This window comes from Methylobacterium sp. P1-11, from assembly GCF_008329595.1.
GTDB lineage: Bacteria > Pseudomonadota > Alphaproteobacteria > Rhizobiales > Beijerinckiaceae > Methylobacterium.
The window spans coordinates 1-57,671 of record NZ_NPKS01000024.1 but is presented as its reverse complement, the minus strand read 5'-3'; the positions used below and the strand labels follow the sequence as shown (position 1 = coordinate 57,671).

Below are 57,671 nucleotides of genomic sequence, written 5' to 3'. Positions count from 1 at the left end.
ACAGCTCCCGGTGGCGACGGCGGGCGCGCTCCTCGGAGGACGCGGTGATGAACAGCTTCACCGAGGCCTCGGGACAGACCACCGTACCGATGTCGCGCCCGTCGAGCACCGCCCCCTGCGGGTCGGCGGCGAAGCGGCGCTGCCACGCGAGCAGCCCGGCGCGAACCTCGGGCACCGACGAGACTCGGGAGGCCGCCTCGCCCATTGCCCGGTCCCGCAGGCGCGGATCGTCGAGCCGGCCGGCGTCGAGGGCCTGGGCCGCCCGCGCGGCAGCCGCGGAATCGTCCAGCGACAGGCCGGCATCGAGCAGCGCCAGCGCCACCGCTCGGTAGAGGAGCCCGGTGTCGAGATGCGGCAGGCCGTAATGGTCGGCCAGACGTTTGGCGAGGGTGCCCTTGCCGGACGCGGCCGGTCCGTCGATCGCGATGACGAGCGGCATGGCGGTCACGCCCCGATCCGGCCGCCGAGGGCCTGCATGGTCGGAAGGAAGCTCGGGAAGCTCGTGGCGATCATCGCGCCGTCGTCCACCGTGACCGGGCTCCGCGCCGCGAGGCCCATCACCAGGAACGCCATGGCGATGCGGTGGTCGAGATGGGTCGCGACCGTCCCGCCGCCCGGCGCAGCCGCGCCGTCGCCCTCGACCACGAGGTCGTCGCCCTCGACCGTGTGGCGGACGCGATTGGCGGCGAGCCCGGCGGCGACGGCGGCGAGGCGGTCCGATTCCTTGACCCGCAGCTCGTGGAGGCCGTTCATCCGGGTCCGACCCTCGGCGAAGCTCGCCGCCACCGCCAGAACCGGGTACTCGTCGATCATCGCGGGCGCCCGCTCGGCCGGGACGTCGACACCGGTCAGGCGGCTCGCGCGCACGCGCAGGTCGGCCACGGTCTCGCCGCCCTCCTCCCGCTCGGCCACGCGCTCGATCTGCGCGCCCATTTCCAGGAGCGTCGTGATCAGCCCGATGCGCAGCGGGTTCATCATCACGCCCTCGATCACCACGTCGGAGCCAGGCACGATCAGCGCCGCCACCAGGGGGAACGCCGCCGAGGACGGGTCGGCCGGGACCACGACGTCGGTGCCGCGCAGGGTCGGCTGGCCGGTGAGCGCGATCTTGCGGCCGTGGCCGCCCGGCCCGTGCGGCTCGACGCTGACCGCGGCGCCGAAGAGGCGCAGCATCCGCTCGGTGTGGTCGCGGGTCGCGGCCGCCTCGATCACGGTCGTGACGCCGGGGGCGTTGAGGCCGGCGAGCAGCACCGCGGACTTGATCTGTGCCGATGCCGCCGGGGTCTCGTAGGTGATCGGGATCGCCTCTTTGGGACCCCGCAGGGTCAGCGGCACCCGCCCGCCCTCGGCCTCGGCGAGGACCTGCGTGCCCATGCGGGTCAGCGGGTCGAGGATGCGGCGCATCGGCCGCGACCGCAGGGAGGCGTCGCCGTCGAAGGTCGCGGTGACCGGCTGCCCGCCGACCACGCCCATCATGAGCCGAGAACCGGTGCCGGCATTGCCGAAATCGAGCACGTCGGCCGGATCGCCGAGGCCGCCGATGCCGACGCCCTGGACCCGCCAGCTTCCGGGCGCGAGGCGCTCGACGCCCGCGCCGAGCGCCTTCGCGGCGGCGGCGGTGCGCAGGACGTCGTCGCCCTCCAGCAGGCCCTCGACCCGCGTCTCGCCCTGGCTGAGCAGGCCGAGGATCATCGACCGATGCGAGATCGACTTGTCGCCGGGCGGGCGCAGGCGTCCGCGCAGCGGGGCGCCCGGCGCGGCGGTGAGGGGCTGGGGACTCGAATCGTGCGACACGGGACGTCCGTTCGGGCTCTGAGACGTGGGCCTGGATCCGGCGCGTCGCGCGGCCCTGCCGCGGCGCTGCAATCGGACGGTGAAGTCGCCGCGCGGTTAACACGGGCACCGCCCGCCGTCATCCACCCGTTGCCGACGCCGATGCCCGGCCGACCCCCGGGAGCGGGCCGCCGGCACGACGCCGGGAACGCCCTGCGCGGGCTCGATTGACAGGGGCCGCCACCGCGACTAACGGGGCCCCTCCCCCGAGACAGCATTGACGACGAGGTGTCCGCCCGTGGCCCGACCGGAACTTGGCTTGAAGCGCCAGTGCATGAGCTGTGGCGCGAAGTTCTACGACCTCGCCCGAGATCCCGCCGTCTGCCCGAAATGCGGCGCGACCTATCAGGCGGTGGCCACCTCCAGCCGTGCGGCGCCCCCGGCGCTGTCGCGCAGCCCGGCCACTAACGACGATGAGGACGAGACGGACGAGAAGGGGCCGGAGATGGTCTCTCTCGACGAAGTCGAAGCCGCCGAGGACGACGCGGATCCGACGCCCGAGGACGACACGGTCGAGGACGGAGATTCCTCCGACGACGACACCTTCCTGGAGGAAGAGGATTCCGGCGACGACGACGTCTCCGACCTGATCGACGGCGATATCGAGAACGACGAGGAGGGCTGAGGCGGCCTCCGCCTCCCCGACTGGAACCCCCTGCAAAAAACCCCCGGCGGCAGCGAAAAAAGGGGGTTGAGTCCGCGATGCGAGCCGCCTATAGAACCGGCCTCGCCGGCCGCGATCCGGTTCGGCGAGACCCAGCGGTACCCAAACCGCGGTGGATGGTAAAGTGGGGCCTTAGCTCAGCTGGGAGAGCGCTTCCATGGCATGGAAGAGGTCATCGGTTCGATCCCGTTAGGCTCCACCATCCCACCCTCGCGCGACACGACCCTTTCGGGACGTGAACCGCTGTCAAAATGAATGGGGCCTTAGCTCAGCTGGGAGAGCGCTTCCATGGCATGGAAGAGGTCATCGGTTCGATCCCGTTAGGCTCCACCATTCTTATCGCGCGCGACGCGGCTCATACCGGTCTCCGCAACCGAGACCAGGATCTTCCAGATTTCGACATCGTCCGCCGAAGCGCCTGCCCCCTGACGCGGCGTGCGACCGCGCTCCGTCAGCGGGTCAGGTGTCCGAGCGGCAGCGCGGTCGTGTACTTTACCTGCCCCAGGGCGAAGCTCGAGCGGATGTTGGCCACGCCGGGGATCCGCGTGAGGTGGTCGAGGACCAGCTTCTGGTATTGGCCCAGATCCTCGACCACGACCCGCAGCATGTAGTCGGCCTCGCCGCTCATCAGGTAGCACTCCATCACCTCCGGGCGGCTGCGCACCGCCTCGTCGAAGGCCTGGAGCGCGGCCTGGGTCTGCTTCTCCAGCGACACGTGGACGAACACGTTGACCGCGAGCCCAAGGCTCAGCGGGTCGACCACCGCCACGCAGCCGCGGATCACCCCCGCCTCCTTCAGGTCGTTGACGCGCCGCCAGCACGGCGACGTCGACAGGCCCACCCGCTCGGCGAGATCGGCGATGCTGATCTCGCTGTCCTGCTGCAGGCATTCCAGGATCCGCAGGCTCGCGGCGTCGAGGGGGGCCGGACGGGCGGGCATGAGTTCGGTCTCCGGTCTCCCGCCGCATTGCGCGGCCTCACGGCATAAGGCCGGGGCCAGCGCCCAGAACGGCATATTTTGCCGCCTATCGCCGTTGTCGCGGTATTTCAATCCGCTGGCCGCGGCGTCACAGCAAATATTCGGCATGTCCCCCCGCCGCGATCCCCGTATGATCGAGCCGACCAGGGAGCCCGCGCCGATGAACGCCATTCCGCCGAAAGCCACCATCGCGTGGTCCGCCGAGGTCGATCACGACCCGGCCGAGACGCAGGACTGGCTCGCCGCCCTGGAATCGCTGTTCCGCACCGAGGGCGCGGCCCGGGCGCGCTTCATCCTCGACCGCTTGGAGCGGCGCTCGAAGGAGATCGGCATCCTCGACGAGGCGCTGCCCTACTCGCCCTACCGGAACACGGTCCCCCTGGAGAAGCAGCCGCGCTATCCGGGCGACCTCGACATCGAGGAGCGGCTGACGTCGATCATGCGCTGGAACGCGCTAGCCATGGTGGTGCGCGCCAACATGGCCTACGGCGAGCTCGGCGGCCACGTGGCGAGCTACGCCTCGGCGGCGGAGCTGTTCGAGGTCGGGTTCAACCACTTCTTCAAGGGCGGGGCGGACGGCGACCTCGTCTACTTCCAGCCGCATTCGGCGCCCGGCGTCTACGCGCGCGCCTTCCTGGAGGGACGGCTCAGCGACGAGCAGCTGAAGCATTACCGCCAGGAGATCGCGGGCGACGGCCTCTGCTCCTACCCGCATCCCTGGCTGATGCCCGATTTCTGGCAGGTCCCGACCGGCTCGATGGGGATCGGGCCGATCCACGCCGTCTACCAGGCACGTTTCATGCGCTACCTCGCCGACCGGGGCCTCGCCGACACGTCAGGGCGGCATGTCTGGGGCGTGTTCGGCGACGGCGAGATGGACGAGCCCGAGTCAATCGGCGGCCTCGCCCTGGCGGCCCGCGAGAACCTCGACAACCTCACCTTCGTCATCAACTGCAACCTGCAGCGGCTCGACGGTCCGGTGCGCGGCAACGGCCAGATCATCCAGGAGCTGGAGAGCCTGTTCCGGGGTGCGGGCTGGAACGTCATCAAGGTGCTGTGGGGCTCGGAATGGGACGGGATTTTCGCCCGCGACACCAACCACGCCCTGCTGCGGCGCTTCGCAGACACCGTCGACGGCAAGTACCAGACGCTCGGCGCCAAGGACGGTGCCTATAACCTCGCCCACTTCTTCGGCGAGGATCCGGAGGTGCGCGAGCTGGTGGCCCACATGTCGGACGCCGACGTGGATCGCCTCAAGCGCGGCGGCCACGACTTCCGCAAGCTCTACGCCGCCTTCGCGGCCGCCAAGGCCACCAAGGGCCGCCCGACGGTGATCCTGGCCAAGACCAAGAAGGGCTACGGCATGGGCGGCGCGGGCGAGTCGCGCATGACCGCCCACCAGGCCAAGAAGCTCGACGTCGACGCGCTCCGCGCCTTCCGCGACCGCTTCGCCCTGCCGCTCACCGACGCGCAGGTCGAGGGTCTGGCCTTCTACAAGCCGGCCGAGGACGGCGCCGAGATGCGCTACCTGCGCGAGCGCCGCGAGATCCTCGGCGGCGTGCTGCCGGCCCGCCGCCGCACCGCGCCGACCGTCGCGGTGCCGGCGCTCTCGACCTATGCGGGCTTCGCGCTGGAGGCCGGCGGCAAGGAGATGTCGACCACCACCGCGGTGGTGCGCCTGTTCGGCAACCTCCTGAAGCACAAGGACCTCGGGCCCCGCGTCGTCCCGATCGTCGCCGACGAGGCGCGGACCTTCGGCATGGCCAACCTGTTCCGGCAGGTCGGCATCTACGCGCCGCAGGGCCAGCTCTACGAGCCGGAGGATGCCGGCTCGATGCTCTACTACCGCGAGGCCCGGGACGGGCAGCTCCTGGAGGAAGGCATCACCGAGGCGGGGGCGATCTCGTCCTGGACGGCGGCGGCCACGTCCTACAGCGTCCACGGCCTGTCGATGCTGCCGTTCTACATCTACTACTCGATGTTCGGCTTCCAACGGGTCGGCGACCTGATCTGGGCGGCGGCCGACCAGCGGGCCCGCGGCTTCCTGATCGGCGCCACGGCGGGCCGCACCACCCTCGGCGGCGAGGGCCTGCAGCACCAGGACGGGTCGAGCCACTTGGCGGCGGCCGCGATCCCGAACTGCCGCGCCTACGATCCGGCCTTCGCGTACGAGATGGCGGTGATCGTCGACCGCGGAACCCGCGCGATGATGGAAGAGGGCGAGGATGCCTTCTACTACCTCACCGCCATGAACGAGAACTACGCGCAGCCCTCCATGCCGGAAGGGGTGGAGGCCGGAATCCTGAAGGGCATGTACCGCCTGTCGGGGCCGGAAACCGGGCCGGGGACCGGAACCGCCGCCATCCGCCTCCTCGGCTCAGGCGCGATCCTGCCGGAGGTGATCGCGGCGGCCGACCTGCTCGCGCGGGACTGGGGCGTCTCGGCCGAGGTGTTCAGCGTGACGAGCTTCAGCGAACTGGCCCGCGACGCCCGCGAGGCCGAGCGGCAGGCGATGCTCAACCCGGAAGCCGAGGCACCGGTCAGCCACGTGGCGGCGCTGCTGCCGGGCACGGCGCCGGTCGTCGCGGCGACCGACTACGTCCGGGCTTACCCGCAGCTGATCGCGTCCTACGTCGGCGCGCGCTTCGTCGCGCTCGGCACGGATGGGTTCGGCCGCAGCGACACGCGCAGCGCGCTCCGCCGCTTCTTCGAGGTGGACCGCCAGCACGTGGTCATCGCCGCCCTGCACGCCCTCGCTGAGGCCGGTACGGTGCCGCGCGCCACGGTGTCGGACGCGATCGGCCGCTACGGCATCGCGACGGACGCGCCCGCCCCCTGGACGATCTGAAGGCGGGGACCCCACGCAGCGCGCCTCGCAGGAGCCCTCCCGCCGGCCGCGCGGTCCCCGGAGGGCTCCTGCGAGGCCTCCGCTCCGGCACCGCGGGATGAGGGGGCGGAACGAAGACCCGGCAGACCGTCGCACGGGGTCCATCCGCAACGGCCCGCCATTCCCGCGCCTGCCCGGGCGCAAACAGACCGCCACGACCTTCCAGAAACCGGAATTCCACCCCATGAGCGCCGCGCTGCAGATCGCCCTCCCGGACATCGGCGACTACCGGGACGTGCCGGTCATCGAGCTTCTGGTGAAGCCCGGCGACCGCCTCGCGGTGGACGACCTGATCCTCAGCATCGAATCCGACAAGGCCACCATGGAGGTCCCCTCCCCGGTAGCCGGCATCGTGCGCGAGTTGCTGGTCGCGGTGGGCACGAAGGTGTCGGAAGGGACGCCGATCCTGACGGTCGAGCCTGCGCAGAGCGATGCTTCGGCGGCGGCGGGCGCCCTTCCGCCCCCCTCCGAGCCGGGTGGCGCTCCCGTCGGCGAGAATCGGGAGAGGGGAGCCCGGCGCCCGGAAGAGGCGGGCCCGGCGGGCGGGTCCCCGCCCGGCTCGGCCCCGTCGTTCTCCGCCCCCGACCCGGTTCCCGCACGGCCCTCCCCCGTCGCGGGCGGAGAGAAGACCGGTGCCGCGCCCGGAGCCAAGCCCGATCAATCGATCCCCGCGACCCGGGGCGACGTGCATGCCAGCCCGTCGGTCCGCCTGCTCGCCCGCGAACTCGGCGTGGGCCTCGACGGCGTGCCGGCCACCGGGCCGAAGGGACGGATCCTGCGCGAGGATGTGCACGCCTTCGTCAAGGCGGCGCTCGCCGCACCTGCCCGTCAGCCCGTCGCCGCATCGGAGATCGGTGCCGGCCTGCCGCCCTGGCCGCAGGTGGATTTCGCCAAGTTCGGTCCGGTGCGGCGCGAGCCGCTGTCACGCATCCAGAGCCTCTCGGGGGCCAATCTCAGCCGCAACTGGCTGACGATCCCGCACGTCACCAATTTCGACCGGGCCGACGTCACCGAGATCGAATCGTTCCGCGTGGGCCTGAACAAGGAGCCGCGCACGCCCCCCGCCCGGGTCACCATGGTGGCGTTCCTGATCAAGGCGGCGGCCTCGGCGCTACGCGCCTATCCGCGGTTCAACACCTCCCTGGAAGGTGGCGACCTCGTGCTGAAGGACTACGTCCATGTCGGCTTCGCGGTGGACACGCCCAAGGGCCTGATGGTCCCGGTGGTGCGGGACTGCGACCGCAAGGGACTGATCGAGATCGCCACCGAGATGGCCAAGATGGCCGAGAAGGCCCGGGCCGGAACCCTCGCGGGCTCCGACATGCAGGGCGGCTGCTTCTCGATCTCGTCGCTGGGCGGGATCGGCGGCGACGGCTTCACGCCGATCATTAACGCCCCCGAGGTCGCGATCCTGGGAGCCGCGCGCTCGCGGACGGAGGCGGTGTGGGACGGCAAGGCCTTCCAGCCGCGCCTGATCCTGCCGCTCAGCCTGTCGTGGGACCATCGCGTGGTGGACGGCGTCGCCGCCGCCCGCTTCCTCGGCCATGTGGCCTCGGTCCTCTCGGACCTGCGCCGCGCCCTCCTGTGACCGCACCCCCCATGCCCGAGACCATCGACATCCGCGTGCCCGATCTCGGCGATTACGCCGACGTCCCCGTGATCGAGATTCCGGTCACCCCCGGCCAGTCGATCGCCAAGGACCAGACCCTGCTGATGGTCGAATCCGACAAGGCGACGCTGGACATCCCCTCCCCGGTCGCCGGCCGCCTCGTGGAGATGCTGGTCGGCCTCGGCGACACGGTCTCGGCCGGCACGCTCGTCGCCCGTCTCGCGGCCGAGGAGCCGGCGGCGCAATCCAGCGCCCAGCCCGGATCGGGGACCGGGCAACCGGTCTCCGCGCCCGCGACGGCGCCGGCGGCCCCGCCGCCCGGCGAGGGCGGCGGCCCGTCCTGCGACGTCCTGGTCGTCGGCGGCGGCCCCGGCGGCTACGCGGCCGCCTTCCGGGCGGCCGATCTCGGCCAGCGGGTGATCCTCGTCGAGCGCGACGCTACGCTCGGCGGCGTCTGCCTCAACGTCGGATGCATCCCCTCGAAGGCGCTGCTCCACGTGGCCGCCGTCACCGAGGAGGCCGCGCGCCTCGCCGCGCACGGGATCAGCTTCGGCGCCCCGACAATCGACCTCGAGAAGCTGCGGACCTTCAAGGCCGGGACGGTGCGCCGCCTCACCGACGGGCTCGCTCAGATGGCGCGCCAGCGCAAGGTCGAGGTAGTCCGCGGCACCGCGCGCTTCACCGGGGCGTCCACCGTCGCGGTCGCGCTCCACGCCGGCGGGGAGCGGATCCTCGCCTTCGCCCGCGCCATCGTGGCCGCAGGCTCGTCCCCGGTGGCCCTCCCGATGCTGCCGGAGGATCCGCGGATCGTGAATTCGACGGGGGCGCTGGAGCTGCCCTTCGTGCCGAAGCGCCTGCTGGTGATCGGCGGCGGCATCATCGGCCTGGAGATGGCGACCGTGTACAGCGCCCTGGGCGCCCGGGTCGACGTGGTCGAGCGCCTGTCGAACCTGCTGGAGGGCGTCGACCGCGACCTGGTGGCCGTCTGGATGAAGCGCAACGCGCACCGCTTCGACCGAATCCTCACGGGGACCGAGGTCGTGTCCGCGACAGCCGGTGCCGACGGCATCGCGGTCGCGCTGGGGGGCGAGGCCGAGCCGCAGACCTACGACCTCGTCCTCCAGGCGGCGGGCCGGCGCCCGAACGGCGCGGGCCTGGGGCTCGAGGCCGCCGGGGTGGCGGTGCAGAACGGCTTCGTACCCGTCGACGCGCAGATGCGCACCGGCGTGCCCCACATCTTCGCCATCGGCGACCTCGTCGGCCAGCCGATGCTCGCCCACAAGGCCGTCCATCAGGGCCACGTCGCCGCCGAGGTGGCCGCCGGCCACCGGGCCGGCTTCGACGCCGCCGTGATTCCCTCCGTGGCCTACACGGATCCGGAGATCGCCTGGGTCGGCCTCACCGAGACCGCCGCCAGGGCGGCCGGCCGGGCCGTGGAGGTGGCACGCTTTCCCTGGGCGGCCTCTGGGCGGGCCATCGCCAACGGCGCGGAGTACGGCCTGACCAAGCTGCTGTTCGACGCGGGGACCAAGCGGGTCGTCGGCGGCGCCCTTGTCGGCCCGAGCGCGGGCGACATGCTCGGCGAGATCGCCCTGGCCATCGAGCTGGGGGCGGACGCCGCCGATATCGGCCGCACGATCCACCCGCACCCGACGCTGGGCGAGACGATCGGCCTGACCGCCGAAGTCGCCCTCGGCCTCTGCACCGATCTCCCCGCCCCGGCGCGTCGGGCGTAAGCCAGGGCCATCAGCGCGGGTAGGCGGGCGCGGCTGCGGCTTGGCTCGACTCTCCCGTCTTTCCGGGACTGCGCAGCAGGGCCAGGAAACCAGAACCGCCACGCGGGCATGCCGCGGAATCGCCGGCGGTTCCGGAGGCCGGGCTCGCCTGCGCCATCCCGGAGGGACGGCGTGATTGCCGTACGCCACGTCCGCACCCGCAATCCGCCAACGCGACTTCGCCGACTGGCCCATAGGCGGCGCATCTCGACCGCTAGAGATTTCCTGGCTAGATCTCGGACACGGCCGCGTTGCCGGTCGAGAATCGTCTCGGCTGGCGCGTATCGCCGGGCATCGACGTGGCGGCCACCGAACTGAAGCCGGCGCCGCGTCGGGGGAGGATATGTGTCGAGATGCCGTGGCGCTGTGGACCGCTGTTCCGACGGTCGACTTCGACTGAGCCTCGACTTGATCGGAGTTCACGCATGGCTTCGGAAAGCTTGCCGATCCGCTTGGCGCTGGCCTCTATGCTGTCGGTGCTGGCGGTGAGTGCGCCGCGCGACGCCATGGCGCAAGCGTCCGCCGCCGGCGATTCCACAAGGGAAACGCGCGACGACGCGCTGATCGCTTCCCTGCGGAGCCGAATCCTCGCCGCACACAGCGCGACCTTTGCCCTCGAGAGCTGGTGCGCCGACCACAAGCTCGCCGCAGATCCACATCTCGTCGCCGAGCGCTTGGCCGTTCCAGACAAGCCGCTCACGGCCGCGCAGCGGGCCCGGCTGGCCATCGGCCCGGACGAGCCGGTGCGATATCGGCGGGTCCGCCTCGCCTGCGGGGGCCGCGTCCTGTCCGAGGCGGATAACTGGTACGTGCCGGCGCGGCTGACACCCGAGATGAATGCGACCCTGGACGGCACCCGCACACCGTTCGGCCGCGTCGTTCGCTCCCTGGCGCCGGTACGCAGCACGGTGGCAGTCCGTGGCCCGAGTCGCGACGTGGCCCCCGGGCCGACTGACCCGCTGTTCGAGGTCGACGCCGTGCTGTCGACCGGCGCGGGCCAGCCCTTCTGCGAGGTGGTGGAGACCTATCTGGGCAGTGCGCTGCCTCAGGCGTCACGCTGAGCAGACACGAAGAACAACAGTGGGAGGAACAGGATGCGTGTCACGGTAAGTCGGACGGTTCTGGCGGCGCTCGCGGCAGGCCTGCTCTGCGGCACGGCGCAGGCCTCCGACCCGTCCGGGATCTGGCTCACGGAGACCGGCACGTCGCGGGTCCGGATCGTGCCCTGCGGCAGCGGCTTCTGCGGGACGATCGTGAGCGCCCCCGGCAAGGGGCTCGACGCGAAGAACCCGGATCCGGCCCTGCGCACGCGCAGCGTGGTCGGCGTCCAGATCCTCAGCGCGCCCCAGGTCGACGGGGCCGGCTTCAGCGGCACGCTCTACAACCCGAACGACGGGAAGACCTATTCCGGCTCGCTCAAGCTCACCAGCGCCAACACTCTCGAAGTGGCGGGCTGTGTGATGAGCGTCTTTTGCAAGCGGCAGACCTGGACGCGGGTGAAGTGATCACCCGCGGACACGACCACCGCTAGAGCGGCTCGACCGAACCGGTCTCACGCGGCCTCGGTCAGGGCCTGCTCGACGGCGTCGAGGGCCGCTTCCGCACCCGCGCCATTGGGACCGCCGGCCTGCGCCATGTCGCGCCGGCCACCGCCGCCCTTGCCGCCGAGCGCGCCGGCGCCGGCCCGGACCAGCCCGACCGCGTCGTAACGCTCGGTCAGGTCGTCGGTGACGCCGACCACCAGACCTGCCTTGCCGTCGGGCCCAACGCCGACCACTGCGACGATGCCGGAACCGAGACGCTTCTTCTCCTCGTCGACGATCGGCTTGAGGTCGCGCATGTCGAGACCCTCGATGACCGAGCGGCGAAAGGCGACGCCGCCGACCTCGGATTGCCGCGCACCTGAGCCAGGGCCGCCCTCACCGCCCATGGCGAGCTTGCGGCGGGTCTCGGCCAGCTCGCGCTCCAGGCGCCGCCGATCTTCCATCAGGGCCGTCAGGCGGTCGGGCGCCTCCGAGACCGGAGCCTTCAGAATGCCGGCCAGCGCCGCAAGCGTCCGCGCCTCTTCGCTGCGGTGGCGACGCGCTGCGTCGGCCGTCAGCGCCTCGATCCGGCGGACGCCCGCGCCCACCGCGCTCTCCGCGACTACGGTGATCGCACCGATATCGCCCGTGCGCGCCGCATGGGTACCGCCGCAGAGCTCAACGGAGAAATTCTTCGGCCGTACCGAACCCGCCTCACCGTCGAGCGGCAGCCCCATGGAGACCACGCGCACCTCGTCACCGTACTTCTCGCCGAACAGAGCGCGGGCGCCCGATGCGATGGCATCGTCCACCGCCATCAGCTTGGTCGCGATGGGCGTGTTCTGGAGCAGCACCGCGTTGGCTATGTCCTCGACCCGAGCGAGTTCGTCCGCCTCGATCGGCTTCGGATGACTGATGTCGAACCGCAGGCGGTCCGGACTCACCAGCGATCCCTTCTGGGCGACGTGGTCGCCCAGCACCTGCCGCAGGGCCTCGTGCAGGAGGTGGGTGGCCGAGTGGTTGGCCCGGATCGCCTTGCGGCGGGCGTGGTCGACCTTCAGCTCCACCGGGTGGTCGAGGCTCAACCGCCCCTCCTCCACCGTCACGTGGTGGACGAACACGTCGCCGAGCTTCTTCTGGGTGTCGGTGACCCGCGCCCGAACGCCCGGCGCCAGGATCAGCCCGGTATCGCCGACCTGACCACCCGATTCGGCGTAGAACGGCGTCTGATTGACGAGGGCGAGGCCGGTCTGGCCGGCATCGAGGCTCTGCACCTCCGCGCCGTCGCGTAGCAGGGCCGTGACGATGCCTTCGGCGGTTTCGGTCTCGTAGCCGAGGAACTCGGTGGCGCCGATGCGCTCGCGCAGCCCGAACCACACCGTCTCGGTGGCCGCCTCGCCCGAGCCTTTCCAGGCCTCGCGGGCCGCCTGCTTCTGGCGCTGCATCGCGGCCGAGAAGGCATCGGTGTCGACGCCGATGCCCCGCGCCTTGAGGGCGTCCTGGGTCAGGTCGAGGGGGAAACCATAGGTGTCGTAGAGCGTGAAAGCGGTCTCGCCGGAGAGCTTGTCGCCCTCCTTGAGGTCACGACTCTCGGCGTCGAGGATCGACAGGCCCCGCTCCAGGGTGCGGCGGAAGCGAGTCTCCTCCAGCTTGAGAGTCTCGGCGATCAGGCTCTCGGCCCGCATCAGCTCGGGATAGGCCTGGCCCATCTCGCGCACCAGCGTCGGCACGAGGCGGAACATGGTGGGCTCACGAGCGCCCAGGATTTCAGCGTGACGCATCGCCCGGCGCATGATCCGGCGGAGCACGTAGCCGCGCCCCTCGTTGCCCGGCAGCACGCCGTCGGCCACCAGGAAGGAGGCAGCGCGCAGGTGGTCTGCGATCACCCGGTAGGACGCCATCGTCGCCGCCTCGGGCGCCCGTGAGATTGCGTGCGCAACGGCATCAATCAGGGCGCGGAACAGGTCGGTATCGTAGTTCGAATGAACGCCCTGGAGGATTGCGGCCATGCGCTCGAGGCCCATGCCGGTGTCGATCGACGGCCGCGGCAGCGGGTTGCGCGAACCCGGCTCCAGTTGCTCGTACTGCATGAACACGAGGTTCCAGAACTCGAGGAACCGATCACCGTCCTCGTCCGGCGAGCCGGGCGGCCCGCCCTGCAGCGCTGGGCCTTGGTCGATGAAGATCTCCGAGCACGGACCGCAAGGGCCGGTATCGCCCATCTGCCAGAAATTGTCGGAGGTCCCGATCCGGATGATCTTGTCGTCGGAGAAGCCGGCGATCTTCTTCCAGAGGCCGGCGGCCTCGTCGTCATCCGCGTAGACGGTGACCAGCAGCCGGTCGGGCTTGAGGCCGAACTCCTTGGTGATCAGCGTCCAGGCCAGCTCGATGGCGCGGTCCTTGAAGTAGTCGCCGAACGAGAAGTTGCCCAGCATCTCGAAGAACGTATGGTGGCGTGCCGTGTACCCGACATTGTCGAGGTCGTTGTGCTTGCCGCCCGCCCGCACGCATTTCTGCGCGGTCGTGGCCCGATCATAGGCACGCTTCTCCATCCCGGTGAAGACGTTCTTGAACTGCACCATGCCGGCGTTCGTGAACATCAGCGTCGGATCGTTCTTCGGCACGAGACTCGACGAGGGCACGATTTCGTGCCCCGCCTTGGCGAAGTAGTCGAGGAAGGTCGACCGGATCTCGTTGACGCCGCTCATCAGGGCTGACTCTGGCAGGACAGATGGGAAAGGGCGGCCGCGCGTCATCCGCCCGGCACCCGCATGGCGCCCTCTTAAGGAGGGATGCCGCGTGAGTCACGGGCGGGCTGCCGCGAAATCTCCCCGGGACGTCGCAACTCGGCCACAAGCACGGCCGTGTTGTCGCCACATCTGTCAAGCGATGGTGAGTCCGTAGCGCCACTACGGCGTGTGGAGAGTCGGGATAACGATGCAGGGCCGCACGGTCGGATCGCCGAGGACCATCACCGGTAAGCAGGGCCATTTCGGCGCCGGCCGCGCCGACGTGATCGCCGCGCAACCCATGCTGGGTCGCGCTCATGGCAGCCGCCCGGCGCTGTTCCGCTCGTTGCTTACCGTATCGATGATCGCCGGCGGCCTCAGTGCGGCGCTGATCGGATCGGGCATCGACCTCGCCAAGGTCGGCTTGTCTCCAGCAGTATCCACCGCCGAGGCGGCGACCGAGCTGCCGATGCCGCGCCCGCGCATCCACACCGTTGCCCTCACTACCCCGCTGGAGCAGACGCCGCTGCGCGCAGCCGCCAGCTTCGCCCCGGTGCACGACCTCGACACCGAACTCGGCTCCAACACGGTCGACCGCGTGTCGTACGACTTCCTGCTGTCCGAGAGCGCCGTCGGCGATCCGAACGACATCCTCGAATTCGGCCCGATGAAGATCCGGCGCCACCTCGTGCAGACGATCGTCCGAGCGGCCCAGGCCGTCCAGACCGATCCGGTGCTCCTGATGGCGGTGGCCGATAAGGAATCCAGCTTCGTCACGGCGGTCCAGGCCAAGACCTCCTCGGCGACCGGCCTCTATCAGTTCATCGAGCGGACTTGGCTCGGCGTGGTGCGTGACTTCGGCGCCAAGTACGGGCTGGAGAAAGAAGCCGCGCTGATCACGTCCGACGCCAACGATCGGCCGGTGATCACCGATTCGGCGGAACGCGCTCGGGTGTTGGAACTGCGCCGCGACCCGTATCTCTCGGCCCTGATGGCCGGCGAGATGCTGAAGCGCGATGCGGGTCGCATCGCTCTGCGCATCGGCCGCGATCTGACCCTCGGCGAAATCTACCTCGCCCACTTCCTGGGACGGGACGATGCCGAGGAATTCCTCGCTAACGTCGTGAACAAGCCAGCCGCCGCTGCGGCAGCCCTGCTTCCGGGTCCGGCTCGGGCCAACCGCTCGATCTTCTTCGCCGCAGGACGCTTCGTCGGGCGCGGCCGTCACCGCAAGCCCATGAGCCTGTCGGTGGCACAGGTCCACGAGAAGTTCGAGGCGATGATGAGTACCCGCGGAACGCGCTATCAGAACGTCCGCGAAGTGTCCGGAATCATGGCTTACGCGGACGCCGAGGCTGGCCTCGCCACGCAATAACGGCTCGGTGATGCCGGGCGTATTCCGAGAGCCCGGCGCAACCAGCGACGGGTTGCCGGCTTTCCTCCTCGGGAGCCGCGTCTTCCGGCGGCGCGAAAGTCGACTTCGGGGGAAGTCCTTGAAAAAGCACCAGACGAGCGCACCCCTGCCGCTCACCGATACGCTGTCGCCCGGTATTCCGCTCGATCAGATCGGTCAGACACTGGCGTCGTTCTACGATAATCTCGTGTCCGAGGGACTGCCGGAACATCTCGCCTCGCTGGTCCGTCGCGTCCGGCAGAGCGAAGGTGAGGCCGCGGCTCAGAGCGAGCCGAGCGCCGCGGCGACCGGGATCGCGCCTCCACGCCTCGCCCTCGTCGTGGAGGACGATCCCGAGATCCGGGCCCTGGCCGAGACCCTGCTGGAAGAGACGGAACTCGACGTTGTCGGATGCGACAGCGCCGAGGCGGCTCTGTCAGTTCTGCAGGCGCGCGGCGGCGACGTTGCGTTTGTCTTCGCCGATGTCCGGCTGGCCGGCCAGATGGACGGCCTTCAGCTCGCCCGCGCGGTGGCGACCCTGTGGCCTCGGGCACGGCTGGTGGTGACCTCTGGCCATGGCCTGCCGCGCCCCGATCTGCCAGCCGAAGCGGTGTTCATCGCCAAGCCGTGGCGCCCCTTCGACGTGCTTGTCGAAGCCGAGCGCGCTGCAGCGGATCCGTCCCCGCCGGTGGTCTGAGCCCCGGCCCACCACCTTTCCCTCCTACTGTCATCGTTCCGGACCTGCGCAGCATCGCCCGGAATCCGGAACCGCAGCGCACGTCCAGCAAGGCTCAAGGTGGCGAGCCGGACGGAGGTGAGCGGCGTGTCCGGCCCGAGCGTCTGCAGGAGCTCCGCGCCGGCGGGCCCGACCCTTGCATCCCTGATGACCGCGTCGGCGCTAGCCCGGAGCCTGCACACTTGCCGATCCTCTCCGTCCGCCACCGAACGGTCTACCGGTACCGGCGTCCGGTCGCCTTCGGCGAGCACCGGATCATGTTCCGGCCGCGCGACAGCTACGATCAGCGCTTAATCGCGGCGACCCTCGACATCGCGCCGGAGCCGGCCTCGCTGCGCTGGCTGTTCGATGTGTTCGGCAACTGCGTGGCGGTGACGACTTTCGACACCCGCGCCGAGACCCTGACCTTCGCCTGCGGCATCACCCTCGACCATACTCCGGAACACGCACCGGTCTTCCCGCTCGCGCCGCACGCGACCCACTATCCGTTCGGTTACGGCGCCGAGGACATGCCGGACCTTGCGCGCTCCATCGAGCGTCAATGGCCCGACCCGCAACACGAGGTCGATGCCTGGGCGCGGAGCTTCCTGCCGCCGCAGGGACGCATCCCGACGCAGGAGCTACTGGCCGCCATGACCCGCAGCGTGCGGGCGAACTTTACCTACCTCGCGCGCTCCGAGAAAGGCGTGCAGGATCCTCTGACGACACTGCGGACGAAGCTCGGATCCTGTCGGGACTTCGCGGTGCTCATGATGGAGGGCGTGCGGGCGCTCGGCATGGCCGCCCGCTTCGTCTCCGGATACCTCTATAATCCTCGGAATGACCGCGCCCGTCATGTGGGCGGCGGCTCCACTCATGCGTGGTTGCAGGTCTATCTCCCGGGCGCCGGTTGGGTCGAATTCGACCCGACCAACGGCATCGTCGGCAATCGCGACCTGATCCGCGTGGCGGTGACGCGCGACCCAGCCCAGGCCGTGCCGCTGCACGGTTCCTTCTTCGGCCTCGGCAGCGACGATCTCGGCATGCGCGTCGACGTCGATGTGGTGGAGCTGACCGACGACGGGGTGACTGCCCACAGCGCACAGGGGCCGCCGACGCCCCTGGTGCGTTGAGTCCCGACGCCTATTCGGACCCGGAACGAGCGTGCGTGGCGACTCCGCGCGGAAGGCGACAGAACACGGTGGCCGCGATGAAGATCAGGACGGGTTTCGATATTGCCTTCACGCTGTCGCAGCCGACGCCGATGATCCTGATGTTGAACATCCATCCTTCGCGTATCGAAGACCTTCTGAGCCCACATCAGATCGGCTTCGATCCTCCGGTTTCGGCACGCGAATACCGCGATGTCTTCGGCAACATCTGCCACCGGCTCATCGCGCCACCCGGGCAGCTGACGGTCTCGGCGGATTTCACGGTTCGGGATTCAGGCCTGCCGGACCCGGTCGCGCCGGAGGCCCGCCAGATCCCGGTTCAGGACCTGCCGGACGACGTGCTCATCTTCCTTCTGGGCTCGCGCTATTGCGACACCGATAAGCTCTCCCAGACGGCCTGGTCTCTGTTCGGCGGCACGCCGGAGGGATGGGCGCGGGTCCAAGCGATCGTCGATTACACGCATGACCGGATCCGCTTCGACTACCAGCGCGCCGACGCCACCCGGAGCGCGCACGACGCCTTCATGCAGCGCGAGGGTGTGTGCCGCGACTTCGCGCATCTGGCGATCACCCTGTGCCGGTGCATGAACATCCCGGCGCGCTACGCCACCGGCTACCTCGGCGATATCGGCGTTCCGAAGGACCCGGCGCCGATGGACTTCTCCGCGTGGTTCGAGGTCTTCCTCGAAGGGCCCGACGGGCCGCGCTGGTACACGTTCGACGCCCGGCACAACCGGCCCCGCATCGGCCGGATCGTCATGGCCCGCGGCCGCGATGCCACCGATTGCGCGATCTCGACCAATTTCGGCTACGCTCACTTGGCCCGGTTCGATGTTCACACAGACGAGGTTGCGTGAGCCGCGTTCGCGCCTTCGTGAACTTACGCACCGCACGGCCAAGCGGGCCTGCGTATTCCGCCGGACAGCAAATTCTGGGCGGGTGCGTGGAACTGCCTGGCTATGCTCACGCTTGTAATGGCAAAGGTTATTGCACAGGCAGGCCACTCATGAAGACCTCGGTCACCGCACTCGGCGCGCTTCTCGGCGTGGCTGTTCTTGCCGCGACGCCGGCCCTTGCCGCTTCGTCGTACGATCCCTTCGGTACGGACAATGCCGACGAGTACTACTCGGATCAGGGACAGTACGGTTACCAGGGCACTTACGCCCCGGGCTACGGCCAGGGTGTGCAGGCGGCGCCTCAAGCACAGGTGCAGCCGATCCCCCGTGAGGTCGTTGCGTTCAACGCCCCCTACGCACCCGGCACCATCGTGGTCTCCACCGCCGAACGGCGCCTGTACTTCGTGCTCGGCAACGGTCAGGCGCTGCGCTACGGCGTCGGCGTCGGCCGCCCTGGTTTCAGCTGGAGCGGCACCAACAAGATCACCGCCAAGCGCGAATGGCCGTCGTGGACTCCCCCGAAGGCCATGATCGCCCGTCGTCCCGACCTGCCGCGCTACATGGCGGGTGGCATCGAGAATCCCCTCGGAGCCCGGGCCATGTATATCGGCAGCACCGAATACCGCATTCACGGCTCCAACGAGCCGGATACGATCGGTCAGGCGGTGTCGTCGGGCTGCATCCGGATGACCAACGACGACGTCACCGATCTCTACGAGCGGGTGAAGGTCGGCGCGAAGGTTGTCGTCCTGAACTGAGCTGAGGGCGCGGGATCACCCGCGCCGGAGGCTGCATGGCTCGAGAGGGCCGCATCACCCCGGCGGGCGGGCGGCCCTGGTGCTTCACGGGACGACGTGCCCGACAGCCGTTTGCGGCGGGCTGAACGAGGCGATCGGAAGATCGCAGAAGCAGCGCACGCCGAGGGGCCGGGGTCCCGGCAGCGGACAGGAGAACGGCTTCGGACCGGTGATGCCCTGCTGGATGGCATCGCAATTGTAGCCGACAGGTGCCCGCTGCGCCCGGCGTGGCACCGGGCGGTATCCGCCGTCGTATCCCGGGTCGTCGTAGTATTGGGCCCGTGCCGCACCGCCCGGCATGATGACAGCGAGCGCCAGCGCGGCGACCGCCCCCCGGAGAGGTCCACGCAGGCCGGACCGGCCGAAAACAGTGAGGCGCATCCCTGAACCCTTCGCTCGGCGCGGAGCCAACGCGTCCGCCCGGCGGCTCTCGGCGGCAATACCGGCGAAAACGAGACGGCCCGCCCCGGAGACCGGAAGCGGGCCGCAGTGTGGTTGCTCAGTGTGGATCTTAGTGCGTCGCGCGCTCGGCGGCGTCCTGAGCGTTCTGAGCGGTCTGCTTGGCGGCGTCCTGACCCTGCTCCATGGCCTTGCGAGCCTCATCGGCGCCCTGCTGCATCGCCGACTTCGCGCGCTCGGCGCCCTGCTGCATCGCGCTCTGCGCGAGGCCGCTGAACTCCTTGGCCTGAGCCTGGATGGCAGCGAACTGGCTGCGGACGAACTCGGCCTGGTGCTGCATCGCCTCCTGTACGTCCTTGGCGCGAACCAACTTCTGGGCGAGGTCGAACGCCGCGTTGACGTTCTGCTCGGCATATTCGAAGCCGCGCGAGGAGACGTCGAGCGCGTTCGAGCGCGCCAGCTCGGCCGAACCCTGCACGGTGTCGGCGGTGCGACGCGCCGCGCCGATAAAGCTGTCGAAGGCCTTGCGGGCCTGCTCGACACTCTTCTCGGCGAAGTCGCGCATCTCGGCCGGAACTTCGTAGTTCGGGGGGTTGCTCATGCTTCGTCTCCTCTCTTGATTAGCCTGTGGATGGCGCTTTGTGCGGTGCACAATAACTGATTCGCCGCCATATGCCACCCGCGCCCATGGCGTTAAGGTTGACATAACGTAAACGTGTGACGGTTGCACCGAGAGTCCAGCGCCGCGACGCGTGGGAGTTTACAATAGGGCTTCGGTCGCCAGCGTTTCTCGGGCAGAGCGGGCTCGGGGAGCGTACAGGTTTGCGTGTGGGTTCGAGGTCGCCGGCTTTGGAGACGACAGTGACACCGACGGCCAGTGCAACCCAACCCGGGCTTGCGGCTGCCTTCGCGACTTGGGAGCGGCAGCCGGCGCTGTCCGCCGCGCTGGGCGCGCCCGACTCTCTGCATCTTGTGGTCGATCCGTCAGCGGGTCGGATCCTGTACGCGTCCGAGGCGGCAGCCCCTTTCGCCGAGGCGCTGGCCGGCCCCTCCCTCGGCCACCTGATCCACCAGATTGTGACGGCTGCGGCGGGCGACGCCACGCCCCGCCTCGCACGCCTGCGTCTGGGTCTCCGTCGGATCGCGCCGCCCGTGCTGTGCTGGCTGGCTCGCGGCGAACAGGCCGACGGCCGGCCTGCGATCTTGGTTATTGCGACGGGGCCGGTGGCGACCGCCCGCTCCCGCCCTGTTCGCCACGCGGAGCTTCCTCCGGCGGAGCGCGTGCCACCGCGATTGGCGCCCGCAGCGCCTCTCCGGCGCGATGATCGCTTTCTGTGGCGGATCGATGCCACGGGGGTCCTGACCACCCTCACCGGGCCGGAGGCTCTCGTGGGGCTCGTGGGCCAGCGCTGGCAGGATCTGGCCGCGAGCGGGCGCCTGTCCGGCGCAGACGCCGTGCTGGCAGCCCTGCACGAAGGGCGCACCTTCCGCGGCGAACCGGCATTGCTCAATGGCGGCACCGGGCCATTCCGAGTCGATCTGTCCGGTGCCCCGCTGGGACGGGGCGACGCGGCATTCGCCGGTTTCGGCCTGATCCGGAGTATGCCGGCCAACACCAGCGTTCCGCTCGCGCCGGCAGAGCCGGCGCCGGAGGCGGCCACGGGGGCACGCGCGGATGCCGCGCACGCTACCGTCTCGCCGATGTCGGTCGAGGCCGATATGCAGGCCGCCGTCGATCCGGAACCCGTCGCGGCTCCGCTGTCGAACGACGAGCATGCCGCATTCCGCGAAATCGCCCGGGCGCTGGGCGCTCGCTACGCCGGCGACGAGGCCGAATCCGGATCCGGAACGCCGAAGGTCGAGGGTGGCGCGGTGATGCCGTTCCCCACCCCGCAGACCAATCCGGCAGAGGTACCGGCGGAACCCGACGATGCGGCGGCGGAGACTGCCGCGGCAAGCGCCGATTCGGAATCCCAGGCTGTGCCGCTTCCGGATTCTGAACTCCTCGCCGGTCTGCCGCTGCCCGTGCTCCTCCATCGCGACGGCACGATCGTGGCCGCGAACCGGGCCTTGCTTGACTTGACCGGCCTCCCCGACCTGCCGAGCCTCGCGCGAACTGGACTTTCCCGCTTGCTTCCGGGTGTCACACCCACGGAGGCACTCGCTGCGCCGACACGCCGAACGACCGTCACGACAGCCGATGGCGCCGCGCGGCCGGTGGAACTCCTCGCGAGCGCCTCCGCTTGGGCAGGCATGCCCGCCACCTGTCTGGTCATCCGGCCTGTCGACGAGGCCGACGTCGTGGATGCGCTCACCGCCGAACGTCTCGCCCGAGCGGCCCAGATCGAGCGGACGGTCAGCGCCGAGGCGGCCCTGGACGCGCTGGAGACCGGGGTCGTCACCGTCGACGGGGCCGGTCGCATCGTCGCCCTCAACCGTGCCGCGGCCGGCCTGTTCGGCTGCGATCCGCGCGAGATTGTCGGCAGCAGTTTCGTCAGCCTGTTCGATCGCCAGAGCGTCCTGACTGTCGCCGACGGCCTTCGCGGCGCGCCTCCCCGGCAGCGCACCGTCCTCCTTGCCGGCGAACCCGTGTCGCTCACCGTGGCGGCGGCTCAAGCTCAAGGTCGACACGTGGCCCTGCTCGCGCGCATCGACCGCGAGGCCGTTGCGCCGAGCGCAGTCGACAGCCCGGCACATGGACCGGGTCGGGGCGGTGCCCTCGGACGACTCGACACCACCATCCGTGAACCCCTTTCCGGGATGATCGATCTCGCCGCAGCGATGTTGAAGGAGCCGTTCGGCCCGCTCGGCGACGCGCGCTACCGGGGTTGCCTCGCCGAAATCAAAGCCTCGGGCGAGATGATGCTGGAGCGTGTCGGCAAGCTTCTGGACCTCGCAGCCGTCGAGGCCGGGGCTCTGCGCCTGGAACCGCAGGCCCTCGACCTCAACGACGTCGTCGCGGATTGCGTCGCCCGGCTCCAGGGCGAGGCGGCGCGGGGCCGCATCGTCATGCGGACGAGTTTTTCCACCGACATCGGCGACCTGGAGGCCGACGAGCGCTCCGTCAGTCGTGCGGCGAGCCTCGTGATCGAGAATGCGATCCGGCGCTCGGCGGCCGGCAGCCAGATCATCGTGTCGACCGGTTCGGCCGAGCGGGCGGCGATCGCCCTGAGGGTGCGCGATACCGGTGCAGGGCATGTCCCGCGGGTGGAAGCTCCGAAGGGGGAGGTCGAGGAGGGGCTTGCGCTGCCGCGGGCACTGGTGGAGGCCAACGGCGGACGCCTCCAGTTCTCGGCACGTCCGGAAGACGGCACGCTCGTGGAGATCATCATGCCCACGCGACGTGCGGCGAATGGTTAGGGTTCCTGACCGTTCACGGCCGCGTGCCGCCTCCGGCCTGACGCATCGGACAAAGCGTCGGCGCGTCGATGCACCCGGTGAGCCGCTCCGTCGTTCTGGGGCGCCGCAGGCGAGCCCAAGAGGACAGGGCGAACTGGCCGCGATGTGCCGAGACGGAACAGGCTTCGGACAGATTTCGGAGCGGCCGATAACCGTGCCCGGTGCGCAACGCTCAGCCGGCCCGGCCGAGGTGCGCGCCCCGGGGCGGCGATAGTCGCAGGAGGCGGAAACAGAGGGCTGCGGGTGACAGGTCGCGCGGCCAGCCGCGCTTGACAGCGCAGCATCGAAGCCTCAATCAGCTCTTACATTGCGCCCAATCTATTCATGGGAATTGAGCTGCACAGGCGCGCACAAAACTGCGATGATATCGTCATCGTAGATTGTCGGCTACGTTACTTTGGAAGTCCTGGCTGCGCGGCGGAGACCGCGATACGATCGGGCACCAAAACAGGGATGGAACGCCATGGAAGGCAAGCTGATTGAGGTGCAGTCCGCGTGGCGCGAGGGCGCGCATGTTGACGATGCCAAGTACCGGGAGATGTACGCGGCTTCGGTCGCCGATCCCACAGCGTTCTGGGCCGAGCACGGCAAGCGCATCGACTGGATGAAGCCGTTCTCCACGGTGAAGAACACGAGCTTCGAGCCCGGGAAGGTCTCGATCAAGTGGTTCGAGGACGGCACGACCAACGTCGCTCATAACTGCATCGACCGCCATCTGGAGACCCGCGGCGATCAGACCGCGATCATCTGGGAGGGCGACAACCCCGACGAGTCCAAGCTTATCAGCTACCGGGAGCTGCACGCGCAGGTCTGCCGGATGGCCAACGTCCTGCGCAACCGGGGTGTCGGCAAAGGCGATCGGGTCACGCTCTACATGCCGATGATTCCGGAGGCCGCCTACGCGATGCTCGCCTGCGCGCGGCTTGGGGCGATCCACGCCATCGTGTTCGGCGGCTTCTCGCCCGACTCGCTGGCCTCCCGCATTCAGGGCTGCGGCTCGAAGGTCGTGATCACCGCCGACGAGGGCCTGCGCGGTGGCCGCAAGGTTCCGCTGAAGGCCAATGTCGACGAGGCGATCAAGCGGCTCGACGCCGATCTCGTCGACCACGTGATCGTCGTGCGCCGCACGGGCGGCAGCGTCGCCATGGAGGCGGGCCGCGACGTCTACTACGACGAGGCCGCCGAGCAGGTGACGGACGAGTGCCCTGCCGTGGCGGTGGAGTCTGAGCATCCGCTCTTCATCCTCTACACCTCGGGCTCGACCGGTCAGCCGAAGGGCGTGGTGCACACCACGGGTGGCTACCTCGTCTACGCGTCGATGACGCACGAGTACGTCTTCGATTACCGCGAGGGCGACGTGTACTGGTGCACGGCCGATGTCGGCTGGGTCACCGGCCACAGCTACATCGTGTACGGGCCGCTCGCGAACGGCGCCACGACGCTGATGTTCGAGGGCATCCCGACCTACCCGTCGACCTCCCGCTTTTGGGAGGTGATCGACAAGCACAAGGTCAACATTTTCTACACGGCGCCGACTGCCATCCGTTCCCTGATGGGCGGCGGCGAAGGCCCGGTGAAGAAGACCTCGCGGGCTTCGCTGCGCGTGCTGGGCTCGGTCGGCGAGCCGATCAATCCGGAAGCCTGGGAGTGGTACTACAACGTGGTCGGCGATCAGCGCTGCTCGATCGTTGACACGTGGTGGCAGACCGAAACCGGCGGCATCCTGATCACGCCGCTGCCGGGCGCGACCGCGCTCAAGCCCGGCTCGGCGACCCGGCCGTTCTTCGGCGTGAAGCCCGAGATGGTCGACGCCGAGGGCAAGGTCCTGCAAGGCCCCTGCGAAGGCAACCTGTGCATCGCGGATTCCTGGCCGGGCCAGATGCGCACGGTCTACGGCGATCACGAGCGCTTCGAGCAGACCTACTTCTCGACCTATCCGGGCAAGTACTTCACCGGCGACGGCGCCCGGCGTGATGCCGACGGCTATTACTGGATCACCGGCCGGGTCGACGACGTCATCAACGTCTCGGGCCACCGCATGGGCACCGCCGAGGTCGAGTCGTCGCTGGTCGCGCACCCGAAGGTCGCCGAGGCGGCGGTGGTGGGCTACCCGCACAACGTGAAGGGCCAGGGCATCTACGCCTACGTCACCCTCAACGACGGCGAGGAGGGCGACGACGCCCTGCGCAAGGAGCTCGTGACCTGGGTTCGCAAGGACATCGGGCCGATCGCCTCCCCCGACCTGATCCAGTTCGCCCCGGGCCTGCCCAAGACCCGTTCGGGTAAGATCATGCGCCGGATCCTGCGCAAGATCGCCGAGGACGATTTCGGATCGCTCGGTGACACCTCGACGCTGGCCGAGCCGGCCGTGGTCGACGACCTGATCGAGAACCGGCAGAACCGACCGTGATCGCACCTGCGCCGCCGCGGCGGCGCAGGTCCGGACCGAGGCGGGCACCAAGGGGGGCGCCCGCCTCCAACAAGAACCACGAATTTCATCGCGACGAACCGGGGGGCCGAGAGCATGCCCTCGCGGGAGGAACAGCCATGAGCGGCACGACAGTCGGCCTTCGAGGGCGCACGGCGCCCCCGGGAACACGCCCACCCGGAACGGACGTCGATCCGCAGGTCGAGCGGATTGTCCGGACCCCCGAATTCCAGCATCTCGTCGGCGAGCGCACCCGGTTCGCCTGGATCCTGACGATCCTGATGCTCGTCGTCTATTTCGGCTTCATCGGCCTCATCGCTTTCGACAAGTCGCTGCTTGCCGTGAAGGTCGGTGGCACCGCCTCCCTGGGACTGTTTGCGGGCGTGTTCGTGATCCTGTTCGCCTTCGCGCTCACCGGCATCTACGTGGCCCGCGCCAATACGCGCTTCGACGCGCTGAGCGACGCCCTCAAGCGGAGCGTCGCCCGATGAACCGCCTCCTCCTCGGTCTGACGCTCGCCACGATTGCGGCGGGCGCGGCCTACGCCGCCGGCCCGGATCTCGGCGCCGTCACGCAATCGGCCACGAACTGGCCGGCCATCCTGATGTTCCTGTTCTTCGTGCTGCTGACGCTGGGCATCACCTACAAGGCGGCCAAGGGCACCAAGTCGGCCGCCGACTTCTACGCGGCGGGCGGCGGCATCTCGGCCGGAACGAACGCGCTGGCGATCGCCGGCGACTACATGTCGGCGGCCTCGTTCCTCGGCATCTCGGGGCTCGTCTACACCTCCGGCTTCGACGGCCTGATCTACTCGACGGGCTTCCTGGTCGGCTGGCCGATCGTGCTGTTCCTGATCGCCGAGCGCCTGCGCAACCTCGGCAAGTTCACCTTCGCCGACGTGGCGAGCTTCCGCCTCGACCAGACCGCGATCCGCATCATCTCGGCGGTGGGCACCCTGGTGGTGGTGGCCTTCTACCTGATCGCCCAGATGGTCGGCGCGGGGAAGCTGATCCAGCTCCTGTTCGGACTGCCCTACCTCTACGCGGTGATCATCGTCGGCGTCCTGATGATTGTCTACGTCGCCTTCGGCGGCATGAAGGCGACCACCTGGGTGCAGGTGATCAAGGCCTGCCTGCTCTTGGGCGGCGCGACCTTCATGGCCGGCGCGGTGCTGCTGAAGTACGGCTTCAACCCGGAGGCTTTGTTCGCCAACGCCGTGCAGGTCCATCCGAAGGGCGACGCCATCATGGCGCCGGGCGGCCTCGTATCGAACCCGGTGGAAGCGATCTCGCTCGGCGTCGGCCTGATGTTCGGCACCGCCGGCCTGCCGCACATCCTGATGCGGTTCTTCACGGTCTCGGATGCGCAGGCTGCGCGCAAGTCGGTGTTCTACGCCACCGGCCTGATCGGCTACTTCTACATCCTGACCTTCATCATCGGCTTCGGCGGCATCGCCCTGCTGATGTCGGATCCGAGCTACTTCAAGCTCGGCGCGGCCGGCACCTTCGACAAGCTGAAGGACATGATCGGCGGCACCAACATGGTGGCGGTGAACCTCGCCAACGCGGTGGGCGGCCCGTACTTCCTCGGGTTCATTTCGGCGGTGGCCTTCGCCACGATCCTGGCAGTGGTGGCCGGCCTGACGCTCGCGGGCGCCTCGGCCATCAGCCACGACCTCTACGCCCAGGTGATCGCCCGTGGGCGCACCACCGAGAAGCATGAGGTCAACCTGTCGAAGCTCTCGGCGGTGGTGATCGGCATCGTGGCGATCTATCTCGGCTACGTGTTCGAGAACCAGAACGTCGCCTTCATGGTGGGCCTCGCCTTTGCGGTGGCGGCGAGCTGCAACTTCCCGGTCCTCGCCATGTCGATCCTGTGGCGCGGTACCACAACCTGGGGTGCGCTGGCCGGCGGCCTCGTCGGCCTTCTGACGGCGGTCATCATGGTGGTGCTGTCGAAGGCCGTCTGGGTGTCGACGCTGGGCAACCCGGCGCCGCTTTTCCCCTACGACAACCCGGCGCTGTTCTCGATGCCGCTGGCCTTCGCGACGATCTGGGTCGTGTCCACGATGGACAAGTCCCGCCGGGCCCAGCGCGAGCGGGCGGCCTTCGAGGCGCAGTATGTGCGCTCCGAAACCGGGATCGGGGCAGCGGGCGCGCACGCGCACTGATCCCAACACCGCAACACCGGATCGGCGGAGGGCGCGGCGAGAGCCGCGCCCTCTGTCGTTCCGGTGACAAGTCAGTATGCGCCCGTGTTGATGAGGCTCATCACGATCGCTTTACCGGTTGACCGCCCGCGCCCTTGCGATAACGCATAGGTGATCTGCGCTTCGCGCAGAGCCGCTCGGGGAACGGGCTGGTGAAGGGGCGATCCCGCTGTCGGGCCGCCCATAAGCGTCTGGGAGGACCTGTTTCATGGCTGTGGCAACCGCGATCCCGCGGGCCGGAGACGCCGCGAGGCCGATGACGTCGGCCGAGAAGCGGGTGATCTTCGCGTCCTCGCTCGGCACTGTGTTCGAGTGGTACGACTTCTATCTCTACGGTTCGCTGGCGGCGATCATCGGCGCGCAGTTCTTCTCGGCTTACCCGCCGGCCACGCGCGACATCTTCGCTTTGCTCGCCTTCGCGGCCGGCTTCATCGTCCGTCCATTCGGCGCCTTGGTCTTTGGCCGCATCGGTGACCTCGTCGGGCGCAAATACACCTTCCTGATCACAATTCTGATCATGGGTCTGTCGACCTTCATCGTCGGCATCCTGCCCAACGCGGCCACCATCGGCATCGCGGCGCCGATCATCCTGATCGTCCTGCGCCTCGCCCAGGGCCTTGCTCTCGGCGGCGAGTACGGCGGCGCAGCGACCTACGTGGCCGAGCACGCCCCCAACGGCCGGCGCGGCTTCTACACGAGCTGGATCCAGACCACCGCGACACTGGGCCTGTTCCTGTCGCTCCTCGTGATCCTCGCGACCCGGACCTTCACCGGCGAGGCTGCCTTCGCCGAGTGGGGTTGGCGCATCCCGTTTCTGGTGTCGGTGCTGCTCCTCGGCATCTCGGTCTGGATCCGCCTCCAGCTCTCCGAATCCCCGGCCTTCAAGAAGATGAAGGACGAGGGCAAGACGTCCAAGGCGCCGCTCACGGAGGCCTTCGGCGAGTGGCGGAACGCGAAGTTCGCGGTCATCGCGCTGTTCGGCCTCGTCGCCGGTCAGGGCGTGGTCTGGTACACGGGCCAGTTCTACGCGCTGTTCTTCCTGCAATCGATCCTCAAGGTCGATGGCTATACCGCCAACCTGCTGATCGCGTGGTCGCTGCTCCTGGGCACCGGCTTCTTCGTGGTCTTCGGCTGGCTGTCCGACAAGATCGGCCGCAAGGTCATCATCCTGGCGGGCTGCGCGATCGCGGCGGCGACATTCTTCCCGATCTTCAAGGGGATCACCTCGACCGCCAATCCGAAGCTCGAGGCGGCAATCGAGAGCGTGAAGGTGACGGTGACGGCCGATCCGGCCGCCTGCGGGACGCTGTTCAACCCGGTCGGAACCCGGGTGTTCGCCGCCCCCTGCGACCTCGCCCGCGACTTCCTGTCGAAGTCGTCGGTGCGCTACACGACCGTCCCCGGCGCGGCCGGTCAGCCCACGACGATCCGGGTGAACGACACCGAGATCCCGTACCCGCAGGGCGGCAACGTCGAGGCCAACAAGGCCACGACCACCGCGCTCCAGGCCGCGGGCTACCCGAAGGCCGGCGACCCCGAGATCGTCAAGATGTCGAACCCGTTCGACATCTTCCGACCGCAGGTCGCGCAGGTGATCGGCCTCTTGTTCATCCTCGTGCTCTTCGTCACGATGGTTTACGGCCCGATCGCCGCCATGCTGGTCGAGCTGTTCCCAACCCGGATCCGCTACACTTCGATGTCGCTGCCCTACCATATTGGCAACGGCTGGTTCGGCGGCCTGCTGCCCGCCACCGCCTTCGCCATGGTGGCGCAGACCGGCGACATCTATTTTGGCCTCTGGTACCCGATCGTCATCGCCGTCGCGACGGTGATCATCGGCGTGCTGTTCGTACCGGAGACCAAGGATCGCGACATCTTCGCGGATACCTGACCGGCCCAAGCCGCTCGGACTGAACCCGTACCATCGGCGCCCAGGCAGCCCACGCTGCCTGGGCGTTTCTGTCTGGATTGCCGACGCGCGCCCTTGCGCGCCACCGGGCACTCGGAATGCGCCCCTGAGCGAGACGCGATCACGCGCGTCGCACAGCGACAACCCGGCCGCTTGTGTCGAGCCTGCAACGCCGCAGCGAAATAGCGATCCGTGCGGTTCGTCACGGATTGCATTTCGCAGGACCCTATACAGAGGTGGAAAGTATCGACCTTAAGCCGAAACGCCGCCCTACCAGAATGCACCGTTACTCTGATTATCTTGTTCCGGTTGAAGGGCATTGTAAGCGGTGATTTATTACAACTTCGAGTATATTCTAATCTCGATCCAGAACTACAAATGGACACACTGATCCAAGGAACCTGTACAAACTTTAATCTGACGACAATCGGGTGGGCGGAACCCTAAGCGGTAGAACTCCGTATCAAACTTCCCTCCTCCCGGCCCCACTGGGAACTCGAACGTGAACGACGTCTTGGCACATCTGCGCCGCCGGCCCGGCACGAAGCCACCACTTCTACTTGTAATTATCTGGTCGCTCGTAGCGCTGGGGATGTGGCCCGTGATCAACACGGTTGCCGGCCGGTTGGTTTGGTGGTGGTGATGCCGATCAGCGTCCCCGGTCACTCTCTGGATAGCCGTGGAGGTAGGCGCCGAGCAGATATCCGGCCTGATGCGCGGTCAAGTATCCCAGCATGATCAGTACATGCAGCAGATCGAGGCCGTATACGGACATGAAGATCGTCATCGCGGCAAACATGACGACGGATGAGGTCACGGTGATGACGATCACCGAATAGGACCGGCCGATCAGCCATCCCAAGAAAAACAACAGCGCTGCGACCACCATCTCGTCACCCGACCCGGATTTGTTCCAGGAAGTCCTTCACACGAGCTTCCGGTGCATATCTTCGTCATGATGGCGCGCGGCCGAGAGAATTTCAACCCGCGCGGTAGATGCCGCGCATATTTGCGAAGACGGGAATATCCCATCTGCAATAATGCTCAAAAAACAGCATTCGGCGACGACAGAAATTCATTGCCGAGCTTCGGACCGAATCATGCTTGCGCACAGCAATGCTGGACTGGGCAGCCAATCAGGCAGAAGAACCGATCGGGGCACTCCGATCTTTGCGGATCGTTAACGGAGCGGGTCGACACGAAGCCACGCTCCGGCGATCGCGCCGCACGGATGTACGACGCGGTCATGGCGAGCCAGAGATCCGGCTCGGCCGGATCAATGCCGGAAGTGACGGTGCCCGGTCAGGACCATGGCGAGGCCGGCCGCATCGGCCGCCGCGATGACGTCCGCATCGCGCATGGAGCCGCCGGGCTGAATGACCGCTGTTGCCCCGGCCTCGGCCGCCGCCATCAGCCCGTCCGCGAATGGAAAGAACGCGTCCGACGCCACCACGGAGCCGACAGCCAGGCTTTCGGAGAGCCCGAGGCGCTTCGCGCCCTCGGCGGCCTTCCAGGCGGCGATGCGCGAAGAATCCACGCGCGACATCTGGCCCGCACCGATCCCGACCGTGGCGCCGGCCTTGGCGTACACGATGGCATTCGACTTTACGTGCTTGGCCACACGATAGGCGAACCGGAGATCGGCCAGCTCTGCCTCGCTCGGCGCGCGCTTGGTCACCACCGTGAGCGGCATGTCGTCGACGACCGCCGCATCCCGGCTCTGGACCAGCAGACCGCCGGCGAGCGTCCGCACGGTTTCGCCGGGCGCCCGCGGATCCGGCAGGCCGCCGGCCAGCAAGAGACGCAGGTTCTTCTTGCCGGCGACGATGGCCGCCGCCTCCGGCGTGGCGTCGGGGGCGATGATCACCTCGGTGAAGATCTCGACGATCCTGCGGGCCGCCTCGGCATCGAGGGTGCGGTTCAGGGCAACGATGCCGCCGAAGGCCGAGGTCGGATCGCAGCTCAGTGCCCGCTCATAGGCTTCGAGCAGGGTGCCCCCCTCCGAGACGCCACAGGGATTGGCATGCTTGATGATCGCCACCGCCGCGGTGCGCGCCGGATCGAACTCGGCCACGCATTCGTAGGCGGCATCCGTGTCGTTGAAATTGTTGTAGGACAGCTCCTTCCCCTGGAGCTGACGGGCGGTGGCCACGCCCGACCGGACCTTGCCGGGCGCGCGGTAGAAGGCGGCCGCCTGATGGGGATTCTCGCCGTAGCGGAGTCCCTGCCCCAGGGCGCCGCCGAAGGCGCGGAACCGCGCGGGCTCATCCGCGCCGAAGCGACCGGCCATCCAGTTGGCGATGGCGGCATCGTAGGCCGCGGTGCGGGCGAACGCCTTCTGCGCGAGGCTCCGGCGCAGATCGGCGCCGAGCGCCCCGTCATGCGCCTCCAGCGCGGCCAGCACGCCGGCATAGTCCGACACGTCGGTGACGACGGCGACATCCGCATGATTCTTGGCTGCCGCGCGGATCATGGCCGGGCCGCCGACATCGATGTTCTCGATGCAGTCGGCATCCGACCGGTCGGCCGCGATCGTGGCCTCGAACGGATACAGGTTGACCACCAGGAGGTCGATGGCGCCGATCCCGTGGGCGGCGAGCGCGGCTTGGTGCTCCGGGTTGTCACGGATGGCGAGCAGGCCGCCATGGACAGCCGGATGCAGCGTCTTGACCCGGCCATCCATCATCTCCGGGAAGCCCGTGAGATCGGCGACTTCGGTAACCGGCAGGCCGGCCTCCTTCAGGGCGCGATGGGTGCCCCCGGTCGAGACCAGCGCGACGCCGCGGGCGTGGAGCGCCCGGGCGAAGTCGACGAGGCCGGTCTTGTCCGAGACCGAGAGGAGCGCGCGGGAGACCCGCACCTGATCGTGCGCCATAGCTTCGAGCCGAAAGTTCAAGATGGTCCGGCGCGGGTAGCACGGAATCGGCCAGCCGGGCCAGCCGGCCCCCTCAGGGGACCACGCCGCGGAGCGGCGCGGAGGCGTGCCGCTCGAAGCTCCAGCGGACCTCGACGTCCTCGGAGACGCGCAGATGCAGCACGATCTGATCGGTGCGGCGCGGCCCGGTCAGCCCCGAGAAGTAGACGCTCTCCTCAATGGCGATCTCGGCGTTCTCGGCGCTGAACACCCAGACCTCGCCGAGCGCCGAGGCGAGTTCCAGTCCCTCCGGAATGCTGCGCACCGCGATGCCGGGATGAAGGTGGAAGCGGATCGCCACATCCTGCGGGCGCAACCGCCGTCCCCGGCTCAGCCCCTTGCCCTGGCGCAGGAAGGCGTCGCGGCCCTCCAGGCGCGCCGCCACGTGGAACAGCTGCCAGCGGCGCTCGTGCACGATGCCGAAATCGGGGCCGTAGCCATCGTGCCGGGCCGCGAGGACGACGCTGTCGGCCTCTTCGGCCCGCTCGGCGGCCACGGCCGACGGGCCGCTCAGCACGACCGACCCGCGCCGGCGGATCAGCCAGTCGGCCAGGAGCCGCTCGCCCCACCAACCGGTCCGGGTGAGGAACCGGCAGGACGAGGCGTGGGCGACCGAAGCCGTGGAGTGGGCCGGCGTCGAGCGGGCGAGGAGGCGCAGATCCGCGCCACTCGCCGGCAGGCCGCAATTGACGACGATGCGCTGGGGTCCGCTCGACATCTCGAAGGCGAGGCAGCCCGCCCCGGCATTGACCGAGTACGGCAGCGGCGGGCTCGCGCCGACATCGGCCACGATCACGACCCGCCCCCCTTCCAGGCGCTCGTAGCCCGAATTCGGCGCGTGCATCAGCGGCCGGGCGAGCGCGCCGTCGTAGACCAGCAGGGTCGCGAGATGGTCCGCATCCGTGGCGCCCATGCCGTTGAAGTGGCTGAGCGAGGCGTCCGGGTGGCGCAGGAGCCGCAGCAGCGGCAGCATTCGATCGACGGCCCTGAGGAGCGCGAGCGGCGGCTCGACGCTGCGGCTGAGATAGCTCTGGCGCAGGGGCAGCAGGTCGAGGAGCAGTTCCATGGCGAAGCGCGGATCGCGGGAGCGATGGCCGCCATCGGTCAGGATCTGCCGGTCGAGTTCCCGCGTCAGGATGCGGGTGGCCCGTCGCAGGATCGGCTGGATACCGTCGCAGCACAGGCCCGCGTAGCAGAGCGCCACGGCGGCGTTCAGGCGCCATTGCGGTGGCACGCCCCGCCTCAGGTCGCGCTCGAGTTGCTGCGCGTTACGGCCGATCGCCTTGAGGAAGTTCTGGTAGAAACCGTGATCGGCGCCCTCCAGCACGAGGGGCGACTGGCACAGGAACGAGATCAGCCGCCGGGCCGCCACCGGCGTCTGCCGGGCGAGCGCCGCGTCGCCCCGGCCGGCGATGAAGTCGGCCACGAAGGCGCGAGCGTTGGCCCGGGCCAGCGCGGTGTCGGCCGCGCGCAGATGGCGCAGCCAGCCGAAGCCGTAGAGTTCGTCGGCCCATTCCGGCGAGGGCGCAGCGTAGTCGAAAGGCGAGCCGCCGCTCGCCGTGAGGGACCGACCGGCGAAGACGAACAACCCGGCATAGATGTCGTCCGCGAAGGTCGCGTCGGAGGTCCGAAGATCCTGGGGCGCGATCACCAATCCGGCGACCCGCATTCGGGCGAGGATGTCGGGCGAGGCGGTGACGCTGGCACCGGCGGCGCGGACGGCACGTGCGGCCTCGCGCGCGACGAGCCGATAGAAGCGCCAACGGTCAGGCCCCCAAGCCACGCGATCTCCGAGCTACGCGATCTCACAAGGCCCCAAGGCCTTGAGCCCTCGCGTACGAGGATCGGCTGGCACCCGTTCCGTAAGGCTAGAGGGGGCCTCTTAACCGGCGGTTTACGCTATGTCATGTCCGACGCCGTGAAGGCGAGCCACGGCGAGACACCGGACCGTCACCGCCGTGCGGCAAGAGCCAGAGCGGTCCTCAACCAGTCGGAGGACGGGACAGCTGCCGTCTCGACGCGATCGAGCGTGGCTCTAGCCTGGCATCAGCGCGGCGTCGAACGCCTGCAGGTTCGACCGCATCAGATCGAGATAGGTTGCAGCCGGGCCGTCCGGCGCCGACAGCGCGTCGGAATAGACCCTGCCGCCGATGCGGGCGCCGCCCTCGCGGGCGATCTGCTCCATCTGGCGCGGATCGCTGATGTTCTCGAGGAAGACCGCCGGGACGCGCTCCTTGCGGATCTGGCGGATGATCGTCGCCACGTCCCGTGGGCTCGCCTCACTGTCGGTGGAGACGCCCTGCGGTGCGATGAAGCGCAGGCCGTAGGCCGCCGCGAAGTAGCCGAAGGCGTCGTGGGTCGTGATGATCCGCCGCCGCTCCGGCGGAATGCGGGCGATCGCCGCCCGGACGTCGCGCTCCAGCATGTCGAGCTTGGCGAGGTACCCGGACGCGGCCTCCCGATAGGCTTCGGCATGGGCCGGGTCGACCTTGGCCAGCCCGTCCCGGATGTTCGCCACGTAGATCCGCACGTTGGCGACATCCTGCCAGGCATGGGGATCCACGGCGTGATCGCCGTGTCCGGGGTCGCGCTCCCCTGGCCCGTCCCCATGGGCGTGTTCGTCCTGCGCGGAGATCGGCTTCACCCCCGCGGAGGCGATGACCACCGGTGCGCGGGTGCCGGAGGCGCGGATCAATCGGTCGAGCCAGCCCTCCAGCCCAAGGCCGTTGACGAAGACGATGTCGGCTTCGACGAGCTTGCGCGCATCGGCCGGGGACGGGCTGAAACCGTGGGCGTCGGAATCGGGTCCGACCAGAGAAGCCACTGCGACGTGAGATCCGCCGACCTGCCGAACGAGGTCGCCCAGGATCGAGAAGGTCGCCACCGCCCGGACTGCCGCGGTCGCCGCGGCCGAAGCGGGACCAGCAAACCCGACCCACACGGACAGGATCGCGAGCGCCATGATCCGGAATGTTCTCGCCACGCCTCGCACCGCTCCACCTGCCCGCATGTTGGTCGCGCCAGCCACTAATGTAACATTGTTACATACACAAGCGGGATACATGCCGGGCGCGCTATGCGCCGTGTAAGACGCCGTCGCGGGCCGCGGCGTCCGGAGCGTAAGACGGAGATTCCTATGTCGCGACGTATGACGGCGGCCATCCTGGTGAGCGGGGCCCTCGGGCTGGGACTCGCCGGCGCGGCCCTTGCGCGTGACCACGGGGCCGAGGGCTTCCGCGGCCACGGACGCTGGAGCGCGCTGACCCCCGAGGACCGGGCGGCCTTCACGGATGCCCGCATCGCCGCCCTGCATGCCGGCCTTAAGCTCACGCCCGACCAGGAGAAGCTGTGGCCGCCGGTGGAAGCGGCGATCCGCGACATGGCCAAGCTGCGCGCGCAGCGCCGCGAGGCGCTGCGCGACCGCCCCAGATTCAGCGACGACGCCCCGGCGGCGCTGCGGGCGATGGCCGATGCGGCGACCGCGCGCGGCGAGGCCCTGCGCAAGCTCGCCGACGCGTCGCAGCCGCTCTACGCCAGCCTCGACCAGGACCAGAAGCGGCGCGCCATGATCCTCGCCCGACCCATGGGTGGGCATCGTCACGGCGGCTGGCATCACGGTCCGGACGGCGACCGCGGACCGCATGCGCGTGACGACGACCGCTGACCAAAAGCCTTGATCCGCAGCTGCGATAGCGGCACACCGCAGCCGCGGATCCTGCCCGAGGGCGCCCCTGATCCGACCCGGTAGGTTTCATGGCGCGCCTTCCCGGCGACACGGCTCCCCTCCTCGTCCGGCTCTGGCGCACCTGGCTCTACCCGCACCGGGCGACGCTGGCCGTGGTGCTGGTGCTGATCGCGCTGGTGGGCGCCTCGACAGGGCTCTACCCGGCTCTGATCAAGGCTGCCTTCGACGCCTTCGACCGCAAGGACGCGGCGGCCATCGCGTACGGGCCGCTGGTGGTGATCGCGGTCACGGCCACACGCGGCTTCGCCCTCTACGGCCAGACGGTGCTGACCAACCGTGTGGTTACCCGGGTCGAGGCCGACATGCAGGCGGCGCTCTTCGGCCACCTGATCGACTCGGATCTGGCCCAGCTCGGCCGCGAGAGTCCGGCGGCCCTCACCCAGCGCTTCACCACCGACTTCGCCTTCATCAAGGAAGCGCTGACCCGCATCTCGACCGTGCTCCTGCGCGACATCGCCATGCTGGTCGGGCTGGTGGCGGCGCTGATCTGGATGGATCCGGTGCTGACCCTGGTGGCCGGCATCACGGTGCCGTTCGTGGCGGGGCCGATCGGGCGGATCGGCAAGAAGCTCCGGCGGGTCTCGACCTCGACGCAGGAGCAGATGGGCGCCACCGCCAGCCTCATCTCCGAGAGCCTGCAGGGCGCCCGCGTCGCCAAGACCTACGCGATGGAGACCTACCTGAAGGGCCGCGCCGCCGAAGCCCTCGACGAGGTGCGCCGCCTCAAGATGAAGGCAGCCAATGCCCGCGGCCGCCTCGACCCGTTGCTGGAGATCGGCGGCGGCATCGCGGTGGCCGGCGTGCTGGTGCTGGTCGGGCAGCGGGTCCTCGCGGGAGAGAAGACGGTCGGCGACTTCACGGGCTACGTGGCGGCGCTGCTCCTCGCCGCCCAGCCGGCCCGGGCGCTTGGCAATCTCAACGCCATCCTTCAGGAGGCGGCGGCCGCACTGCGGCGCTACTTCGACGTGATGGACGAGGCGGCTGAGATCCGCGAGGCACCGGATGCGCGGCCGTTGACGGTCACCGCCGGCGCGATCCGCTTCACAGGCGTCCATTTTCGCTACCGGCCGGACGCGCCGGCGCTGGAGGGGATTGACCTCACGGCTCCGCCGGGCTCCGTCACGGCACTTGTCGGGCGCTCGGGCTCCGGCAAGTCCTCCCTGCTGAATCTCGTGCCGCGGCTCTACGACGTGACCGAGGGCGCCGTGACCATCGACGGGCGGGACGTGCGTGGCGTGACCCTCGCGTCGCTGCGCGCGGCCGTGGCGGTGGTTTCGCAGGATGTGGTTCTCTTCGACGACACGATTGCCGCCAATATCGGATTCGGCCGGCCGGGAGCGACGCGCGCCGAGATCGAGGCGGCCGCCTCCGCCGCCGCAGCCCACGGCTTCGTGACAGCGCTGCCGGAGGGCTACGCGTTCCGAGTCGGGCCCGGCGGCGGCCGGCTTTCCGGCGGCGAGCGCCAGCGGGTGGCCCTCGCCCGCGCCTTCCTCAAGGACGCGCCGATCCTGCTCCTCGACGAGGCGACCTCGGCGCTCGACTCTGAATCAGAGCGTCTGGTTCAGGAGGCGCTGACCCGGCTGATGCGCGGCCGCACCACCCTGGTGATCGCCCACCGCCTCTCGACCGTACGCGACGCCGATCAGATCGCCGTGATGGATGCGGGCCGCGTGATCGAGGTCGGACGGCACGACGACCTGCTCGCAGCCGGCGGCGCCTATGCGCGCCTGCACCGGCTGCAGCTGTCGGAGCCGGCGACCGTCGAGTGACTCGCATGTGCGGCGACGCCGTCATGCGCCGGCTCCGTAGATTCGCGCGCCGGAGCGCGCCATAAGGGCCTCAGTCGATGAGGACCACACCGTGAGCGACCTGACGTTCGAGATCCAAAGTCATCCCGCGCCGCGGACCGCCGAGGAGCGGGCCGCGCTGATGGCGAATCCTGGCTTCGGCAAGGTGTTCACCGATCACATGGTGGTGGCGCGCTACTCGGCCGGCCGGGGCTGGCACGACGCGCGGATCCAGGCGCGCGAGGCGATTCCGCTCGATCCCGCCTCCGCGGTGCTGCACTACGCGCAGGAGATCTTCGAGGGGCTGAAGGCCTACCGGACCGCCGATGGCGGCGCCGCGCTGTTCCGGCCAGACGCCAACGCCCGCCGCTTCCGCCGCTCGGCCGAGCGCATGGCGATGGCGCCCTTCCCCGAGGACGCCTTCGTGGAGGCGATGCGGCGGCTCGTCGAGATCGACCGCGCCTGGATCCCTGACACGCCGGACGGCAGCCTCTATCTCCGCCCGTTCATGATCGCCAGCGAGGCCTTCCTCGGGGTCAAGCCGGCCTCCGAATACCTGTTCGTGACGATCGCCTCGGCTGTGGGCTCGTACTTCAAGGATCCGACCGGGACCGTCACCGTGTGGGTCTCGGAGCACTTCACCCGCGCGGCGCCAGGCGGCACGGGCGCGGCCAAGTGCGGCGGCAACTACGCCGCCAGCCTCGCGGCGCAGTCGGAAGCGGCAGCCCAGGGCTGCGAGCAGGTTGTGTTCCTCGACGCGGTAGAGCGCCGCTACATCGAGGAACTCGGCGGCATGAACGTGTTCTTCGTCTTCGAGGACGGCACGCTGGTGACGCCGCCCCTCTCGGACAGCATCCTGCCCGGCATCACTCGCGACTCGGTGATTACCCTGGCGCGTGAGGCTGGTCTCTCCGTGAAGGAGGAAGCCTACACGATCGACGCGTGGCGTACCGACGTGCGGGAAGGCCGCCTGACCGAGGCCTTCGCCTGCGGCACCGCCGCGGTGATCACGCCGATCGGGACCGTGAAGGGCCGGGAAGAGAGCTTCACCATCGGGAACGGCAAGGCCGGGCCGGTGGCCCAGCGGCTGCGAAGCCTGCTGGTGGACATCCAGCGGGGCAACTCCAACGATGCCCATGGCTGGTTCCAGAAGGTGTTTTAGGATTTCTCATCCGCCTGCACGGGCGGCGCACGCTGTCGGTTCACCCCGGCTCGGGCGTGAAACCTGCCGCGAGCCTTCCCTCCCCCTTTGCAGGGGAGGGTGAGGCGCGCATGACCGTCGCGGCCGCCCACCACACGGACCCGCCTGTCGGCCCCTGGAGCCCGGGCGTCCGGTCCGATCTGCCCTCCGCCTTCCTGCCTCTGGTCACCGTCTACCGGCCGGACCATGTCGAAACGCCGCTCCGCGACGCCCTGGACCTGAGCGACCTCTGCGGGCTGCCCGCCCGCCAGCTGACCCGGTTCCGGGCCGGTCGCCTCGTCGTCCACGAGGTTCTGATCCGGGTCATGTCGGACTTGTCCGTGCCGGTGGGCGCGGTCTACGCCGATCTGGGCGTGAACTTCCGAGCCATCGTCGCCACGATCCTGCGCGAGGGGATCGAGCCTCGTCTCGGCGAGGTCGAGGCCGCCCTCGCCGGGATCCGCGCCGAGGCGGATGCGGTGCTCGCCCGAGAAGTCTCCGCCATTCTGGAGGATACACCGGCCCCGCCCCCGCCCGAGCCGCGCTGGCTCGATCGGATCCTCGGGCGCCGACCTCCGGTGGCCGAAGCGCCGCGCGAGGATCTCGCGACCCGGGCCCTGTACCACCTCGAATCCTGGCAACGGCGGGCCGCCGCGTCCGGCGACGGTTTGGAGATTGCCGCCTGCGAGGCCCTCCGCACCGTGATATCCGGCCTCATCGCGCGACAGAACGCCGTCATCCGGGATCCTGTCCTGTTGCGGACGATCGCGGGAACGCTGGTCTCGAACGGCTATGGCAGCCGACGCATCGGCGAGCAGATCGAGCCCTGGATCGCTGCGGTGGTGGAGGCGCAGAACTACCGCCGGCTGGCGCCGCAGGATCATCCTGTGGTGATGAACGTGAAAGGCGCCTCGGCCTCCGGCAAGAGCACGATCCGCCCCTACCAGCTCGGCCTCGCCAAGCGCCTCGGTATGGCGTGGTCCGACTTCGCGGTGATCACACCCGATGTCTGGCGCAAGTATCTCCTCGACTACGACAGCCTCGGACCGGCCTCCCGCTACGCCGGGACGCTGACGGGTTACGAGGTCGAGATCATCGACATGAAGCTCGACCGCTACGTCACCCGCAAGGCGGCGGAGCGGCGGATCTCGAACCTGCTGATCGACCGCTTCCGGTTCGACAGCTTCCAGGCCGAGGCAGGCTCCGACGGCGGCGGCCAGTTGCTCACCCGGTTCGGCGACCGGGTCTACATGCAGTTCATGGTCACGCCTCCGGCCGACACCGTGGAGCGGGCGTGGAAGCGGGGCGAGCTGTTCGGCCGATACAAGGCGGTGGAGGACCTGCTGGCCCACAATGTCGAGGCCTATACCGGCATGCCGCGCCTGTTCTTCAACTGGGCGCTGGCTCGGGACAAGCAGGTGGTCTGCGAGTTCCTCGACAACAGCGTGAAGCTCGGCGAGCGCCCGCGCACCATCGCGTTCTGGGCGGACGGGATCCTCAACATCCTCGACGTGAAGGGGCTGATCGACATCGACCGCTTCCGGAAGGTCGACATCTTCGCCCGTAGCCCGGAGGCGGTCTTCAAGGGCGCCGACCTCTCGGCATCCGCCAACACCACCTTCCTGCGCGAATGCCTGCGCCGAATGACGATCGTCCGCTTCGTTCAGGCCGAGACCGGCCGGGCCATCCTGCGCCTCGAGCGCGGACGGATCACGGCCCTGGATCCGAGCACCCTGGCGGCGGTAAAGGAGGGACCGGAATGGGTGGCCGCCTGCGCGCTCATCGGCTTTCCGGCTGATCCGGCCTCGATCCCCGCGCTCGATGAAACGCTGAACCCGGCTGACGCGCCGACGCTCGGTGCCTGGGGCCCGATTCCCCAGGCTGAACAAGCGGAATAATATCGCCGACCTGACAGTTCATCTCGTCCGTCTCACCCTGGTATATTGCATACCTGGAACGGATGTGCATGATCATCGGTGGACGAGAGACGCCGCCACAGTAAGGCCGCGCCGCCTACGAGAGAGGCTCAGGGATGGAACGCCAGGATTCGCCGGCGGCGAAATGGTGGCAGCTCGCCTTCGGCGTGATCTGCATGGCCATGATCGCCAACCTTCAATACGGGTGGACATTGTTCGTCGACCCGATCGACCAGCGCTACCATTGGGGGCGCGCGGCGATCCAGCTCGCCTTCACGCTGTTCGTCGCCACCGAAACGTGGCTGGTGCCGGTCGAGGCATGGTTCGTCGACCGCTACGGCCCGAAGATCGTGGTGGCCTTCGGCGGCGTGATGATCGCCCTGGCCTGGACGATCGATGCCTACGCCGACAGCCTGTTCCTGCTGTATCTGGGGGCCGTGATCGCCGGTATTGGCGCCGGTTCCGTCTACGGCACCTGCGTGGGCAACGCGCTGAAGTGGTTTCCGCATCGCCGCGGTCTCGCCGCGGGCGCCACGGCGGCCGGGTTCGGCGCGGGCGCGGCCATTACGGTGGTGCCGATCGCCCGGATGATCGCCTCCAGCGGCTACCAGGACGCCTTCCTGTATTTCGGCATCGGCCAGGGCGCCGTTGTGCTGGCTCTCGCCTTCCTGCTGCGCAAGCCGTCGACGAGCACGCCGATTCAGCGCAAGAGCACCCGCCTGCCCCAGACCAAGGTCGACCGCAGCCCCCGCGAGGCGGTGCGCACCCCCGTCTTCTGGGTCATGTACGTCATGTTCGTGATGGTCGCGTCCGGCGGCCTGATGGCGGCGGCGCAGATCGCACCGATCGCCCACGACTTCCAGGTGGCCGGCGTGCCGGTGAGCCTCTTCGGCCTCCAGATGGCCGCGCTGACGCTGGCGATCTCCCTGGACCGCATCTTCGACGGGTTCGGACGGCCGTTCTTCGGCTTCGTCTCCGACCATATCGGCCGCGAGAACACGATGTTCATCGCCTTCTCGACGGCGGCTCTGGCGGTGATCGTGCTGCTGACCTACGGGCACAATCCGATGGTCTTCGTGCTGGCAACCGCGGTCTATTTCGGGGTGTTCGGCGAGATCTACTCGCTGTTCCCGGCAACCTGCGGTGACACGTTCGGCTCGAAATACGCCGCCAGCAATGCCGGTCTGCTCTACACCGCCAAGGGAACCGCGGCCTTCCTCGTGCCCTTCGCCAGCCTGATCTCCACCGCCTACGGCTGGTCGGCCGTGTTCACGTTGATCATCGTCCTCAACGTCACGGCGGCAGCCCTGGCCATGTTCCTGCTTCGCCCGATGCGGGCCCGCTATCTCGCCGCCGCTGAGCACCCGGCGACTCTGGCCACACAACCGATCCGGGCGGTCTGACTGCCCGACCCGACGACCACGCGACGGACGCGCAACCCCACGGATCTCCCATTCCTCCCCCTCATCCTGCGGCGACGACGCGAAGCGGAGGCCTCGAAGGAGGGATCCGGACATCGCAGAGGCCTCCGGAGAACGCCTTCGAGGCCCGCCGAGGCGGGCACCTCAGGATGAGGGCGGAGGATGGGAGATCCCTCGAGCCTGACGGCGCCGAGCGCCACCTCAACCGACACCAACCCTTCGGAGACCCTGCCATGACCGCCCTGGCCAAGATCGTGCACACCACACCCGAGGTCGAGGCAGAGCCGGACCTGACCGACGGCTTCCACCTCGTGATCGACGCGCTCAAGCTCAACGGCATCGAGACGATCTACGGCGTCCCGGGCATCCCGATCACCGATCTCGGCCGCATGGCGCAGGCCGAGGGGATGCGGGTGATCTCGTTCCGTCACGAGCAGCATGCCGGCAACGCCGCGGCGATCGCGGGCTTCCTGACCCAGAAGCCGGGCATCTGCCTCACCGTGTCGGCCCCGGGCTTCCTCAACGGCCTGACGGCGCTCGCCAACGCCACCACCAACTGCTTCCCGATGATCCTGATCTCGGGCTCGTCCGAGCGCGAGATCGTCGACCTGCAGCAGGGCGACTACGAGGAGATGGACCAGCTCGCCATCGCCAAGCCTCTGTGCAAGGCGGCCTTCCGGGTGCTGCACGCGGCCGACATCGGCATCGGCGTCGCCCGCGCCATCCGCGCCGCCTGCTCGGGCCGTCCGGGCGGCGTCTACCTCGACCTGCCCGCCAAGCTGTTCTCTCAGGTGATGGACGCCGAGGCCGGCCAGAAGTCGCTGGTCAAGGTGATCGATCCGGCGCCCGCCCAGCTCCCCGCCCCCGAGGCGATCGCGCGCGCGCTCGACGTCCTGAAATCCGCCCGCCGGCCGCTGATCGTCCTCGGCAAGGGCGCGGCCTACGCGCAGGCCGACGACGCCATCCGTTCGCTGGTCGAGACCAGCGGCATTCCCTACGTGCCGATGAGCATGGCCAAGGGCCTCCTGCCCGACACCCACCCGCTCTCGGCCGGCGCGGCGCGCTCGACGGCGCTGAAGGACTCGGACGTGGTGCTGCTGATCGGCGCCCGGCTGAACTGGCTGCTGTCGCACGGCAAGGGCAAGAGCTGGGGCGAGCCGGGCTCGACCAAGTTCATCCAGATCGACATCGAGCCCCGCGAGATGGACTCGAACGTCGAGATCGTAGCCCCGGTGGTCGGCGACATCGCCTCCTGCGTGCAGGCACTGCTCGACGGCATGGGCAAGGGCTGGCAGCAGCCCCCGTCCGACTGGATCGAGACGCTCAAGACGAAGCGCGAGGCGAACATCGCCAAGATGGCGCCGAAGCTCATGAGCAACGCCTCGCCCATGACCTTCCACGCCGCGCTCGGCGCGCTGCGCACCATCGTCAAGGAGCGGCCGGACGCGATCCTGGTCAACGAGGGCGCCAACACCCTCGACCTCGCCCGCGGCATCATCGACATGTACCAGCCGCGCAAGCGCCTGGACGTCGGCACCTGGGGCATCATGGGCATCGGGATGGGCTTCGCGGTGGCGGCCGCGGTCGAGACCGGCAAGCCGGTGCTCTGTGTGGAAGGCGACAGTGCCTTCGGCTTCTCCGGCATGGAAGTGGAGACGATCTGCCGGTACGGGCTGCCGGTCTGTATCGTGGTGTTCAACAACAACGGTATCTACCGCGGCACCGACACCGATCCGACCGGCCGCGACCCGGCCACGACGGTGTTCGTGCCGGATTCCCGCTACGACCGGATGATGGAGGCCTTCGGCGGCGTCGGCTACCATGTGACCACGCCGGACGAGCTGACCCGCGCGGTCAACGAGGCGATGAATTCGGGTCGCCCCGCGCTCGTGAATGCCGTCATTGACCCGGCCGCCGGCAGCGAGAGCGGCAACATCGGCAGCCTCAACCCGCAGAGCGGCATCAAGAAGAAGAAGTGAGCGTGGCGGGCCAAAGCCCCTGACCTGAATACTTTGACGGCCGGATCGCTCAGCGGTCCGGCCGTTTCGATGCGGACGCACTGTGATGCGCCCCCACGATCCGCGAACCTCAATGGTCCGTATCGAGCCCAGCCAGCCCTCTGCGGGCTCGGGGCGGGTCTCCTCTCCCGCACGAGAGAAGGGGCGGGTCGCGCTCTCCATGTGCCGAGCAGGCGACATCGAGGGCGTCGCAGAGGGGGCGAGGCGTTGTGCCCGCTGACACCCCCGAGGCCCGCGCGCCTTCTTCGGCTCACGACGTGACGTGACAGAGCAAGCCAGGAAGGTCCCGCCATGATCGATCCCGACCTCGCCGGCCGCCTGTATTTCCGCCATCGGCTGCCCGGCCGCGAGCCGCTGCCGCCGGGTCGGCACGATCTCGGCCTCTTTGCCGAGCGCGACGCGGTGCTGGTGGTCCCCGAGGGACTCGATCCGCACCGCCCCTGCCCGCTCGTGGTGCTGTTTCACGGTGGCGGCGGCAGCGCCGCGCGCATCCTGCCGATGCTGGAGGGCCACGCCCGCGACGAGCGCTTCCTGCTCCTCGTCCCGCAATCGCTGTTTCCGACCTGGGATATCGTCATCGCCGGCCACGGGCCGGACAGGGAGCGGGTCGGGACGGCGCTGGCTCACGTGGCGGACCGGTTCCTGCTCGATCCGGGGCGGCTCTGCTTCGCCGGCCATTCCGACGGCGGGAGCTACACGCTCTCGCTGGGGCTCGCCAACGGCGACGTGGCCAGCCATCTGATCGTCTCGTCGGCCGGATTCCTGTCGGTCCATCTGCAGGTCGGCGCGCCCAAGATCTTCCTGTCGCACGGCACGCAGGATGAGCAGATCCCGATCGACCGGAGTGCCCGGCTCCACGTGCCGGCTCTGCGCGAGGCCGGCTATCCGGTTACCTATGTCGAGTATGACGGGCCGCACGCCCACCAGCCGGCCGTGGTGGCGCAGGCGGTCGCGTTCTTCCTGGCCGATCCGTCCGACGACCTCTGAGGCTCAGGCCAGGACGGCCCGGGCGGGAGCGCGGCTGCGGGCCGGGGTTTCAGGCGCGTCGGCCTCGGACAGGAGCGCCGGGATCAGGTCCGTCTGCGAGACGATCCCGACGAGACGCCCGTCGGCGTCGACAACCGGCAGATGGTGCAGCCCTGCCTCCGACATGCGCGGCACCAGCGCGGCGATGGGCGTATTGGGACCGACCGGGTCAACCGCGCTCATGATGTCGGCGGCGCAACCGTGAGGCGCGCGACCCCGCTCGGCGGTGAGGCGCAGGCGGCGGCCGAGGCCGAGGCGCGGCCCGGCCTGGTCCCAGGCGGCCTTGTCGAGGAGATCGGTCTGCGTGACGATGCCGAGGACGCGCGCGCGCTCGTCGGTCACCGGAAGCGCCTTGATCCGGTGGCGGCGCAGCAGCCGCAGGGCCTCGGCGAGCGGCGCGTCCGGCGCTACGGCGATCACGTCGCGGGACATGATCGCCGCGCAGGTGATCGGTCCCGAGCGGCGGCCATAGACGCGCATCTGCACGCGCCGCAGAATCTGCTCCAGGTCACTCCGGTCAACGTCGAGGAGCTGGTCGAAATCCTCCAGCGCGGCGTCGAGGTCCGAGGCCCGGAAGCCTACCCGAGCACCGGAGGGCGGGTCGGCCGTCCGGGGCCCGGCCGGGCGGAGGTGCGGGTAGGCGCGCCCCGTCAGATTGTTGAACAGCAGGGCGGTGGCGAGCAGCAGGAGCGAATTGGCCGCGACCGGCCAGAGTACGAAGCCGTAGCCGAGTTCCCGGATCGCGGGCCCGCCGAGGACCGCCGTCAACGCCACGGCCCCGCTCGGCGGGTGCAGGCAGCGCAGGGCCATCATCAGGGCGATCGCCAACCCGATGGCGCAGGAGGCGGCCACGAACGGGTCGGCGATCCAGGACGCCGCCGTGATACCCACGATCGCCGCCACGATGTTGCCACCGAGGATCGACCAGGGCTGAGCCAGGGGGCTCGCCGGCACGGCGAAGAGCAGCACCGCCGAGGCCCCCATCGGGGCGATCAGCACCGGGAGTGCGTCGGAGCCCACAGAGGCGCGACAGACGAGACCGGTCGCCAGGATCCCCACCAGGGCACCGGCCGCGGAGCGCAGGCGCTCGCGCTTGCTGACAGGTGTTAGCTCCGGCAGGAAACGGCTGAGGAATACGCGCATCGGTTCTGGGGCTCGCACATGAAAAGGACGGCGCTGGCGGGGCGCCGTCCTGTCTCAGGAAAGCAGAGGTCGCACGCTCTCTATCAGACCGCGCGGGCCTCGTGCATCGCCCGGATCTGCTCCGGCGTGTAGCCCAGATCTGCGAGTACCTCATCGGTGTGCTCACCGAGCAGCGGTGAGGCCTTCACCTCCACCTTCATGTCGGAGAACTTGATCGGGCTTCCGACGGTCAGGTACTTGCCGAGCTTCGGGTGCGCCACCTCGACGACGGTACCGCTCTCGCGCAGAGACTTGTCCTCAGCGATCTCCTTCATCGACAGCACCGGCGCGCAGGGGATGTCGTAGGTGCGCAGGATGTCCACCGCCTCGAACTTGGTCTTGTCGGCGAGCCATTCCTCGATCGTCTTGAAGATGTCGAAGATCTTGTCTTGCCGGGCGCGGGGGGTGTTGTACGCGGGATCGGTGATCCACTCTTCCCTACCGAGAACCTTGCAGATCGGCGCCCAGGCGTGGCCCTGGATCGTGAAGTAGATGTAGGCGTTCGGGTCGGTCTCCCAGCCCTTGCACTTCAGCACCCAGCCCGGCTGGCCGCCGCCGCCCGCGTTGCCGCCGCGCGGCACCACGTCGGAGAACTCGCCGTGGGGGTATTGCGGGTACTCCTCGAGATAGCCGAGGGCGTCGAGGCGCTGCTGGTCACGGAGCTTCACCCGGCAGAGGTTGATCACCGAGTCCTGCATCGACACGGCGACCTTCTGGCCCTTGCCGGTCTTGTTCTTCTGGTGGAGCGCCGTGAGGATGCCGATGGCGAGGTGCATGCCGGTGTTGGAATCGCCGAGCGCGGCGGCGCTGACGGTGGGCGGCCCGTCCCAGAAACCGGTGGTCGAGGCGGCACCGCCCGCGCACTGGGCGACGTTCTCGTAGACCTTCAGGTCCTCGTAGTGGTGACCGTCCGAGAAGCCCTTTACCGAGGCGAGGATCATGCCGGGGTTCAGCTCCTGGATGCGCGCCCAGGAGAAGCCCATCCGGTCGAGGGCGCCAGGGCCGAAATTCTCGACCATGACGTCGGAATCCTGGATGAGCTTCTCGAGGACTTCCTTGCCGGCCTGGGTCTTGGTGTCGAGGGTGAGCGAGCGCTTGTTGGAGTTCAGCATCGTGAAATAAAGCGCGTCCGCGTCCTCGACGTGGCGCAGCTGGGTCCGGGTCACGTCGCCGGCGCCGGGACGCTCGACCTTGATCACGTCGGCGCCGAACCACGCGAGCAGCTGCGTGCAGGCGGGCCCGGCCTGGACGTGCGTGAAGTCGATGATCTTGATGCCTTCCAGCGGCTTGCTCATGTGGCGTTCTCCCTGTGCGGTTGGGTGATCGGGACCTTCGGATCGTCCGACGGGCTCAAGGCGTCCGGCGGCTCGGATCCGAGGAGGTTTCGAGGTCGGTCACGCGTTGGCGCAGGCGCTTCTCCTCGGCCCAGCGCTCAGTCTCGTCGCGGATCACCGCAACAATCCCGGTCACGTCGCCGGAGGCGTCTCGCACCATCCCCACCGTGAAGGCGATGGAGAGCTGATGGCCGTCCTTGTGGAGCGCCGGCACCCTCAGGGTCTCCGCCCCGTAGCGGGTAACGCCAGTGCGCATGGTCTTCGCGTAGCCGTCCCAATGACGGCGTCGGTGCCGCTCGGGCGTGATGAGATCGAGGGTCTGTCCCAGCGCCTCGGCGGCGGTGAAGCCGAAGATGCGCTGGGCGGCCGGGTTCCAGACCGTGATGGCGCCGTCCGGATCAGACACGACCACGGCGTCTCCGATGGCTTCGGCCAGCCCAGAGAGATCGAACTGACCGGGCGCGGCCTGGGTCGGCCCGGTCGCGGTCATCGACGGCAACCGGCCAGCGGCACCGACATGGTCCGCGCCGCAGCACTCCGAAGCCTTCTCATGTGCAGCGGCCCTTCCTGAACGTCGCTCGCAGGAGCGGCGGTAAAATTCCGGTCTGCCATCCCCGGAGCGCCGGTACCGGCCACAACGGTTGGTATTTGGTATGCCAAATGGGAAATGCCGTCAACAGACGGGGTGACAGGTGGAACTTTTCTTCAAGTCGGGGCGCGGCGATCCGCACCCGCCTTGGGCTCTCGACGCGTCCGTCCGAACCGTGCGGCTCAGCCCGAGAAGCGGCTCATCTCCTTCTCAGATTTGCCGCTTTCCACGAGCAGGAGGTCGTTCCTCAGGCACCTCGGACCGGCGGTTCGGCGAACCGCCCTGGAGACCATTTCGGTGATCCGTTTCGAGAAAGTCAGCAAGGTTTACCGCACGGAGGGTCACCGGCGGACCATCCTGGAGCAGGTTTCGTTCACCCTGAAGCCGGGCGTTTCCTACGGCATTCTCGGCATCAACGGCGCCGGCAAGTCGACCACGATGCGACTCATCGCCGGGACCGAGGACGCGACGCGGGGCAAGATCCATCGCGGTCTTCGGGTCTCCTGGCCCCTCGGCTTCGCCGGCGGCTTCCATCCCAAGATGACCGGGCGTGACAACGTCACGTTCGTGGCGCGCATCTACGGAGAGGACCCGCGCCGGGTGCTCGACTTCGTCGAGGATTTTTCGGAGCTGGGAAGCTACCTCGACGTGCCGATCTACACGTATTCGTCTGGCATGGGCGCACGGCTCGCCTTCGGCATGAGCATGGCGATCCCGTTCGATTGCTACCTGATCGACGAGATCACCTCCGTGGGCGACGCCCGGTTCTCCAAGCGCTGCGACGAGGTCTTCTCGCAGCGTCGCAAGAACGCGGACATCATCATGGTTTCGCACTCCATGGAGACGATCCGGCAGTGGTGCACGCAGGGACTGGTCCTGCTCAACGGCCGCGCGATCATCTACGAGGACGTGAACGACGCCATCGAGGTCTACCGACGCCTCAACGCCTGAGCGTGCGGCGGCGACCAGGCCCAGACGACATGCTTTTGCCGCGTCGCCATGCGAGAGGCCATCGGCGCGCGCCAGGCGGCGTCGTCGAGATCCTGGTGACGGATCGATCTTCGGGGCCGGGGAGGCCGGGAATCAGGCCATGAACATGGAGATCCGGAAGGCCGAGGGGCAGCCGGTCACGCCCGCCGACCGCCAGCAAGCGATCAGCGAGTCGCTGCGGCAGATCGCGCGCATGTCGCGCTTCGCTGACCGCAGGAAGGGCATCCGGTCCTATCAGGCCGATGTAAAGAACGATCCCTGGATCCCGATCCTGTTCGTGATCTGCTTCCTGCTGCCGACGCTGGCCGGGGCGGCCTATTACGGCCTGATCGCCTCGGACCGCTACGTCACCGAGGCGCGGTTCGCGATCCGCCCGGCTCTCGGAGCCTCCGACAAGGGCTCCTCGGAGACAGGCGGGACCAACTCCGGCATGGCGAATCAGATGGTGGCGCAGGACACGCTGATCACGCGCGAATTCATCCTGAGCCGGCCGATGCTTGAGATCCTCGAGGCGGAGCTGCCGCTGCGCGCGTGGTTCAGCAAGGATTCGGTCGATTATTTCTCGCGGTTCGACCCCGAGAAGCCGATCGAGAAGTTCCTGCGCTACTGGAAGCGCCGCGTGGGCGTCGAGGTCGAGGCCGGCTCCGGCATCATGTCGGTCGAGGTCGAGGCCTTCGACCCGGAAGAATCCCTCGCCATCGCCAAGGCGATCATGAAGGAGGCCGAGCGCAAGGTGAACGACCTCAGCGTCAAGTCGCGCGAGGATGCCGTCGCCGAGAGCACGCGCGAACTCCAGCTCGCCCAGGAGCGCATGACCAAGATCCGCCTCGCGACGCGCGATCTGCGCAACCGCGAAGGCGTGCTCGACGCGCAGAAGACGAACGACATCAACGTCAAGATGATCGCTGAAATGCGGGCCTCGCGCATCAACCTCGCGCTCCAGCTCGCGATCGGGCAGCGCGACCTCGGCCCCGATGCGCGCCGGATCGTCGATATCAAACAGCAGATCAAGGATATCGACGAGAACATCGCCCAGATCGAGCGGCAATCCGCCAGCCAGGATCCCGACCAGAAGCGCCGGCTCTCGGATGCGCTGACGCGGTTCGAGATCCTGGAGAATGATCGGAAGAATGCCGAGAAGTATTACCAGCAGGTTCTGACCGCGCACGAGCGGGCCCGGATCATCGCGGCCCGGCAGATCGAGTTCTTCAGCCCGATCGTCGAGCCCGTGAAGGCGGAATCCTCCACCGAGCCGCGGCGGCTCCTGATGATCGGTCTGATCACCGCGGGCGCAGGCCTCCTGTTCGGAGCCGCGATGTTCGCCCGGAAGATGATGAGCTGACTCCCGTCACGCGAGGCTGCCCCATTATGATGGGCAGCCTCGTGTCAGAGGCCGGAACCGCGGCCCGGGCCGCCTGCCGCCGGGCCGATCGTACCGCCGGACCAGCCTTGCGCCCGCCAGCCCTCGGCGCGCTCGTCGATGTCGATCGATCCCGCATGGTCCAGGATGGCCAGTACGCCGTCGGCCCGGGACTCATCGGCCCGGACCGTCACGAGGGTCCCACCCCGTCGCACGCCCTCGGCGTAGGTCTCGGCCTCGTCGGCACTGAGACCTGCCGCCGTCAGGCCGCCGATCAGGCCTCCGGCCGCGGCTCCGACCCCGGCCCCGGTCACGGCCGCCACGAGCCAGCCCGCCGCCACCACCGGACCGAGCCCCGGAATGGCCAGGAGGCCGAGGCCGGCGAGCAACCCTGCGCCGCCCCCCAGCACCGTGCCCACGGTGGCCCCGGTACCGGCGCCATCCGTCGGGTCCGTTGGTCGGGTGACGGCAGCGCCGGGCGCCGGCGGCGGAGCCGCGGCATCGGGGCGGTTCGAGATGATGCTGATCTCGGCATGGGGGATTCCGGCCGCCTCCAGCCGGTCCACCGCGCCTGCGGCGGCTTCATAATCCTCGAACAGGGCGGTCAGGACGCGCACAGCCATCGACGTCTCCCGGAATCGTGGGCCGGAGCCCGGTTCTATGGCGCCGTCGCGGACGGCCCGGCACCGGGCGCGGACGGGGCCCGGATCGGCGCACCAGCCGTCCGGTCAAGCGGTCGCGGCGGCGCGGGTTCCCGACGTCGCCAAGCCCATCTTAACGCTGCGCTAACCATACACCCGGCAGATCTTGCCGGGTACGTCCCAGGCAAGTCCCGGGCGAACGGCAGCGGGTGGGATCGATGGCAGAGACGGCAAGCGCGCCGGCACAGACGGGGGCGGCGGCGGTCCTCGGCCAGCTGACGCTGCCGACGCGCGGTGATCTCCACGCGCTGACGAAGCGGTCGGACCTGCTGTTCGCCACCGGCGTTCTGGGGATCCTGGCGGTCCTCATCTTTCCGCTGCCGGCGATCCTGCTCGACCTGCTTTTGGCCGTCTCGATCATCATGTCGGTGCTGATCATGATGACCGGCCTGTCGATCGACAATCCGCTGGAATTCACCGTCTTCCCGACGCTGCTGCTCATCGCCACGATGCTGCGGCTCGCCCTCAACCTCGCCTCGACCCGTCTGATCCTCGGGCATGGCCACGAGGGGACGGCTGCGGCCGGCCACGTCATCGAGGCCTTCGGCCACTTCGTGATGGGCGGCAATTTCGTGATCGGGATCATCGTATTCGCGATCCTGATCATCGTGAATTTCGTCGTGATCACGAAGGGCTCGGGCCGCATCGCCGAGGTCGCGGCCCGCTTCACCCTCGACGCGATGCCGGGCAAGCAGATGGCCATCGACGCCGATCTCTCGGCCGGCCTGATCGACGAGAAAGCCGCGAAGGCCCGGCGCGCCGCGCTCGAGGAGGAATCCTCCTTCTTCGGCGCCATGGACGGCGCCTCGAAATTCGTCCGCGGCGACGCGGTGGCGGCCCTGTTGATCACCTTCATCAACGTGGTCGGCGGCATCATCATCGGGGTGGCCCAGCAGGGCTTGAGCTTCGGCGAGGCCGCCAAGAGCTACACCCTGCTGACCATCGGCGACGGTCTCGCGAGCCAGGTTCCGGCGCTGATCGTCTCGACGGCAGCGGGCCTGCTGGTCTCCAAGGCCGGCGTGCGCGGCGCCGCCGACAAGGCGCTCGGCAAGCAGCTCGCGCATTATCCCAAGGCGCTCGGCATGTCGGCGGCGGTGATGCTGCTGATCGCGCTCTTGCCCGGCATGCCGATGCTGCCCTTCGTGCTGCTCGGCGGCGGCGCCGGCTACGCGGCGTGGCGCATCAACAAGACCGCCAAGCTGGCGCCGCCCCTCGACGCCCAGGGCGTCCCGATGGATGCGGCCGCCGTGGCGGCGGCGAGCGTCGCCAAGGAGGAGACGGTCACCGACCTACTCAAGCTCGACGACTTGAAGCTCGAAATGGGCTACGCGCTCCTGGCCCTGGTTAATGGTGAGGGCCAGGATCGGCTCACCGATCAGATCAAGGCTCTGCGCCGCCAGCTCGCCGCGGAACTGGGCTTCGTGATGCCGTCGGTGCGCATCCTCGACAACGTCCAGCTCGACGCCAACGCCTATGTGGTGCGGGTGAAGGAGATCGAGGCCGGAACCGGACGGATCTTTCCGGGCCAATTCATGGCGATGGACCCGATGGGCGGTCAGGTCCAGCTGCCCGGCCAGCACATGCTGGAGCCGACCTTCGGCCTGCCGGCAACGTGGATCGACGCCGCCCTGCGCGACCAAGCCCAGCTCAAGGGCTACACGGTGGTGGATGCCGCCACAGTCGTGTCGACGCACCTCACCGAGATCATCAAGGCCCACGTCTCCGAACTGCTCAACCACGTCGAAGTCTCGAAGCTGCTGCGCGAGCTGCCCAAGGAGCACGGCGACCTGCTCAAGGAGATCGTGCCCTCGCAGATCTCCACCACCGGTATCCAGCGGGTCCTGCAGTTCCTGCTCGCCGAGCGGGTCTCGATCCGCGATCTCGGGGCGATCGTGGAGGCGATCGCCGAAGTGGCGGGCGGGGTGAAGAACCCCCGCGACGTGGTCGAGCACGTCCGCGCCCGCCTGGGGCGGCAGATCTGCGCGCAGTATCAGGACCAGAACGGCATGCTGCCGATCATCACCCTGTCGCCGGCCTGGGAGCAGGCTTTCATGGAATCGATCGTGGGCGAGCGGGACGAGCGCTACCTCGCGATGCAGCCCTCGAAGCTCAGTGAATTCGTCACGGCGGTGCGTGACCGCTTCGAGACGGCGGCTCGCCAGGGCGAGATGCCCGTGCTCGTGACCTCCGCGCAGACGCGGCCCTTCGTGCGCTCGATCATCGAGCGCTTCCGCCGCGAAACGCCGGTGATGAGTCAGGCCGAGATCCACCCGCGCGCGCGGCTGCGGACGGTGAATTCGATCTGAGGGCCGACAGGGAATCGCGACGCCCGCGCCGGTCCCGGCTCATCCTTTGAATCAGGCCCGCCGGGCTGCGCCGCTCAGGCCACCGGATTGAACGGCAGGCGTCCGGCCGCCGGCCCGGGCGCAACGCAATGACCGCCGAGCAGCGTGCCGTCGGAAGCCAGGGCGCGGACCGGATCGCTGCGCGCCGCCCGCAGAGACGGCGTCGCGACGCATCAGATCGCCTTCTGCTTCAGCTCGCGTTCCATCTCGTGGGCGTCGAGGCCGGGAACGATGACCGGCGGCTCCGGCACCGGGCCGGGCTTGGCGCCGTTGGCCGCCGAGCCGATCGCCGCGGCCAGCCGCGAGCGCTCGAAGGCGATCACCACGATCACCGAGATCAGCGCCGGGAGCCAGAAATAGAAGATCCGGAAGATGATCACCGCCGCGATGATCGCGTCCTTCTGCGCCTCGTCGGTGATGTGCATCGCGGTGATGAACACGATCTCGAAGACGCCGAGGCCACCCGGCGCGTGCGAGGCCAGCGCGACCGAGAACGAAGCCAGGAAGATCGCCAGAACCGGAATGAAGCCGGGATTCATCGCCTCCGGCAGGGCGAAGTAAATGATGCCCGCAGCACCCAGAAGCTCTAGCGGCGCCGCCAGCAGCTGGCGCCCCATGATGCCGGGTCGGGGGTATTCGAGCTTGAACGACCGGATGTGCAGCGGGCGCAGGTGCAGGATCGAGCCGATCACGTACAGGCCGACGAAGCCCAGCATGCAGATGCCGACGGTCAGCGCGGTCTTTGGATCCGTGAGGAAGCCCGGCAGCCTGCCCTCGAGCCGCGTCAGCAGAGTCGGATCGACTACCAGCGTGAAGCCACCGAGCAGGACGGTGCCGAGGAAGAACGTGAAGGAACAGAGAGCCACCAGCACGGCGACCTGCGCGGCCGTCAGGCCCTTGGCCGTGTAGGCCCGATAGCGGACCAGGGCACCGGAGAAGACCGAGGCGCCGATATTGTGCGAGAGGGCGTAGGTCGTGAAGGAGCAGAGCGAGACGAACAGCCAAGAGATGTGGCGGACGCCCAGATGCAGCAGGGCGATCCGGTCGTACCAGGCGAGCGCCGCATAGGCGACCAGGGTCGAGAGCGCCGCCAGCAGGATCCGACGCGGCGGGATTGCCAGGATCGCGGCCCAGATCGCCGAAAGCGAGGTCGTCTTCAGTTCCTGGTAGAGGAAGTAGCCCGATACCACGACGGCCGCGAGGCCGATCATGGGCCAGATGAACTCGCTGATCTTCTTCATGAACACCGACGCCCTGGGGAGAGCCCCTGATGCGCCGGCACGCGACGCGCTGCAAGCGGCATCGCACCGCCGCGATCCCCCTTGTCAGGTGATCGTGACGGTTTCGTGCCGCGCGTACCTGACGGCAGGTCCGGCGGTCCGCTTCAGCCCCGGGCGCGGTTCAGGCCGATCCCGTCCATGGCGGCCTGATCCCGAGCCGATTCGGCGGCCCGCTCGGCGGAGCGCTCGCGATCGTTCAGGATCTCGACCTTCTTGAGTTCCTCGAACGCCTCGCCGAGCTCGGCTTTCGCCTCGGCGAGTTGACCTTCGAGGGCCTGGGCGGACTGGATCATGTTGTCCCGGCGGGTCGCCGCCGCCCGGGCATAGGTCGGATAGGCGAAGTGACCGACGTCGGTGATGCCGGCCCGCGCCTCCTCGACGGCGACCTCGCGATCGAGTTCCACCGCCATGCGCTGGAAATCGGCCATCATCATCTCGATCTGGGTCACGCGCCGGCGCTTCTCATCGACCTGGAAGCGGCGCAGGCGGATCAGCGTGTCACGCGATTTCATCAGGACGCTCACTCCACGCAACGCTCGAGGCCGCGTCCGGGATCATGCCCGGACCGAGCCTATGCGCGAGCCTGCCGACGGCAGACCCGCCCGGATCCCCTATGCACCATGGGGATCGCCGAAGCGTTACCGCCGCGACGCATGGTGCTCACGCCCCGCCGATGATCTCGGAGAGCCGTGCGTAACCATCGCCGATGGACGTTGCTTCTTCCTTACTCTGCCCCAGAAAAGCCTCAAGATGGGGCATGAGCGCCACCGCCTCGTCCACCTCCTGGGAGGAGCCGGCCCGGTAGGCGCCGAGGCGGATCAGCTCCTCCATGTCGGCGTAGGTCGACAACACCCGCCGCGCGCGCCGCACCACCGGCAGATAGGCCGGGTCGCAGGAGCGCGGCATGGTCCGGGAGACCGAACGAAGCACGTTGATCGCCGGGTAGCGCCCGCGCTCCGCGATGGCGCGCTCCATGACGATGTGGCCGTCGAGGATGCCCCGCACCGCGTCGGCTACGGGCTCGTTGTGGTCGTCGCCCTCGACCAGTACGGTGAACAGGGCCGAGATCGTCCCCTGCCCCACGCCGGGACCGGCCCGTTCGAGCAGGCGCGGCAGCTCCGAGAACACCGTCGGCGTGTAGCCCTTGGCGGTCGGCGGTTCGCCGGCGGCGAGGCCGATGTCGCGCTGGGCCATGGCGAAGCGCGTGATCGAGTCGATCATGCACAGGACCTTGGCGCCCTGATCGCGGAAATACTCGGCGACCGACAGGGTCACGTAGGCCGCGTTCCGGCGCATCAGGGCCGGCTCGTCGGAGGTCGCCACCACCACGACCGAGCGCGCCAGGCCGGCAGCGCCGAGATCGTCCTGAAGGAATTCCTGCACCTCGCGGCCGCGCTCGCCCACGAGACCGATGACCGCCACGTCGGCGGCGGTGTAGCGGGCCAGCATCGATAGCAGGACCGACTTGCCGACCCCGGATCCGGCGAAGATGCCCATGCGCTGGCCGGCGCACATCGTCAGGAAGGTGTTGATGCACCGGATGCCGAGATCCAGCGGGCCGCCCACCCGCGTGCGCGCATGGGCGGGCGGCGGATCCGCGCGCAGGGAATAGACGTCGCCGCCCTGCGGCAGCGCGCCGAGTCCATCGACCGGTCGCCCCAACGCGTCGATCACCCGGCCGAGCCAGGCGTTGGAGGGGCGGATCGCGCCGGCCGATTCGTCGCGCACATAGGCGGGACAGCCACGCCGCACGCCCTCGAGCGAGCCGAACGGCATGGCCAGCGCCCGGTCGCCCTGGAAGCCGATGACCTCGCAGGGGACCAGGCCGTGGCCGTTGGCGCCCTCGACATCGACCCGCCCCCCGAGCCGCATCGCCGCCACGGGCCCGGCGACCTCGACCAGCAGGCCGCGGATCGCCACGACCCGGCCGAAGGTCTCCAGCACCTCGATCCGCTCCAGGGCGGCCCGCGCCGCGGCGAGGGAAGCAACGGATCTTGCCGGATCCTGTGTCATCGGCCTGGCTCTCAACGCTTCGTTTACCGGCCTCCTTAACACTGCGGGTCACGGGCTCGTAGCGGCTCGATCCGGGTAGCGGCCACGGCCGCGCCCGACGAAGTCGTACCGGTGTGTCTCACAGACAACACCGGGGATCGAATCGTTACGGAGGAAGTACTTACGCCGAAGGGGGCGAGCGGCCTGGACGGAGGCGGACTGGAATCGGGGCCGAGGGCGGGGCCGGAGGAACGCAGTTTCTCCTGTCAAGCTCGCGGAACTTCGAACGAGACGCTTGCGGGTAGGAATCAGGTTTTGTTAACGATTAATCCATAGCGTTCCACGTCAAGAGCGACGGAGCGCCCGTCCACAGGCCGGTGGCGGGCGAAGGCTGGGACGTGTCTGCGCGCTGATGCGGCCGGCGGGGCTGGGGACCGACGATGCGGGTACTTTTGATCGAGGACGATAGCGCGACCGCGCAGAGCATCGAGCTGATGCTCAAGTCCGAGAACTTCAACACCTACACCACCGATCTCGGGGAAGAGGGTGTCGATCTCGGTAAGCTCTACGACTAC

The 57,671-nt window shown here is 68.9% G+C and carries 43 protein-coding genes, 2 tRNA genes and 1 pseudogene (1 of these 46 running past the window's edge); 29 read left to right on the top strand and 17 right to left on the bottom strand.

The window, feature by feature from the left end; all coding sequences use genetic code 11:
- Together cmk and aroA are read right to left on the bottom strand one after the other, a co-directional pair.
- A protein-coding gene (gene cmk / locus CIW48_RS22260) for a (d)CMP kinase (RefSeq protein WP_149312736.1) crosses the window boundary here: on the bottom strand, window positions 1–439 show its 5' portion. 200 nt of this gene lie to the left of the window's left edge; only the first 439 of its 639 coding nucleotides appear in the window; the start codon lies at window positions 437–439; its stop codon lies beyond the left edge, outside the window.
- Between the two features lie 5 nt (window positions 440–444).
- Complete coding sequence (aroA, locus tag CIW48_RS22255; protein WP_149312702.1) at window positions 445–1,794, bottom strand: 3-phosphoshikimate 1-carboxyvinyltransferase; 1,350 nt, start codon at window positions 1,792–1,794, stop codon at window positions 445–447.
- Window positions 1,795–2,071: 277 nt separating this feature from the next.
- On the opposite strand from aroA, the gene CIW48_RS22250 reads away from it, so the two are divergent.
- The 3 genes from CIW48_RS22250 (at window position 2,072) to CIW48_RS22240 (ending at window position 2,830) form a co-directional block, all read left to right on the top strand.
- Entirely contained in the window at window positions 2,072–2,458 is a 387-nt protein-coding gene (locus CIW48_RS22250) for a TIGR02300 family protein (protein ID WP_149312701.1), read from the top strand.
- A 165-nt stretch (window positions 2,459–2,623) separates the two neighbouring features.
- Window positions 2,624–2,699 (top strand) — tRNA-Ala (locus CIW48_RS22245).
- Window positions 2,700–2,754: 55 nt separating this feature from the next.
- A tRNA-Ala gene (locus CIW48_RS22240) sits at window positions 2,755–2,830 on the top strand.
- Between the two features lie 118 nt (window positions 2,831–2,948).
- On the opposite strand, the gene CIW48_RS22235 is transcribed toward CIW48_RS22240, so the two are convergent.
- Window positions 2,949–3,437, bottom strand: coding sequence for an Lrp/AsnC family transcriptional regulator (locus CIW48_RS22235; RefSeq protein WP_149312700.1), 489 nt, complete (start codon window positions 3,435–3,437; stop codon window positions 2,949–2,951).
- 199 nt (window positions 3,438–3,636) lie between these two features.
- On the opposite strand from CIW48_RS22235, the gene mdeB reads away from it, so the two are divergent.
- The 5 genes from mdeB (at window position 3,637) to CIW48_RS22210 (ending at window position 11,252) form a co-directional block, all read left to right on the top strand.
- Window positions 3,637–6,324 carry an alpha-ketoglutarate dehydrogenase gene (gene mdeB / locus CIW48_RS22230; protein WP_149312699.1) on the top strand — a complete coding sequence of 896 codons (2,688 nt, stop codon included), beginning with the start codon at window positions 3,637–3,639 and terminating at the stop codon, window positions 6,322–6,324.
- A gap of 223 nt (window positions 6,325–6,547) precedes the next feature.
- A complete protein-coding gene (locus CIW48_RS22225; RefSeq protein WP_149312698.1) occupies window positions 6,548–7,951 on the top strand; it encodes a 2-oxo acid dehydrogenase subunit E2 in 1,404 nt (467 codons plus the stop codon).
- Window positions 7,952–7,962: 11 nt separating this feature from the next.
- Window positions 7,963–9,708, top strand: a complete 1,746-nt coding sequence (lpdA, locus tag CIW48_RS22220) for a dihydrolipoyl dehydrogenase (protein WP_149312697.1) — start codon at window positions 7,963–7,965, stop codon at window positions 9,706–9,708.
- Window positions 9,709–9,998: 290 nt separating this feature from the next.
- On the top strand, window positions 9,999–10,808 hold the full coding sequence (locus CIW48_RS22215) for a hypothetical protein (protein ID WP_246695367.1): 810 nt from the start codon (window positions 9,999–10,001) through the stop codon (window positions 10,806–10,808).
- A 33-nt stretch (window positions 10,809–10,841) separates the two neighbouring features.
- Complete coding sequence (locus CIW48_RS22210) at window positions 10,842–11,252, top strand: DUF2147 domain-containing protein (protein WP_149312696.1); 411 nt, start codon at window positions 10,842–10,844, stop codon at window positions 11,250–11,252.
- Between the two features lie 47 nt (window positions 11,253–11,299).
- Here CIW48_RS22210 and alaS read toward each other — a convergent pair whose 3' ends face one another.
- Entirely contained in the window at window positions 11,300–13,978 is a 2,679-nt protein-coding gene (gene alaS / locus CIW48_RS22205; protein WP_149312695.1) for an alanine--tRNA ligase, read from the bottom strand.
- 229 nt (window positions 13,979–14,207) lie between these two features.
- Between alaS and CIW48_RS22200 the strand changes: the two genes are divergently transcribed.
- The 5 genes from CIW48_RS22200 (at window position 14,208) to CIW48_RS22180 (ending at window position 18,933) form a co-directional block, all read left to right on the top strand.
- Window positions 14,208–15,374: a transglycosylase SLT domain-containing protein gene (locus CIW48_RS22200; RefSeq protein ID WP_149312694.1), complete on the top strand. Its 1,167-nt coding sequence runs from the start codon at window positions 14,208–14,210 to the stop codon at window positions 15,372–15,374.
- A gap of 118 nt (window positions 15,375–15,492) precedes the next feature.
- A complete protein-coding gene (locus CIW48_RS22195) occupies window positions 15,493–16,089 on the top strand; it encodes a response regulator (protein ID WP_246695366.1) in 597 nt (198 codons plus the stop codon).
- A 221-nt stretch (window positions 16,090–16,310) separates the two neighbouring features.
- A complete protein-coding gene (locus tag CIW48_RS22190; RefSeq protein ID WP_149312693.1) occupies window positions 16,311–17,240 on the top strand; it encodes a transglutaminase family protein in 930 nt (309 codons plus the stop codon).
- A gap of 77 nt (window positions 17,241–17,317) precedes the next feature.
- Complete coding sequence (locus CIW48_RS22185; RefSeq protein ID WP_149312692.1) at window positions 17,318–18,136, top strand: transglutaminase family protein; 819 nt, start codon at window positions 17,318–17,320, stop codon at window positions 18,134–18,136.
- Window positions 18,137–18,285: 149 nt separating this feature from the next.
- Window positions 18,286–18,933, top strand: a complete 648-nt coding sequence (locus CIW48_RS22180; protein WP_149312691.1) for a L,D-transpeptidase — start codon at window positions 18,286–18,288, stop codon at window positions 18,931–18,933.
- An 84-nt stretch (window positions 18,934–19,017) separates the two neighbouring features.
- Here CIW48_RS22180 and CIW48_RS22175 read toward each other — a convergent pair whose 3' ends face one another.
- Window positions 19,018–19,353 (bottom strand): hypothetical protein, encoded by a 336-nt coding sequence (locus CIW48_RS22175; protein ID WP_173009354.1) that lies wholly within the window; start codon window positions 19,351–19,353, stop codon window positions 19,018–19,020.
- Between the two features lie 130 nt (window positions 19,354–19,483).
- Window positions 19,484–19,972 carry a phasin gene (locus CIW48_RS22170; RefSeq protein ID WP_091786489.1) on the bottom strand — a complete coding sequence of 163 codons (489 nt, stop codon included), beginning with the start codon at window positions 19,970–19,972 and terminating at the stop codon, window positions 19,484–19,486.
- A 260-nt stretch (window positions 19,973–20,232) separates the two neighbouring features.
- On the opposite strand from CIW48_RS22170, the gene CIW48_RS22165 reads away from it, so the two are divergent.
- The 5 genes from CIW48_RS22165 to CIW48_RS22145 all read left to right on the top strand — a co-directional run bounded on the left by CIW48_RS22165 (window position 20,233) and on the right by CIW48_RS22145 (window position 29,298).
- A complete protein-coding gene (locus tag CIW48_RS22165) occupies window positions 20,233–22,731 on the top strand; it encodes a PAS domain-containing protein (protein WP_246695365.1) in 2,499 nt (832 codons plus the stop codon).
- Between the two features lie 502 nt (window positions 22,732–23,233).
- Complete coding sequence (acs, locus tag CIW48_RS22160) at window positions 23,234–25,180, top strand: acetate--CoA ligase (protein ID WP_149312689.1); 1,947 nt, start codon at window positions 23,234–23,236, stop codon at window positions 25,178–25,180.
- Between the two features lie 137 nt (window positions 25,181–25,317).
- Window positions 25,318–25,689 (top strand): DUF485 domain-containing protein, encoded by a 372-nt coding sequence (locus tag CIW48_RS22155; protein ID WP_091786480.1) that lies wholly within the window; start codon window positions 25,318–25,320, stop codon window positions 25,687–25,689.
- Window positions 25,686–27,368, top strand: a complete 1,683-nt coding sequence (locus CIW48_RS22150; RefSeq protein WP_149312688.1) for a cation acetate symporter — start codon at window positions 25,686–25,688, stop codon at window positions 27,366–27,368. The genes CIW48_RS22155 and CIW48_RS22150 overlap by 4 nt, the downstream gene beginning before the upstream one ends.
- A gap of 295 nt (window positions 27,369–27,663) precedes the next feature.
- Window positions 27,664–29,298, top strand: coding sequence for an MFS transporter (locus CIW48_RS22145; RefSeq protein ID WP_149312732.1), 1,635 nt, complete (start codon window positions 27,664–27,666; stop codon window positions 29,296–29,298).
- A 667-nt stretch (window positions 29,299–29,965) separates the two neighbouring features.
- On the opposite strand, the gene CIW48_RS22140 is transcribed toward CIW48_RS22145, so the two are convergent.
- From CIW48_RS22140 to CIW48_RS22125, 4 genes are all read right to left on the bottom strand, one after another.
- Window positions 29,966–30,205 (bottom strand): hypothetical protein, encoded by a 240-nt coding sequence (locus tag CIW48_RS22140; protein ID WP_149312687.1) that lies wholly within the window; start codon window positions 30,203–30,205, stop codon window positions 29,966–29,968.
- Window positions 30,206–30,592: 387 nt separating this feature from the next.
- A complete protein-coding gene (gene purH / locus CIW48_RS22135) occupies window positions 30,593–32,191 on the bottom strand; it encodes a bifunctional phosphoribosylaminoimidazolecarboxamide formyltransferase/IMP cyclohydrolase (RefSeq protein ID WP_149312686.1) in 1,599 nt (532 codons plus the stop codon).
- A 73-nt stretch (window positions 32,192–32,264) separates the two neighbouring features.
- Window positions 32,265–34,013 carry a heparinase II/III family protein gene (locus tag CIW48_RS22130; protein WP_149312685.1) on the bottom strand — a complete coding sequence of 583 codons (1,749 nt, stop codon included), beginning with the start codon at window positions 34,011–34,013 and terminating at the stop codon, window positions 32,265–32,267.
- 252 nt (window positions 34,014–34,265) lie between these two features.
- The gene (locus tag CIW48_RS22125) at window positions 34,266–35,192 is read right to left on the bottom strand and encodes a metal ABC transporter substrate-binding protein (protein WP_149312731.1); all 927 of its coding nucleotides are present in this window, start codon (window positions 35,190–35,192) and stop codon (window positions 34,266–34,268) included.
- Between the two features lie 174 nt (window positions 35,193–35,366).
- Between CIW48_RS22125 and CIW48_RS22120 the strand changes: the two genes are divergently transcribed.
- The 7 genes from CIW48_RS22120 (at window position 35,367) to CIW48_RS22090 (ending at window position 45,284) form a co-directional block, all read left to right on the top strand.
- Window positions 35,367–35,894 carry a Spy/CpxP family protein refolding chaperone gene (locus CIW48_RS22120; protein ID WP_149312684.1) on the top strand — a complete coding sequence of 176 codons (528 nt, stop codon included), beginning with the start codon at window positions 35,367–35,369 and terminating at the stop codon, window positions 35,892–35,894.
- 89 nt (window positions 35,895–35,983) lie between these two features.
- Window positions 35,984–37,744 carry an ABC transporter ATP-binding protein gene (locus CIW48_RS22115; RefSeq protein WP_149312683.1) on the top strand — a complete coding sequence of 587 codons (1,761 nt, stop codon included), beginning with the start codon at window positions 35,984–35,986 and terminating at the stop codon, window positions 37,742–37,744.
- 91 nt (window positions 37,745–37,835) lie between these two features.
- Window positions 37,836–38,924, top strand: coding sequence for a branched-chain amino acid aminotransferase (locus tag CIW48_RS22110; protein ID WP_149312682.1), 1,089 nt, complete (start codon window positions 37,836–37,838; stop codon window positions 38,922–38,924).
- Window positions 38,925–39,034: 110 nt separating this feature from the next.
- On the top strand, window positions 39,035–40,840 hold the full coding sequence (locus CIW48_RS22105) for a hypothetical protein (protein ID WP_149312681.1): 1,806 nt from the start codon (window positions 39,035–39,037) through the stop codon (window positions 40,838–40,840).
- Between the two features lie 134 nt (window positions 40,841–40,974).
- Window positions 40,975–42,261, top strand: a complete 1,287-nt coding sequence (oxlT, locus tag CIW48_RS22100) for an oxalate/formate MFS antiporter (protein ID WP_149312680.1) — start codon at window positions 40,975–40,977, stop codon at window positions 42,259–42,261.
- Between the two features lie 251 nt (window positions 42,262–42,512).
- The gene (gene oxc / locus CIW48_RS22095) at window positions 42,513–44,258 is read left to right on the top strand and encodes an oxalyl-CoA decarboxylase (RefSeq protein ID WP_149312679.1); all 1,746 of its coding nucleotides are present in this window, start codon (window positions 42,513–42,515) and stop codon (window positions 44,256–44,258) included.
- Window positions 44,259–44,588: 330 nt separating this feature from the next.
- Window positions 44,589–45,284, top strand: a complete 696-nt coding sequence (locus tag CIW48_RS22090) for an esterase (protein ID WP_149312678.1) — start codon at window positions 44,589–44,591, stop codon at window positions 45,282–45,284.
- Window positions 45,285–45,287: 3 nt separating this feature from the next.
- Here the strand turns inward: CIW48_RS22090 and CIW48_RS22085 are convergent, their stop codons facing one another.
- The 3 genes from CIW48_RS22085 to CIW48_RS22075 form a co-directional block, all read right to left on the bottom strand.
- Window positions 45,288–46,466 carry an HPP family protein gene (locus CIW48_RS22085; RefSeq protein ID WP_149312677.1) on the bottom strand — a complete coding sequence of 393 codons (1,179 nt, stop codon included), beginning with the start codon at window positions 46,464–46,466 and terminating at the stop codon, window positions 45,288–45,290.
- Window positions 46,467–46,549: 83 nt separating this feature from the next.
- On the bottom strand, window positions 46,550–47,800 hold the full coding sequence (gene frc / locus CIW48_RS22080) for a formyl-CoA transferase (protein ID WP_091786431.1): 1,251 nt from the start codon (window positions 47,798–47,800) through the stop codon (window positions 46,550–46,552).
- Window positions 47,801–47,855: 55 nt separating this feature from the next.
- Window positions 47,856–48,329 carry a PAS domain S-box protein gene (locus tag CIW48_RS22075; RefSeq protein WP_149312676.1) on the bottom strand — a complete coding sequence of 158 codons (474 nt, stop codon included), beginning with the start codon at window positions 48,327–48,329 and terminating at the stop codon, window positions 47,856–47,858.
- A 396-nt stretch (window positions 48,330–48,725) separates the two neighbouring features.
- On the opposite strand from CIW48_RS22075, the gene CIW48_RS22070 reads away from it, so the two are divergent.
- Window positions 48,726–49,379, top strand: a complete 654-nt coding sequence (locus CIW48_RS22070; RefSeq protein ID WP_091786424.1) for an ABC transporter ATP-binding protein — start codon at window positions 48,726–48,728, stop codon at window positions 49,377–49,379.
- A gap of 139 nt (window positions 49,380–49,518) precedes the next feature.
- Window positions 49,519–50,760, top strand: a complete 1,242-nt coding sequence (locus CIW48_RS22065; protein WP_149312675.1) for a capsule biosynthesis protein — start codon at window positions 49,519–49,521, stop codon at window positions 50,758–50,760.
- 44 nt (window positions 50,761–50,804) lie between these two features.
- Here CIW48_RS22065 and CIW48_RS22060 read toward each other — a convergent pair whose 3' ends face one another.
- Entirely contained in the window at window positions 50,805–51,401 is a 597-nt protein-coding gene (locus CIW48_RS22060; RefSeq protein WP_149312674.1) for a hypothetical protein, read from the bottom strand.
- Window positions 51,402–51,637: 236 nt separating this feature from the next.
- Here CIW48_RS22060 and flhA point away from each other — a divergent pair, with 236 nt between their 5' ends.
- A complete protein-coding gene (gene flhA / locus CIW48_RS22055) occupies window positions 51,638–53,785 on the top strand; it encodes a flagellar biosynthesis protein FlhA (protein ID WP_149312673.1) in 2,148 nt (715 codons plus the stop codon).
- 212 nt (window positions 53,786–53,997) lie between these two features.
- Here the strand turns inward: flhA and CIW48_RS22050 are convergent, their stop codons facing one another.
- From CIW48_RS22050 to fliI, 3 genes are all read right to left on the bottom strand, one after another.
- Window positions 53,998–55,065, bottom strand: coding sequence for a lysylphosphatidylglycerol synthase domain-containing protein (locus CIW48_RS22050; protein WP_149312672.1), 1,068 nt, complete (start codon window positions 55,063–55,065; stop codon window positions 53,998–54,000).
- 143 nt (window positions 55,066–55,208) lie between these two features.
- On the bottom strand, window positions 55,209–55,616 hold the full coding sequence (fliJ, locus tag CIW48_RS22045; RefSeq protein ID WP_091786594.1) for a flagellar export protein FliJ: 408 nt from the start codon (window positions 55,614–55,616) through the stop codon (window positions 55,209–55,211).
- Between the two features lie 148 nt (window positions 55,617–55,764).
- On the bottom strand, window positions 55,765–57,117 hold the full coding sequence (gene fliI, locus CIW48_RS22040) for a flagellar protein export ATPase FliI (RefSeq protein WP_091786409.1): 1,353 nt from the start codon (window positions 57,115–57,117) through the stop codon (window positions 55,765–55,767).
- 419 nt (window positions 57,118–57,536) lie between these two features.
- Between fliI and CIW48_RS22035 the strand changes: the two are divergent.
- Window positions 57,537–57,671, top strand: a pseudogene (locus CIW48_RS22035) (DNA-binding response regulator); the annotation flags it as partial.

Coding starts and splice junctions, on each gene's coding strand:
- CIW48_RS22235 (WP_149312700.1), bottom strand. CDS start 3,437: ATGCCCGCCCGTCCGGCCCCCCTCGACGCCGCGAGCCTGCGGATCCTG.
- mdeB (WP_149312699.1), top strand. CDS start 3,637: ATGAACGCCATTCCGCCGAAAGCCACCATCGCGTGGTCCGCCGAGGTC.
- CIW48_RS22225 (WP_149312698.1), top strand. CDS start 6,548: ATGAGCGCCGCGCTGCAGATCGCCCTCCCGGACATCGGCGACTACCGG.
- lpdA (WP_149312697.1), top strand. CDS start 7,963: ATGCCCGAGACCATCGACATCCGCGTGCCCGATCTCGGCGATTACGCC.
- CIW48_RS22210 (WP_149312696.1), top strand. CDS start 10,842: ATGCGTGTCACGGTAAGTCGGACGGTTCTGGCGGCGCTCGCGGCAGGC.
- alaS (WP_149312695.1), bottom strand. CDS start 13,978: ATGAGCGGCGTCAACGAGATCCGGTCGACCTTCCTCGACTACTTCGCC.
- CIW48_RS22200 (WP_149312694.1), top strand. CDS start 14,208: ATGCAGGGCCGCACGGTCGGATCGCCGAGGACCATCACCGGTAAGCAG.
- CIW48_RS22185 (WP_149312692.1), top strand. CDS start 17,318: ATGAAGATCAGGACGGGTTTCGATATTGCCTTCACGCTGTCGCAGCCG.
- CIW48_RS22180 (WP_149312691.1), top strand. CDS start 18,286: ATGAAGACCTCGGTCACCGCACTCGGCGCGCTTCTCGGCGTGGCTGTT.
- CIW48_RS22175 (WP_173009354.1), bottom strand. CDS start 19,353: ATGCGCCTCACTGTTTTCGGCCGGTCCGGCCTGCGTGGACCTCTCCGG.
- CIW48_RS22170 (WP_091786489.1), bottom strand. CDS start 19,972: ATGAGCAACCCCCCGAACTACGAAGTTCCGGCCGAGATGCGCGACTTC.
- acs (WP_149312689.1), top strand. CDS start 23,234: ATGGAAGGCAAGCTGATTGAGGTGCAGTCCGCGTGGCGCGAGGGCGCG.
- CIW48_RS22155 (WP_091786480.1), top strand. CDS start 25,318: ATGAGCGGCACGACAGTCGGCCTTCGAGGGCGCACGGCGCCCCCGGGA.
- CIW48_RS22150 (WP_149312688.1), top strand. CDS start 25,686: ATGAACCGCCTCCTCCTCGGTCTGACGCTCGCCACGATTGCGGCGGGC.
- CIW48_RS22145 (WP_149312732.1), top strand. CDS start 27,664: ATGACGTCGGCCGAGAAGCGGGTGATCTTCGCGTCCTCGCTCGGCACT.
- CIW48_RS22140 (WP_149312687.1), bottom strand. CDS start 30,205: ATGGTGGTCGCAGCGCTGTTGTTTTTCTTGGGATGGCTGATCGGCCGG.
- purH (WP_149312686.1), bottom strand. CDS start 32,191: ATGGCGCACGATCAGGTGCGGGTCTCCCGCGCGCTCCTCTCGGTCTCG.
- CIW48_RS22125 (WP_149312731.1), bottom strand. CDS start 35,192: ATGGCGCTCGCGATCCTGTCCGTGTGGGTCGGGTTTGCTGGTCCCGCT.
- CIW48_RS22120 (WP_149312684.1), top strand. CDS start 35,367: ATGTCGCGACGTATGACGGCGGCCATCCTGGTGAGCGGGGCCCTCGGG.
- CIW48_RS22115 (WP_149312683.1), top strand. CDS start 35,984: ATGGCGCGCCTTCCCGGCGACACGGCTCCCCTCCTCGTCCGGCTCTGG.
- CIW48_RS22105 (WP_149312681.1), top strand. CDS start 39,035: ATGACCGTCGCGGCCGCCCACCACACGGACCCGCCTGTCGGCCCCTGG.
- oxlT (WP_149312680.1), top strand. CDS start 40,975: ATGGAACGCCAGGATTCGCCGGCGGCGAAATGGTGGCAGCTCGCCTTC.
- oxc (WP_149312679.1), top strand. CDS start 42,513: ATGACCGCCCTGGCCAAGATCGTGCACACCACACCCGAGGTCGAGGCA.
- CIW48_RS22090 (WP_149312678.1), top strand. CDS start 44,589: ATGATCGATCCCGACCTCGCCGGCCGCCTGTATTTCCGCCATCGGCTG.
- CIW48_RS22085 (WP_149312677.1), bottom strand. CDS start 46,466: ATGCGCGTATTCCTCAGCCGTTTCCTGCCGGAGCTAACACCTGTCAGC.
- frc (WP_091786431.1), bottom strand. CDS start 47,800: ATGAGCAAGCCGCTGGAAGGCATCAAGATCATCGACTTCACGCACGTC.
- CIW48_RS22075 (WP_149312676.1), bottom strand. CDS start 48,329: ATGACCGCGACCGGGCCGACCCAGGCCGCGCCCGGTCAGTTCGATCTC.
- CIW48_RS22065 (WP_149312675.1), top strand. CDS start 49,519: ATGAACATGGAGATCCGGAAGGCCGAGGGGCAGCCGGTCACGCCCGCC.
- CIW48_RS22060 (WP_149312674.1), bottom strand. CDS start 51,401: ATGGCTGTGCGCGTCCTGACCGCCCTGTTCGAGGATTATGAAGCCGCC.
- flhA (WP_149312673.1), top strand. CDS start 51,638: ATGGCAGAGACGGCAAGCGCGCCGGCACAGACGGGGGCGGCGGCGGTC.
- CIW48_RS22050 (WP_149312672.1), bottom strand. CDS start 55,065: ATGAAGAAGATCAGCGAGTTCATCTGGCCCATGATCGGCCTCGCGGCC.
- fliJ (WP_091786594.1), bottom strand. CDS start 55,616: ATGAAATCGCGTGACACGCTGATCCGCCTGCGCCGCTTCCAGGTCGAT.
- fliI (WP_091786409.1), bottom strand. CDS start 57,117: ATGACACAGGATCCGGCAAGATCCGTTGCTTCCCTCGCCGCGGCGCGG.